56 protein-coding genes and 1 pseudogene (2 of these 57 running past the window's edge) are annotated in these 57,339 nt (G+C 60.5%); 21 read left to right on the top strand and 36 right to left on the bottom strand.

Annotated features, from left to right (window positions below; translation table 11 throughout):
* The 6 genes from ccoO to IPM89_00535 form a co-directional block, all read right to left on the bottom strand.
* Window positions 1-675, bottom strand: partial view of a cytochrome-c oxidase, cbb3-type subunit II gene (gene ccoO / locus IPM89_00560; GenBank protein QQS54400.1) — the 5' portion only. 60 nt of this gene lie to the left of the window's left edge; the window shows 675 of its 735 coding nt (coding positions 1-675); its start codon is at window positions 673-675; its stop codon lies beyond the left edge, outside the window.
* Window positions 676-701: 26 nt separating this feature from the next.
* Window positions 702-2,150 carry a cytochrome-c oxidase, cbb3-type subunit I gene (ccoN, locus tag IPM89_00555; protein QQS54399.1) on the bottom strand — a complete coding sequence of 483 codons (1,449 nt, stop codon included), beginning with the start codon at window positions 2,148-2,150 and terminating at the stop codon, window positions 702-704.
* Window positions 2,151-2,354: 204 nt separating this feature from the next.
* Window positions 2,355-3,269, bottom strand: coding sequence for a protoheme IX farnesyltransferase (locus tag IPM89_00550; GenBank protein ID QQS55720.1), 915 nt, complete (start codon window positions 3,267-3,269; stop codon window positions 2,355-2,357).
* Window positions 3,269-4,270 (bottom strand): COX15/CtaA family protein, encoded by a 1,002-nt coding sequence (locus IPM89_00545; protein ID QQS55721.1) that lies wholly within the window; start codon window positions 4,268-4,270, stop codon window positions 3,269-3,271. The genes IPM89_00550 and IPM89_00545 overlap by 1 nt, the downstream gene beginning before the upstream one ends.
* A gap of 12 nt (window positions 4,271-4,282) precedes the next feature.
* Window positions 4,283-4,906 (bottom strand): cytochrome oxidase assembly protein, encoded by a 624-nt coding sequence (locus IPM89_00540; protein QQS54398.1) that lies wholly within the window; start codon window positions 4,904-4,906, stop codon window positions 4,283-4,285.
* Window positions 4,907-4,914: 8 nt separating this feature from the next.
* Window positions 4,915-5,646 (bottom strand): SURF1 family protein, encoded by a 732-nt coding sequence (locus IPM89_00535; GenBank protein ID QQS54397.1) that lies wholly within the window; start codon window positions 5,644-5,646, stop codon window positions 4,915-4,917.
* A gap of 100 nt (window positions 5,647-5,746) precedes the next feature.
* Between IPM89_00535 and IPM89_00530 the strand changes: the two genes are divergently transcribed.
* Entirely contained in the window at window positions 5,747-5,953 is a 207-nt protein-coding gene (locus IPM89_00530) for a twin transmembrane helix small protein (GenBank protein ID QQS54396.1), read from the top strand.
* A gap of 16 nt (window positions 5,954-5,969) precedes the next feature.
* On the opposite strand, the gene IPM89_00525 is transcribed toward IPM89_00530, so the two are convergent.
* The 8 genes from IPM89_00525 to bioH form a co-directional block, all read right to left on the bottom strand.
* Window positions 5,970-6,842, bottom strand: coding sequence for a cytochrome c oxidase subunit 3 (locus IPM89_00525; protein QQS54395.1), 873 nt, complete (start codon window positions 6,840-6,842; stop codon window positions 5,970-5,972).
* A gap of 55 nt (window positions 6,843-6,897) precedes the next feature.
* Complete coding sequence (locus tag IPM89_00520; GenBank protein ID QQS55719.1) at window positions 6,898-7,449, bottom strand: cytochrome c oxidase assembly protein; 552 nt, start codon at window positions 7,447-7,449, stop codon at window positions 6,898-6,900.
* Between the two features lie 19 nt (window positions 7,450-7,468).
* Window positions 7,469-7,621, bottom strand: coding sequence for a hypothetical protein (locus tag IPM89_00515; GenBank protein ID QQS54394.1), 153 nt, complete (start codon window positions 7,619-7,621; stop codon window positions 7,469-7,471).
* The gene (ctaD, locus tag IPM89_00510; protein ID QQS54393.1) at window positions 7,618-9,204 is read right to left on the bottom strand and encodes a cytochrome c oxidase subunit I; all 1,587 of its coding nucleotides are present in this window, start codon (window positions 9,202-9,204) and stop codon (window positions 7,618-7,620) included. Before ctaD ends, IPM89_00515 begins: the two co-directional genes overlap by 4 nt.
* On the bottom strand, window positions 9,201-9,956 hold the full coding sequence (gene coxB, locus IPM89_00505) for a cytochrome c oxidase subunit II (GenBank protein ID QQS55718.1): 756 nt from the start codon (window positions 9,954-9,956) through the stop codon (window positions 9,201-9,203). The genes ctaD and coxB overlap by 4 nt, the downstream gene beginning before the upstream one ends.
* Window positions 9,957-10,170: 214 nt before the next feature.
* Window positions 10,171-10,608, bottom strand: coding sequence for a DUF2244 domain-containing protein (locus IPM89_00500; GenBank protein QQS54392.1), 438 nt, complete (start codon window positions 10,606-10,608; stop codon window positions 10,171-10,173).
* 175 nt (window positions 10,609-10,783) lie between these two features.
* Window positions 10,784-11,683, bottom strand: coding sequence for a malonyl-ACP O-methyltransferase BioC (gene bioC / locus IPM89_00495; GenBank protein QQS54391.1), 900 nt, complete (start codon window positions 11,681-11,683; stop codon window positions 10,784-10,786).
* Window positions 11,676-12,497 carry a pimeloyl-ACP methyl ester esterase BioH gene (bioH, locus tag IPM89_00490; GenBank protein QQS54390.1) on the bottom strand — a complete coding sequence of 274 codons (822 nt, stop codon included), beginning with the start codon at window positions 12,495-12,497 and terminating at the stop codon, window positions 11,676-11,678. The genes bioC and bioH overlap by 8 nt, the downstream gene beginning before the upstream one ends.
* Before the next feature lie 191 nt (window positions 12,498-12,688).
* Between bioH and IPM89_00485 the strand changes: the two genes are divergently transcribed.
* The 4 genes from IPM89_00485 to ureC are packed head-to-tail and all read left to right on the top strand — an operon-like array spanning window position 12,689 to window position 15,908.
* Window positions 12,689-13,528: an urease accessory protein UreD gene (locus tag IPM89_00485; protein ID QQS54389.1), complete on the top strand. Its 840-nt coding sequence runs from the start codon at window positions 12,689-12,691 to the stop codon at window positions 13,526-13,528.
* Between the two features lie 18 nt (window positions 13,529-13,546).
* Window positions 13,547-13,849 carry an urease subunit gamma gene (ureA, locus tag IPM89_00480; GenBank protein ID QQS54388.1) on the top strand — a complete coding sequence of 101 codons (303 nt, stop codon included), beginning with the start codon at window positions 13,547-13,549 and terminating at the stop codon, window positions 13,847-13,849.
* Window positions 13,850-13,860: 11 nt separating this feature from the next.
* Entirely contained in the window at window positions 13,861-14,178 is a 318-nt protein-coding gene (locus IPM89_00475) for an urease subunit beta (protein ID QQS54387.1), read from the top strand.
* Complete coding sequence (gene ureC, locus IPM89_00470; GenBank protein QQS54386.1) at window positions 14,175-15,908, top strand: urease subunit alpha; 1,734 nt, start codon at window positions 14,175-14,177, stop codon at window positions 15,906-15,908. Before IPM89_00475 ends, ureC begins: the two co-directional genes overlap by 4 nt.
* Window positions 15,909-15,975: 67 nt before the next feature.
* Here the strand turns inward: ureC and IPM89_00465 are convergent, their stop codons facing one another.
* The 11 genes from IPM89_00465 to IPM89_00415 all read right to left on the bottom strand — a co-directional run bounded on the left by IPM89_00465 (window position 15,976) and on the right by IPM89_00415 (window position 26,836).
* Window positions 15,976-16,887, bottom strand: a complete 912-nt coding sequence (locus tag IPM89_00465) for a 4-deoxy-4-formamido-L-arabinose-phosphoundecaprenol deformylase (GenBank protein ID QQS55717.1) — start codon at window positions 16,885-16,887, stop codon at window positions 15,976-15,978.
* 9 nt (window positions 16,888-16,896) lie between these two features.
* Window positions 16,897-17,940 carry a bifunctional UDP-4-keto-pentose/UDP-xylose synthase gene (locus IPM89_00460; GenBank protein ID QQS54385.1) on the bottom strand — a complete coding sequence of 348 codons (1,044 nt, stop codon included), beginning with the start codon at window positions 17,938-17,940 and terminating at the stop codon, window positions 16,897-16,899.
* Window positions 17,941-17,998: 58 nt separating this feature from the next.
* Window positions 17,999-18,922, bottom strand: a complete 924-nt coding sequence (locus IPM89_00455) for a formyltransferase (protein QQS54384.1) — start codon at window positions 18,920-18,922, stop codon at window positions 17,999-18,001.
* 4 nt (window positions 18,923-18,926) lie between these two features.
* Window positions 18,927-19,874 carry a glycosyltransferase gene (locus tag IPM89_00450; protein QQS54383.1) on the bottom strand — a complete coding sequence of 316 codons (948 nt, stop codon included), beginning with the start codon at window positions 19,872-19,874 and terminating at the stop codon, window positions 18,927-18,929.
* A 1-nt stretch (window position 19,875) separates the two neighbouring features.
* On the bottom strand, window positions 19,876-21,015 hold the full coding sequence (locus IPM89_00445) for a DegT/DnrJ/EryC1/StrS aminotransferase family protein (GenBank protein ID QQS54382.1): 1,140 nt from the start codon (window positions 21,013-21,015) through the stop codon (window positions 19,876-19,878).
* A 57-nt stretch (window positions 21,016-21,072) separates the two neighbouring features.
* Window positions 21,073-21,444, bottom strand: coding sequence for an EamA family transporter (locus tag IPM89_00440; GenBank protein QQS54381.1), 372 nt, complete (start codon window positions 21,442-21,444; stop codon window positions 21,073-21,075).
* Window positions 21,441-23,129 (bottom strand): glycosyltransferase family 39 protein, encoded by a 1,689-nt coding sequence (locus tag IPM89_00435; GenBank protein ID QQS54380.1) that lies wholly within the window; start codon window positions 23,127-23,129, stop codon window positions 21,441-21,443. Before IPM89_00435 ends, IPM89_00440 begins: the two co-directional genes overlap by 4 nt.
* A 58-nt stretch (window positions 23,130-23,187) precedes the next feature.
* Complete coding sequence (locus IPM89_00430; GenBank protein ID QQS54379.1) at window positions 23,188-24,531, bottom strand: two-component sensor histidine kinase; 1,344 nt, start codon at window positions 24,529-24,531, stop codon at window positions 23,188-23,190.
* Window positions 24,528-25,190, bottom strand: coding sequence for a response regulator (locus tag IPM89_00425; GenBank protein QQS55716.1), 663 nt, complete (start codon window positions 25,188-25,190; stop codon window positions 24,528-24,530). The genes IPM89_00430 and IPM89_00425 overlap by 4 nt, the downstream gene beginning before the upstream one ends.
* Window positions 25,190-26,395, bottom strand: a complete 1,206-nt coding sequence (locus IPM89_00420) for an MFS transporter (protein QQS54378.1) — start codon at window positions 26,393-26,395, stop codon at window positions 25,190-25,192. The genes IPM89_00425 and IPM89_00420 overlap by 1 nt, the downstream gene beginning before the upstream one ends.
* Window positions 26,396-26,584: 189 nt before the next feature.
* On the bottom strand, window positions 26,585-26,836 hold the full coding sequence (locus IPM89_00415; protein ID QQS54377.1) for a hypothetical protein: 252 nt from the start codon (window positions 26,834-26,836) through the stop codon (window positions 26,585-26,587).
* 65 nt (window positions 26,837-26,901) lie between these two features.
* Here IPM89_00415 and IPM89_00410 point away from each other — a divergent pair.
* A pseudogene (locus IPM89_00410) lies at window positions 26,902-27,962 on the top strand (IS630 family transposase).
* Here IPM89_00410 and IPM89_00405 read toward each other — a convergent pair.
* The 5 genes from IPM89_00405 to IPM89_00385 form a co-directional block, all read right to left on the bottom strand.
* The gene (locus IPM89_00405; GenBank protein ID QQS54376.1) at window positions 27,893-29,761 is read right to left on the bottom strand and encodes a VTT domain-containing protein; all 1,869 of its coding nucleotides are present in this window, start codon (window positions 29,759-29,761) and stop codon (window positions 27,893-27,895) included. The pseudogene IPM89_00410 and the gene IPM89_00405 sit on opposite strands and share 70 nt — an antisense overlap.
* Before the next feature lie 247 nt (window positions 29,762-30,008).
* On the bottom strand, window positions 30,009-30,362 hold the full coding sequence (locus IPM89_00400) for a PepSY domain-containing protein (GenBank protein ID QQS54375.1): 354 nt from the start codon (window positions 30,360-30,362) through the stop codon (window positions 30,009-30,011).
* Window positions 30,363-30,491: 129 nt separating this feature from the next.
* Complete coding sequence (locus IPM89_00395) at window positions 30,492-31,736, bottom strand: glycosyltransferase family 9 protein (GenBank protein ID QQS54374.1); 1,245 nt, start codon at window positions 31,734-31,736, stop codon at window positions 30,492-30,494.
* A gap of 44 nt (window positions 31,737-31,780) precedes the next feature.
* Entirely contained in the window at window positions 31,781-32,731 is a 951-nt protein-coding gene (locus IPM89_00390) for a flippase-like domain-containing protein (GenBank protein ID QQS54373.1), read from the bottom strand.
* A 23-nt stretch (window positions 32,732-32,754) separates the two neighbouring features.
* Window positions 32,755-34,752 (bottom strand): glycosyltransferase family 39 protein, encoded by a 1,998-nt coding sequence (locus IPM89_00385; protein ID QQS54372.1) that lies wholly within the window; start codon window positions 34,750-34,752, stop codon window positions 32,755-32,757.
* 560 nt (window positions 34,753-35,312) lie between these two features.
* Here IPM89_00385 and IPM89_00380 point away from each other — a divergent pair.
* Window positions 35,313-37,049, top strand: coding sequence for a mechanosensitive ion channel (locus tag IPM89_00380; protein QQS54371.1), 1,737 nt, complete (start codon window positions 35,313-35,315; stop codon window positions 37,047-37,049).
* Window positions 37,050-37,233: 184 nt separating this feature from the next.
* Here the strand turns inward: IPM89_00380 and IPM89_00375 are convergent, their stop codons facing one another.
* Window positions 37,234-37,449, bottom strand: coding sequence for a DUF2934 domain-containing protein (locus IPM89_00375; protein QQS55715.1), 216 nt, complete (start codon window positions 37,447-37,449; stop codon window positions 37,234-37,236).
* 170 nt (window positions 37,450-37,619) lie between these two features.
* A complete protein-coding gene (locus IPM89_00370; GenBank protein ID QQS55714.1) occupies window positions 37,620-38,093 on the bottom strand; it encodes a hypothetical protein in 474 nt (157 codons plus the stop codon).
* A gap of 207 nt (window positions 38,094-38,300) precedes the next feature.
* On the opposite strand from IPM89_00370, the gene ureE reads away from it, so the two are divergent.
* From ureE to IPM89_00350, 4 genes are all read left to right on the top strand, one after another.
* Complete coding sequence (gene ureE / locus IPM89_00365; protein ID QQS54370.1) at window positions 38,301-38,762, top strand: urease accessory protein UreE; 462 nt, start codon at window positions 38,301-38,303, stop codon at window positions 38,760-38,762.
* A 225-nt stretch (window positions 38,763-38,987) separates the two neighbouring features.
* Window positions 38,988-39,524 carry a 4-vinyl reductase gene (locus IPM89_00360; protein QQS55713.1) on the top strand — a complete coding sequence of 179 codons (537 nt, stop codon included), beginning with the start codon at window positions 38,988-38,990 and terminating at the stop codon, window positions 39,522-39,524.
* Window positions 39,521-40,423, top strand: coding sequence for a GGDEF domain-containing protein (locus tag IPM89_00355; protein ID QQS54369.1), 903 nt, complete (start codon window positions 39,521-39,523; stop codon window positions 40,421-40,423). Before IPM89_00360 ends, IPM89_00355 begins: the two co-directional genes overlap by 4 nt.
* Window positions 40,424-40,470: 47 nt before the next feature.
* The gene (locus IPM89_00350) at window positions 40,471-41,148 is read left to right on the top strand and encodes an urease accessory protein UreF (GenBank protein ID QQS54368.1); all 678 of its coding nucleotides are present in this window, start codon (window positions 40,471-40,473) and stop codon (window positions 41,146-41,148) included.
* 121 nt (window positions 41,149-41,269) lie between these two features.
* Here the strand turns inward: IPM89_00350 and IPM89_00345 are convergent, their stop codons facing one another.
* The 3 genes from IPM89_00345 to IPM89_00335 all read right to left on the bottom strand — a co-directional run bounded on the left by IPM89_00345 (window position 41,270) and on the right by IPM89_00335 (window position 43,081).
* A complete protein-coding gene (locus tag IPM89_00345; protein ID QQS54367.1) occupies window positions 41,270-41,464 on the bottom strand; it encodes a hypothetical protein in 195 nt (64 codons plus the stop codon).
* A 105-nt stretch (window positions 41,465-41,569) separates the two neighbouring features.
* The gene (locus IPM89_00340) at window positions 41,570-42,568 is read right to left on the bottom strand and encodes a GGDEF domain-containing protein (protein QQS54366.1); all 999 of its coding nucleotides are present in this window, start codon (window positions 42,566-42,568) and stop codon (window positions 41,570-41,572) included.
* 72 nt (window positions 42,569-42,640) lie between these two features.
* Window positions 42,641-43,081: a hypothetical protein gene (locus tag IPM89_00335; protein QQS54365.1), complete on the bottom strand. Its 441-nt coding sequence runs from the start codon at window positions 43,079-43,081 to the stop codon at window positions 42,641-42,643.
* Window positions 43,082-43,179: 98 nt separating this feature from the next.
* Here IPM89_00335 and IPM89_00330 point away from each other — a divergent pair, with 98 nt between their 5' ends.
* The 6 genes from IPM89_00330 to secF all read left to right on the top strand — a co-directional run bounded on the left by IPM89_00330 (window position 43,180) and on the right by secF (window position 51,434).
* Window positions 43,180-43,890 carry a ComF family protein gene (locus tag IPM89_00330; GenBank protein ID QQS54364.1) on the top strand — a complete coding sequence of 237 codons (711 nt, stop codon included), beginning with the start codon at window positions 43,180-43,182 and terminating at the stop codon, window positions 43,888-43,890.
* 120 nt (window positions 43,891-44,010) lie between these two features.
* Entirely contained in the window at window positions 44,011-46,164 is a 2,154-nt protein-coding gene (locus tag IPM89_00325) for a transglutaminase family protein (GenBank protein QQS54363.1), read from the top strand.
* A 96-nt stretch (window positions 46,165-46,260) separates the two neighbouring features.
* Complete coding sequence (locus tag IPM89_00320) at window positions 46,261-47,892, top strand: alpha-D-glucose phosphate-specific phosphoglucomutase (GenBank protein QQS54362.1); 1,632 nt, start codon at window positions 46,261-46,263, stop codon at window positions 47,890-47,892.
* A 355-nt stretch (window positions 47,893-48,247) separates the two neighbouring features.
* The gene (gene yajC / locus IPM89_00315) at window positions 48,248-48,559 is read left to right on the top strand and encodes a preprotein translocase subunit YajC (GenBank protein ID QQS55712.1); all 312 of its coding nucleotides are present in this window, start codon (window positions 48,248-48,250) and stop codon (window positions 48,557-48,559) included.
* A 36-nt stretch (window positions 48,560-48,595) separates the two neighbouring features.
* Window positions 48,596-50,470: a protein translocase subunit SecD gene (secD, locus tag IPM89_00310; protein QQS54361.1), complete on the top strand. Its 1,875-nt coding sequence runs from the start codon at window positions 48,596-48,598 to the stop codon at window positions 50,468-50,470.
* A gap of 16 nt (window positions 50,471-50,486) precedes the next feature.
* Window positions 50,487-51,434 carry a protein translocase subunit SecF gene (gene secF / locus IPM89_00305; GenBank protein QQS54360.1) on the top strand — a complete coding sequence of 316 codons (948 nt, stop codon included), beginning with the start codon at window positions 50,487-50,489 and terminating at the stop codon, window positions 51,432-51,434.
* Between the two features lie 54 nt (window positions 51,435-51,488).
* On the opposite strand, the gene IPM89_00300 is transcribed toward secF, so the two are convergent.
* Window positions 51,489-51,824, bottom strand: a complete 336-nt coding sequence (locus tag IPM89_00300; GenBank protein ID QQS54359.1) for a hypothetical protein — start codon at window positions 51,822-51,824, stop codon at window positions 51,489-51,491.
* A 225-nt stretch (window positions 51,825-52,049) separates the two neighbouring features.
* On the opposite strand from IPM89_00300, the gene IPM89_00295 reads away from it, so the two are divergent.
* The 4 genes from IPM89_00295 to IPM89_00280 form a co-directional block, all read left to right on the top strand.
* Window positions 52,050-53,234, top strand: a complete 1,185-nt coding sequence (locus IPM89_00295) for a response regulator (GenBank protein ID QQS54358.1) — start codon at window positions 52,050-52,052, stop codon at window positions 53,232-53,234.
* Window positions 53,235-53,327: 93 nt separating this feature from the next.
* A complete protein-coding gene (gene ggt / locus IPM89_00290; GenBank protein QQS54357.1) occupies window positions 53,328-55,061 on the top strand; it encodes a gamma-glutamyltransferase in 1,734 nt (577 codons plus the stop codon).
* Window positions 55,062-55,254: 193 nt separating this feature from the next.
* Entirely contained in the window at window positions 55,255-56,478 is a 1,224-nt protein-coding gene (gene alaC / locus IPM89_00285; protein ID QQS54356.1) for an alanine transaminase, read from the top strand.
* A 5-nt stretch (window positions 56,479-56,483) separates the two neighbouring features.
* Window positions 56,484-57,339: the 5' portion of a homoserine dehydrogenase gene (locus tag IPM89_00280; protein ID QQS54355.1), read on the top strand. 467 nt of this gene lie beyond the right edge of the window; only the first 856 of its 1,323 coding nucleotides appear in the window; the start codon lies at window positions 56,484-56,486; its stop codon lies off the right edge, out of view.

Here is a 57,339-nt window from a genome sequence, read left to right as displayed (position 1 = left end):
TACCTGCAGATACGCGACCAGCGCTTCCATCTCGGTGATCCGACCGGGAATACCGTCGAAATCCTTCTCGTGCGCTTGTTTCATCAGACTGTCCTGCGCTTGGCTGATATCCAACTGGTCGGCAACCTCCTGGCCAAACCGCTCGACATTGGCGTCGTATTCCTGCTGGGTGAGCGAATACGGCACTCCGGTTACCCGCAGAGCGCCCATTCGAGCGGCCAAATCGGAATAATCCAGATCGGTCTCAAGCAACCACGGATAGTTGGGCATGATGGATTGTGGCACCACCGAGCGCGGCGCCTTCAAGTGCTGCACATGCCACTGGCTGGAATACTTGCCGCCCACCCGCGCCAAGTCGGGACCGGTACGCTTGGAGCCCCACTGGAACGGATGGTCGTACTGCGATTCCGCCGCCAGCGAATAATGGCCGTAGCGCAGCCACTCGTCGCGGAACGGGCGGATCTGCTGGGAATGGCACAGATAGCAGCCTTCGCGAACGTAGATGTCGCGGCCGCGCATCTCCAGCGGGGTGTAGGGACGCACTCCGTCCACCTTCTCGACCGTCTCATTGATGTAGAACAGCGGGACGATTTCCACCAGGCCGCCGATGCTGATCACCAGCAGGATCAGCACGATCATCAGGCCAGAATTGGTTTCGATATGTTCATGTCGCATCGCTGATTATCTCCGCTATCATCCGCTCAGGCTTTCGCCATTTTCGCGGCCAGCTTGGCCTCGATGGCCGCCTGCTCGCGCTGGGCCACCCGCAGGGTCATCACCATGTTGTAGACCATGACCAACACCCCGGCGACGAAGAACGCGCCGCCCAAGGCCCGCCACACATACGGGGTATGCATGAACTCGACCGTCTCGATGAAGGTGTAGGCCAGGTTGCCGTAGTCGTCGAAACTGCGCAGCATCAGTCCCTGGCCAATGCCGGCGACCCACATCGAAGTGATGTACAGCACGATGCCGATGGTGGCCAGCCAGAAGTGGACGTAGACCAGGGTCTGGCTATACATCTTGGCGCCCCACAAGCGCGGGATCAGGTGATAGAAAGAACCGAAGGTGACCAATGCCACCCAGCCCAGCGCGCCGGAATGCACATGGCCGATGGTCCAGTCAGTGTAGTGCGACAGGGCGTTGACGCTCTTCAACGACATCAGCGGACCTTCGAAGGTGGACATACCGTAGAACGACAGCGAGGTAATCAGGAACAACATGATCGGGTCGGAACGCAGTTTGTCCCAGGCACCCGAGAGGGTCATGATACCGTTGATCATGCCGCCCCAGGAGGGCATCAACAGCAGGATGGAGAAGGCCGCGGCCAGAGTCGAAACCCAATCGGGCAGTGAGGTCCAATGCAAATGGTGACCACCGGCCCACATATACAGGAAAATCAGCGCCCAAAAATGGATGATCGACAAGCGGTAGGAATAGACTGGCCGACCGGCCTGCTTGGGCACGAAGTAGTACATCATGCCGAGGAAGGCGGCGGTCAGGAAAAAGCCCACCGCGTTGTGACCGTACCACCACTGAGTCATGGCGTCCTGCACGCCGGCAAACAGGCTATAGGACTTGGTCAGGCTCACCGGCACCGCCAGGTTGTTGAAGATGTGCAACAGGGCGACGGCCAGAATGAACGCCAGATAGAACCAGTTAGCCACGTAGATATGCGGCTGGCTTCGGCGACGCAGGGTTTCCACGTAGACCGCGAAGTAGGATACCCAGACCAGCGTGATGGCGATGTCCAGCGGCCACTCAAATTCCGCGTATTCACGGGCCTGCGTGATGCCCAGCATGTAAGTCAACGCGCCCAGCGCCACACCGCCGGTCCAGCCCCAGAAAGTGAACTCGGCCAGCCAGGGAAAGGCCAGCCGCGCCTGGCAAGTCCGCTGGACCACGTAATAAGAGGTGGCAAACAGCGCGCTGCCGCCAAAACCGAAGATCACCAGTGTGGTGTGAACCGGACGCAGCCGGCCGAACGTCAGGGCGGGAATATCGAAATTAAGGAAGGGCCAGGCCAGTTCGCTGGCGATAAAAACGCCGACGCTCATGCCGAGCACCGCAAACACCATGGCCACGATGGTGAACTTGCGGACGATGTCGTAATTATATTGCTCGACCGGCAATGCTGAGCTTTGGGCCATCTCCAAGTCTCCTTAGCAAGCCATAAGTTAGAAGCTTTTCGGGTGTTTTCCGATGCTTATCATTGTTGTGGAAGTGGGTCCAGTGGGTCTGGACGGCGGTCTATTCTACTAATGAGCAAAGGGTTTATTCAATCAGCATTAGCTAATATTACGAAAAATAACCGGTCTTGGGGACCCAACCTTGGGAAGCGGCTTGTTTCGGAGCTAGAGCCACTCGAACAGAAGGGAGGAGTAGTGGTCCAGCATCAGCGCGGCGAACAACCCGAACAGATAAACGATGGAAAACCCGAATGTCGGCAGCGCGAGCCGATCGTCGCCGGTCGCGAACAAGCGGGCCGCATAACTGAGAAAACGGATGCCCAACAGGACGGCGCCAGCCAAGTAAATCCAGCCGCTCATGCCGGTCAGGAAGGGTAGCAATGTGACCAGAAACAGCAGAATGGTATACAGCAGAATGTGTAACCGGGTGAAAGCGACACCGTGCGTCACCGGCAACATGGGGATGTCGGCGTCGGCATAATCGCGGCGGCGATGGATCGCCAACGCCCAGAAATGCGGGGGGGTCCAGACGTAGATGATCAAAAACAGCAGCAGCGCGCCCGAATCGACCTGACCGGTCACCGCCGTCCAGCCCAGTAGCGGCGGGGCCGCGCCGGCCGCGCCGCCGATGACGATGTTCTGCGGCGTCGCCCGTTTGAGGAACAAGGTGTAAACCACCGCATAACCGATCAACGAGATAAAAGTCAGCACCGCCGTCAATGGGTTGGTGAACGCCAACAGCAAAGCCAAACCCAGCGTGCCGATGGCCAGGGCGAAGCTCAGCACCTGCCATGCCTCCAACTGGCCGCTGGGCAAAGGCCGGCGACAGGTACGCATCATGATGGCGTCCACCCGCCGATCCACCAGATGGTTGATGGCGGCGGCGGAGCCGGCCATCAGCGCGATACCGCTTGACCCGAACAGCAGGATCGGCCACGGAACCATCGTCGGGGTCGCCAGCAACATGCCAACCATCGCGGTGAACGTAATCAGGGCAACCACTCGCGGCTTGGTCAGTTCCAGATAGTCTCGCCCATGGCGGCGGAATCCAGCACGCAGGGTCTGAATAGTGGTGGACATCATCGGGCGGTTTCCGGCCGGAGCAAATAATTAAGCGTCACCAACGCCAGCAACAGCAACGCGGCACCGCCGTTGTGGGCAACCGCCACCGGCAGCGGCAGCCGCATCAGCACATTGGCGATTCCGAGGCCGAGTTGGACACAGAGCAAAACCGCGATCGCCAAACCGATCATCCGCAGGTTTCGACTTCGGGATGGAGCCAGCAACCGCCAGACGAGCCAACCGAGATAGAGCAGCACCGCCAAGGCACCCAGACGGTGCATCATATGAATGGTCACCCGGGCATCGTTACCCAGCACACCACCTTCGTAGGAAATCCCCAGTCCTCGCCACAGGGTGAACGCCTCCCGGAAATCCAGCGGCGGCCACCAGTGAGCTTGGCAGGTCGGAAAATCCGGGCAAGCCAGCGCGGCGTAATTGGCGCTGGTCCAACCGCCCAGTGCAATCTGCCCCACCAGCAGCAGCAATCCCAGCGCGGCAAAACCCCGCAGTGCCCGATCGCCGACAGTCAGCGGGTCACTTGTCCCGTAGCGACCCTGCCGTAAAACCAGCCAGGCCAGCAGGCTCAACGTTGTCAGGCCGCCCAGCAGGTGCGCCATGACCACCACCGGTTTCAGCTGCCAGGTTACCGTCCACATGCCGAGCAGCGCCTGAAAGACGACCAACCCCAGCAAGGCCAGCGGTAGTGCGACCGGCTGACCTGGCTCGCGCCGCCGACGCCAGGCCAGAACCGCCAACGCCAGAATCAACAACCCCAGGGTGCCGGCAAAATAACGGTGGATCATTTCTTTCCATGCCTTGTCAGGCTCCACCGGCCGATGAGGATAAACCGCATTGGCCGCGGCGATCTGTTCGACTTGGTCCGGCACATCCAGGTGCCCGTAGCACCCAGGCCAGTCCGGACAGCCCAGACCGGCATCCGACAGCCGCACATAGGCACCCAGCACCACCACTACGAAGGTCAGCGCCAACGTGACCCAAGCCAAACGCAGGAAAGTCATTGACCGCATGTGTCATCCAATCTCGGATAAGCGCAGCAACCGTTTCAGATCCTTGAGTATGCCGCTCGGATCGACCGTAATCGGGTAGCGCATCAGCAGGTTGCCCAGCGGATCCAGCAAATAGACCCAATCGCCGGACAGCCTCGGCTGGCCGAACGCTTCGGGCAGGGAGTTTCGGATCTTGGCGTCGGCCCAACCCAGCAGCATGGCTGCGTGTTCGGTGCTCAGCCACCGGCGCAATCCATCCTCGGGCATTGTATCCAACAGCAACAGGGTGACTACCCGGCTCATATCCTTGCCCAGCGCCAAGCGTACTTGCCGCATGTCGTATAGAGCGGTTTGGCAGCGCGAATCGCATTGCTCGGCCGAACCGAGATAAACCAGTGCCCAGCGGCCCCGCAACGTCGCGTTGTCGACGCGATTTTTCTCCGCCAGATCAAACCGCAAGTTCAGGGGATGCGCCGGATCCAGCAATTCACCGTGCTGCACGGAACCCGCGGGCCGCCAATGGTCAACCAGCAACCAGGCAGTCACCAGCGGCAGCGCAAAACAGGCAACGACCAACAGCAGGAACAACCGCTGCCGCCAAGACGCTGGACTTGAAGGGGGATTGACTGAAACCGAATCGACACTCATCGCAGGGCTCATTCCGAACGCGGCAACCGGCGCACGCTGGCAAAGATGTAAAGAATAATCAAGGCCACCGCCAAAGCAAACCATTGTACGGCATAACCGCGATGGCGTTCCGGTCCAAAACCGCCGAACTGGGGTCGCCAGTCACGCCAGTAGCCTCCTGGGGCTTCCGGAACCAGAAGAATCACCGCCGGTTGCAACGGATATCCGAGGATTGCGGATAATCGTTGGTAATCGACATAAGGCACCACTCGCGGCCAGTGCTGGTCAGCTCCAGCCGCATCGCCCAAGCGCAAGCCCGGGGACGGAGGCTGCGCCAGCCAACCGCCGATGGTTATGTCGTCCGTGGACGCTCCGATATCCGGCAACACTTGCCGGGACTCTCCCAGCGGCACCCAACCACGGTCGATCAGGATAGCGTCTCCAGCCATTCGCAGTGGAGTCAGCACATGGTAACCCGGCTGACCGTCATGCACCTGGTTATCCAGCAGCATTTGATGCGCGCCGTCGTAACGACCGCTAGCGACCACATGGAGGTAACGATTGCTGGAATCGGCGGGGTCGACTCCGGTCAGATCCACCGGCGGCTGTGCAAACCGCTTGGCGAAAGTGGTCTGAAGTTCCGCTTTCTGCGCCGCTCGGTCCAGCTGCCAGTAACCCAACATCAGCAACACGGGCAACAACAAGAGCACGGCGATGGTGGACGCGCGGCCCGGACAGAAATGCCATGCTCCAAATCGCATTCCGCGTCAAACCCTCGCTGTGGGACGCGCCGTCAATGGCTCGCCCGTTTCGGGTATACTCGCGACAATTATCCCCTCCCCGACCGGAACAGCGCCATCCATGATATTCAAGATCATCGTCATCCTCATTCTGCTGATGATTCTCGCTAGTCTGGGGTCCGGGTTGGTCTTCCTGATTCGCGATGGAGGGCGGCGCAGCCCCCGCACGGTCAAGGCGCTGACCGTGCGGATCGTGCTATCGATCGGGTTGTTCGTCCTACTGATGCTGGCCTACGCCACCGGGATCATTTCCCCGCATGGCCTGTAGCCGGAAACACCGCGACTTACAACCAATAGACGAAGATAAACAATCCCAGCCAAACCACATCCACGAAGTGCCAGTACCAAGCCGCCGCCTCAAAGGCAAAATGCCGCTGCGGGGTGAAGTGTCCAGCCAAACTACGAAATAGCATCACCGCCAGAATGATCGCCCCAATGGTCACGTGCAAACCGTGAAATCCGGTGATCATGAAGAAGGTGGACCCATAGATACCGCTACCCAGGGTCAGGTGCAAGGCATGGTAGGCATGGCTGTATTCGTAGGCCTGAAGGCAAAGGAACAGCACGCCCAAAGCGACTGTCGCCGCCAAGCCTTTCAGCAATTGCGAGCGATTCTCCTCGATCAGTCCCCAATGCGCCCAAGTGAGCGTCGCGCCACTGCTGAGCAGGATCAGGGTGTTGATGGCCGGTAATCCCCAAGGATGCATCGGCGCGAAGAAACCACCGACATCACTCGGCCCGTTGGTGGGCCAAACCGCTTCGTAGCCGGACCAGAGCAGGCCGTGGGTCAGCACGCCGTGGTTGGTTTCCCCGCCCAGCCACGGTACCGAATAGGTGCGTGCGTAAAACAGGGCGCCGAAGAATGCCGCGAAGAACATCACTTCGGAAAAGATGAACCAGCCCATTCCCCAGCGGAAGGATCGGTCCATCTGGTCACTGTAAAGCCCCTTCTCGCTCTCGCGGACCACCGTGCTGAACCAGCCGAACATGGTGATCACAATGAGTGCAAACCCGGTCAGCAGCAGCGTGCTGCCCCCTCCATTCAGCAGCGTGGCCCCACCCAACATCAATGTAAACAGACTGATGGTGGCAATGATTGGCCAGTGGCTTTGTGTGGGTACGTAATAGTGGTCTGGCGCATGCTCCGCGTGCGTCATTGGCATCTCCCCCTTATCAGGTATGGCATTCATTATGCAGTCGGGTGATCGTCCATCAACCGCCCGCGTCGTCAATTCTGAAAAAAGTATAGGACAGCGTCACCGTGCGCACGTCGGGCGGCAAATCTGGATCGATGCGAAATGTGACCGGCATCTGCCTGCTCTCTCCGGCCTGGAATCGCTGGTGGTTGAAGCAGAAGCACTCGATCTTCTGAAAATGCGATGCCGCCAATCCCGGCGCAACGCTAGGTATCGCCTGACCGGTCATCGGCTGGTTGGCCAGATTCTTGGCCCAGAAATGGGTCTGGTAGAACCGACCGGGATGCACCTGCATGTGAGTGACCTGCGGCGCGAATTCCCACGGCGCGCCCAAGTTCAAGCTGGCGACGAACTCCACGGTCACCGTGCGCGATTCATCGACCTTCATCGGCTCCACCACCGCCACCGCGCGGCCATCCGTCTTGCCGTTCAAGCCGGTGACCTGGCACAGCACATCGTACAGCGGCACCAGCGCGAAACCGAAACCAAACATCGCCGCCGTTAACAAAAGCAGGCGTCGCACCATCCGCCGATTGGCAACCGCCAAGCCCGCTTCCCGGGTTTCCATCGTCATCGCCCCTCCATGATCAAGAAGAGACCGCCATCATCAAAATGAAGCCAATGTAGAACACCGCGGCCAGCACGGCCAGCGCAAGCGCCGTGCGGCCAACCCGCGCGGCACGATCGTTGGCGCCGACGGATTTGGCCGCGTTTTTTGGCTCTGCTTGCACGCTGCTCACTTGATTTCTGGCGCGGTGGTGAAGGTGTGGTACGGTGGCGGCGAACTCAGGGTCCATTCCAAACCCTCCGCGCCTTCCCAAACCTGATCCGTCGCCTTCGCGCCACCGCGAATGGTCTGGATGACGTTATAGAGGAAGAACAGTTGCGAGAAACCGAACAGGAACGCGCCGACCGTGGATACCATGTTGAACTCGGTAAACTGCAAGGCGTAGTCGGGGATACGGCGCGGCATGCCGGCCAACCCCAGGAAATGTTGCGGGAAGAACAACACATTGACCCCGATCACCGACAGCCAGAAGTGCAGCTTGCCTAGTGTCTCGTTGTACATGTGGCCGGTCCACTTCGGCAACCAGTAATAAGCCCCGGCCATGATTGAGAACACCGCGCCCGGCACCAGCACATAGTGGAAGTGCGCCACCACGAAATAGGTGTCCTGGTACTGGAAATCGGCCGGCGCGATCGCCAGCATCAGCCCGGAGAAACCGCCGATCGTGAACAAAATCACGAAGGCGATGGCGAACAGCATCGGTGTTTCGAAGGTCATCGAGCCCCGCCACATGGTCGAGATCCAGTTGAACACCTTTACTCCAGTCGGCACCGCGATCAGCATGGTCGCGTACATGAAAAACAGTTCGCCAGCCAGCGGCATCCCCACCGTGAACATGTGATGCGCCCAGACGATGAAGGACAGAAAGGCGATCGAGGCAGTCGCATACACCATCGAGGCGTAACCGAACAACGGCTTGCGGGCAAAAGTCGGGATAATCTGCGAGATGATCCCGAATGCCGGCAGAATCATGATGTAAACCTCGGGATGGCCGAAAAACCAGAAGATATGCTGGAACATCACCGGGTCGCCACCACCGGCGGCGTTGAAGAATGAGGTACCGAAAAACTTGTCGGTCAGTAGCATGGTCACCGCACCGGCCAACACCGGCATCACCGCGATCAGCAGGAACGCGGTGATCAGCCAGGTCCACACGAACAGCGGCATCTTCATCAGGGTCATGCCAGGCGCGCGCAGGTTGAGAATGGTGGCGATGATGTTGATCGCGCCCATGATCGAGGAGGCGCCCATCATGTGGATCGCCAGGATCACGAACGGAAAAGCGCTACCGGTCTGCAACACCAGCGGCGGATACAGGGTCCAACCACCGGCCGGGCCGCCACCGGGCATGAACAACGTGGATAGCAGCAGCGTGAAAGCGAACGGCATGATCCAGAACGACCAGTTGTTCATGCGCGGCAGCGCCATGTCCGGCGCGCCGACCATCATCGGGAGCAGCCAGTTGGCCAGCCCGACAAAAGCAGGCATCACCGCGCCGAAGATCATCACCAGCGCGTGCAGGGTAGTCATCTGGTTAAAGAAGTGTGGATCGACAATTTGCAGGCCCGGCTGGAACAACTCAGCGCGGATCACCAGCGCCATCGCGCCGCCGATAAAAAACATCATCAAGGAAAACAGCAGGTAAAGCGTGCCGATATCCTTGTGATTAGTGGTCAACAACCAGCGGCTCAGGCCGTGCGCCGGTCCGTGATCATGATCGTGATCATGATCGGTGGTATGCGATGCCGTGCTCATAGAGTCTGACCTCCAGGAACGATGGGGGAGCGCGAGTCGTTTTGCGCGGTTTGCGGGGTTGCATCTTTCTTCATCTGCTCCAGCCATTGCTGGAACTCCGCCTCGGGCACGGCCTTGACCACGATCGGCATAAAGCCGTGATCCCTGCCGCACAGTTCGGCGCACTGGCCGCGGTAGATACCCGGTTTCTCGATCTGCGTCCAGACCTCATTGATGAATCCGGGAATCGCATCTTTTTTCCAGCCCAATTCCGGTACCCACCAGGAATGAATCACATCGGCGGCGGTGGTCAGGATGCGCACCTTTTTGCCGACCGGCAACACTAATGGATTGTCTACCTCCAGCAGATAATGCTCGCCCTTGGCGGCGAGATTGCGGATCTGGGCCTGGGGGGTGGAAAGCGTACTGAAGAACTTGACGCCATCGTCCAGATAGTCGTATTGCCAACGCCACTGATAGCCGGTGACCTTGACCGTCAGTTCGGCATCGCGGGCGTCGTACATACGAACCAAGGTGCCGGTGGCGGGAACCGCCATGCCGATCAGAATCAGCATCGGGACAATCGTCCACAACACTTCGACCAAGGTGCTCTCGTGGAACTGAGCAGGCACCGCGCCGCGCGATTTGCGGTGGTGATAGATTGACCAGAACATGACTCCGAACACCACGATGCCGATGGCCACGCAAACCCAGAAGATCAGCATGTGCAGATCGTAAACATCATGGCTGATGGTGGTGACGCCCCGCGGCATGTTCAAGGTCAAATCGGCGCGCGCGCCCATGCTCCACGCCAACAATAGTGCTGCACTCAAGGCGATACCGCCTCCGTGCGCGATGCGACTGGTTGCCATACTCCTCCTCATCCGGATAGTTTGACGCGCCCGGTCTTGCGGATGCCGGCGGCGTCTGGTGTAAAACGCACAAAACAGCCGGATTGACTCCGACTGTATCAAAAGGTAGAGAGATTTATGGATTGGCGCGAAGGCAACGGCTTAGTTCCCGGGCCAACTCGCACCGTTCTTCTTCGATCAGAAAACGACCAACCTCGACAACCCGACCTTGGGCACGGATCTGCAAGCGGCTCGGATACCAGCGCCGGGGACAATCCGTCAGCACTACCCGCGCCCAATGCCGGGTCAGCACCCAGCTCTGCTGGGGACGTCGCCGCCCCCGTTCGATCCGGATGCTGTCCGCCGCAACGCAGATCACTTCGCATTCATGACAGCGACAGGTCACGTAGTACAGCCCGATCCCCACCGCCAGCAGTTCCAGACCGGCGAACGGCAACACCAGCCAGAACCCCATGGCGACCAGAGGAGCCACCAGCATCAGGGTCACCAGGCACAAACCGCCGAACACCCCCAGATTTTGCCGCCACGATAGCGATCGGTTGGGACGAAGCACATAACAATATTGGCACTCTGCCATACCGCTCTCGACCGCGACCATAATTCGGCAATTCCCCTGCTTTGCCTTGCCTTATTAACAAGTAACGGGATACGCGGCTCTTGTCAATACCCTTGCCTAAAACTAGGGATTTGTACGTTAAGAGATGCTGCAAAGACGGCGAGATCCGGGTTCAGTCTTCTTTCCAGCCGCGGTGGCGCAATTGCGATAACGGGAATACCGCCGGACTCGCCGTCCGAGCGCGCGACGGGCTGGAGAGCGGTCCCCAGGCATGGCCATAAACCACCTCACAGGTGACTGGCAGCAGACCATCGGGGCGGCGATATCGTTCGTAGCTCTCCCGCATGGCTCGCATCCGCCTCCTGCTCGTCAGGCCGCGGGGTCGGCCGGCGGTTACATTGCCAGCACCGAGCGCCCTGAGGTCGTTGATCAGCCCATCCACATCCCGATAGGTGAGCGTCAGCCGTTCGGTATCCATCACCGGTTCGGCCAGACGGGTCCGCATCAGGGCATCACCGATATCGTGCATATCGAAAAAAGCGTTGACATGGTGATAAGCATCGGCGGCTGCCCAACTACGGCGCAGTTCGAGCAGAGTATCGGGTCCCAGCGTGCTGAACAGCAGCACACCGCCCGGCTTGAGCACCCGTTGAAACTCGGCGAACACGCGGTCCAGATCCAGCGTCCATTGCAGGGCGAGGTTGGAAAAAATTAAATCGCAACTGGCGTCGGCCAGCGGCAGTGCTTCGGCTTCGCCGACCACGCCGCGCAAGGTACGCAGCCAGGGCGCGCGTTTTCGGGCGGCCGCCACCATGGCCGGCGCCAGTTCCAGTCCGATCACCCGCGCCTTGCGATATTTCTTCAACAACATCGCCGTGATCGCCCCGGTTCCGCAACCGATATCGATGATCGATTCGGGCTTCAGCTTGATCAGGTCCAGCCGTTCCAGCAGCCGACCACCGATCTCGCGTTGCAAAAAAGCAGCTTGGTCGTAGCTGGCCGCCGCCCGCTCGAATGCCCGGCGCAGCCGCTTCCGGTCGAGTGTAAAGGGGCTATCGGAAGGTTCATGCATCGAGAAACGCCCGCAGTTCGGCCACGAATTCCGGCAAGTGCGAAAAGAACGGCGCGTGACCAGCGCGGGGAAAGACATGCAGGCGCGCGTCCGGCAGCACATCCCGCATGGCTTCGCCGGCCGCCGCCGGCACCAGTTGGTCGCGCTGCCCCATCAACAGCAGGATCGGACAGGCGATGCGCGGTAACTCGGCGCGCAGGTCGCTGGTTTCGAGCATCGTCAGCCCATCTTCCAGCGCCGCCACGTCCGGCTGTCCGTGCTGGAACAGCATGGCCTTAAGGCGGTGTAATTGCGCGCTTGCATGTTCGCTGCCGTGCACCTCCAGGGCGATGAAGCGCTTGAGCACGGCCTGGTGGTCCTGCCGCAACTCCTCCGCAAAGCGGTGCAATACCGACCGGGCAATGCCGCGCGACCAGTCGGGTCGTTGCACGAAACAGGGCGTGCTGTTGACCAGCACCAACCGACTGACCCGCTCCGGGGCAGCCAGCGCCACCTGTTGCGCGACCAACCCACCCAGCGACCAACCTACCCAGGCGGCCGGCGCCGGCGTCGCCGTCGCCAGCGCGGAAGCCAGATCGTTCAGGGCATGACCGGCAGCCGTCGACCGGCTGTAGCCATGCCCCGGCAAGTCCAATAGGGTCACCCGATAGTGATCGAGCAGAGATTCCACTACGTCTTCCCAGACGCCGGAATGCATGCCCCAGCCATGCACCAGCACCACATCCGGCCCGGTCCCGATGGTTTCGGTGTAGAGCGAGGATGCCATGGGGCTCGTTTCCGACACCCCATCGCCATCAACGGATAAGTTCATCATGCGGGTTGTTCCAAGCGTTCAAGCCTCCAAGTTAGCGACCCTGCCCCGTAAGCAACACCCGATCCGACCCGATGCCGGCCGTATCGAACGGGGACCGCAATCACCATACCGGGTTCAGCGGGTTCGGTGCGATTTCCGGCGGGAGGCTACAATGCCCACCATTCCGCCGATCTGAGCTATCGCATGGTGCCATGACTTCGACCGCATCCGCCACGGGCTGGCAAGCCCATCTAACCCTCGGTTTTCAGCGCCAGGCCCAGCGCACCATTCTAGGGCAATGCGCGCATCGCGGCCCTTTGCAAGTGCAACGGCCGTTCTATCCCGAAGGAAAAGCTGTCTGTCACGTTGCGATTCTTCATCCCCCCGGCGGTGTGGTCGGCGGCGATCAACTGCGGATCGATGCTACTCTCGATCCGGGCACCCATGCGCTGCTGACCACCCCGGCCGCCGGCAAATTTTACCGCAGCGCGGGTCCGTTCGCCCGACAACTCCAACACTTGACCGTCGCCACCGGGGCGACGCTGGAATGGTTGCCTCAGGAAAACATCATCTACCAAGGCGCCCGGATACACGCCTCGACCCGGATCGACTTACAGGGCAATGCGCGCTTTCTGGGTTGGGAAATCCTCTGCCTGGGCCGACCGGCGGCTGGCGAGCGGTTTGAATACGGCGAATGCCGGCAGAATTTCGAACTATGGCGCGATGGCGAACCGCTCTATCTGGAGCACGGCCGCTATACTGGTGGAGACCCGGCGCTCACCGCTCACTGGGGACTGCAAGGTCAACCGGCCAGCGCCACCCTGCTCGCCGCCGGTTCGCCGCCGGGTCTGGTTGACGATGTGCGCGCCGCCCTGGAGCCGGCCGCTGGCGAGGCCAGGGTATCCGTCAGTCAGTTGGACGGCGTGCTGGTGTGTCGCTATCTGGGTCCATCGGCGACCATGGCCCGCCAGCTTCTGACCCTGGCATGGAGCTTGCTCAGACCGGCGCTATTGGACCGTCCGCCCTGCCCTTCCCGTTTCTGGACCACCTGACCTCGTGCGAGAACGTTCATGGAACTCACGCCCCGCGAAAAAGACAAGCTGCTGCTGTTCACCGCCGGCCTGCTGGCGGAACGGCGCAAGGCCAAGGGCCTGAAACTCAACTATCCGGAAGCCGTCGCCTATATTTCCTGTGCCCTGCTGGAAGGCGCGCGGGAGGGTAAGAGTGTGGCGGAACTGATGAGCCACGGCCGTACCCTGCTGAGCCGCGACGACGTGATGGAAGGCGTCCCGGAGATGGTCCCCGACGTGCAGATCGAGGCTACTTTTCCGGACGGCACCAAACTGGTCACCGTGCACCACCCGATTCCCTGAGGAGAACGCCCATGATCCCCGGCGAAATCGTCACCGCCGATGGTGACCTCGAACTCAACGCCGGCCGCCGTGTGCAGCGGCTGAGCGTGGCCAACACCGGCGACCGGCCGATCCAGGTCGGTTCGCATTACCATTTCGCCGAGACCAACCCGGCGCTGCGCTTCGACCGGACACTGGCGCGCGGTTGCCGGCTGGACATCCCCGCCGGCACCGCCGTGCGCTTCGAGCCCGGCCAGGAACGCGAGGTGGAGTTGGTGGATTACGCGGGAGCACGGGAGGTCCATGGTTTCCGCGCCGAGGTGATGGGGCCGCTGGAGCGGCGGCCATGAGCCACATCGACCGCCGCGCCTACGCGGACATGTACGGCCCCACCACTGGCGACCGGGTACGATTGGGCGATACCGAACTGTGGATCGAGGTCGAGCGCGATCACACGACCCATGGCGAAGAGGTGAAGTTCGGCGGTGGCAAGGTGATCCGCGACGGCATGGGCCAGTCGCAGCGAACTCAAACCGAGGGCGCGGTTGATACCGTGATCACCAATGCGCTGATCGTCGATCACTGGGGCATCGTCAAGGCCGACATCGGCATCAGGGAGGGGCGCATCGCCGGCATCGGCAAGGCCGGCAACCCCGACGTTCAGCCGGGCGTAAACATCATCATTGGCCCCGGCACCGAGGCCATCGCCGGCGAGGGCTTGATCGCCACCGCCGGCGGCATCGATAGCCATATTCATTTCATTTGCCCGCAACAGGTCGAGGAAGCGCTGATGTCGGGCGTGACCACGATGCTCGGCGGTGGCACCGGCCCGGCCACCGGCACCAACGCGACCACCTGCACGCCCGGTCCCTGGAATCTGCGGCGGATGCTGCAAGCGGCGGAAGGGCTGCCGGTCAATCTGGGCTTCCTCGGCAAGGGCAACGCCAGCCGCCCGGCGGCGCTGGAGGAGCAACTCGAAGCCGGGGCGATGGGTTTGAAACTGCACGAGGATTGGGGCACCACGCCGGCGGCGATCGACAACTGCCTGAGCGTGGCCGAACGTTACGACGTGCAGGTGGCGATTCACACCGATACCCTGAACGAATCCGGCTTCGTCGAGGATACCCTGGCGGCGTTCAAGGGCCGGGCGATTCACACTTACCACACCGAAGGGGCCGGCGGCGGCCACGCTCCCGATATTATCCGCGCCTGCGGCGAGCCGAACGTGCTGCCCTCCTCCACCAACCCGACCCGACCGTACACGGTCAACACCGTGGACGAGCACCTCGACATGCTGATGGTCTGCCACCACCTCGATCCCGGCATCCCCGAGGACGTGGCCTTCGCCGATTCGCGCATCCGCCGCGAGACTATCGCCGCCGAGGACATCCTGCACGACTTGGGCGCGTTCTCGATGATCGCGTCCGACTCGCAGGCCATGGGTCGGGTCGGCGAGGTGATTAGCCGCACCTGGCAGACCGCGCATAAGATGAAGGTGCAGCGCGGTCATCTCCCCTCTTCCCTTGGACGAGGGGCAGGGGGCGAGGGAGGCGAGGACACCGACAACTTCCGGGTCAAGCGCTATATCGCCAAATACACCATCAATCCGGCCATCACGCACGGCATCGGCCACCTGGTTGGCTCGCTGGAAGTCGGCAAACTGGCCGACATCGTGCTGTGGCGACCGGCGTTCTTCGGGGTCAAGCCGGCACTGATCATCAAGGGCGGCTTCATCGTCGCCGCGCCGATGGGCGACCCCAACGCTTCGATCCCAACGCCGCAACCGGTGCATTACCGGCCGATGTTCGGCGCTTTCGGCGGGGCGCTGGCCGCCACTTGCCTGACCTTCGTTTCCAAGGCCGCGTTGAACAGTGGCGCACTGGACGCGCTGGGTTTGAACCGGATACTGGCGGCGGTGCGAGATACCCGCGCCATCGGCAAGCACGATCTGATCCACAACGACTCTTTACCCCATATCGAAGTGGACCCGCAGACTTACGAGGTACGGGCCGACGGGGTGTTGCTCACCTGTGAGCCGGCCAAGGTATTGCCGCTGGCGCAGCGATACTTTCTGTTTTGAAGTCGTGCTTCAGATCAGGTTGCGGTTGATTGCATCCACGTCCGAAGTACTTGAACGGGGCCATGCCTCAAGCGACGAAAGCGGGTCCCTGAACCCGCAAGGTCCCACTACGCCCTGGAACGGTTCCATCAACAATTTCATATCGGGGCAAGGCATCCCGCGACATCTCGCCGGCCAGCGTGCGCAGCGCGCCGAGGCGATAGCCCTGAGTGCGCCAACCGGTCAGCAGTCGGTCGAGAATCGGCAGAAATTTTAAGCCCTCAAGCTCGGCGTGCAGGGTAAACACATGGCCGGTCGCGCGTGGCGTTTGCGTGATCGCCAACAAGCGGTCGCCGACATGATCCGGCGTTATTCCGTCCACACCGATCAACTCATCCAGCGTTGGCAAGGTGGTCGGCAATTGCGGGCAGCGGATCACCTCACCGTCAACCACGGGCAGAAAGGGATGATCGCCGCGTGAATCGGAGCACCAGGCAAAACCGAACGCCTCGGCGAACCGCAGCGCGTGACCGTTCATTTGCCAACCGGCCGCGCCATGCCCGGTCGCCGCCGTGCCGAAAATCTCCGCGTAACGATCCACCGCCTTCCGCATTTGCCGCGCCGTCCATTCGCGGTCAGCCCCGGCGACATGATCCTGCCAGAGCACATGATCCCAACAGTGAATGCCCGTTTCGAAACCGGCATCGCGCACCCGCCGCATCACGTCGCCCGCCCGCCGACCAATGTCTGGACCGGGCAACAGTGTTCCGTACAACAAAGTTTTCCAGCCGTAATGCTCAATGACCGAGGTCCGCTTGACCTTGCCGAGAAAGCCGCGCCGGAAGACTCGCCGAATCGCCCAACCGGTGTGATCGGGTCCCAAACTGAATAAAAACGTCGCATCGATTTGCTGTCGGCGGAATAATTCCACCAGTCGCGGCACGCCCTCCAGCGTCCCGCGCAGGGTATCGACATCGACCTTGAGAGCCAGCAATGGCACTGACATGGTTTAGTCGACCAGCGTGCCGGCATCGGCCACATGGGTGCGATAGGCCTCGAAAATCCGCCGCAACGCCTCGTCCATGGTAACTTCGGGTCGCCAGTCGAGATCGGCGCAGGTGTTGGCGATCTTCGGCACCCGCTGCTGCACATCCTGATAGCCCTTGCCGTAATAGTCATTCGCGGTGGTTTCGATCAGTTGCACCTTGGCCGCCTGGTCCCGGTATTCCGGGTACTCCGCCGCCAGTTCCAACATGCGGACCGCGAGTTCGCGCACTGACAAGTTGTTGCGCGGATTGCCAATATTGTAAATCTTGCCGCTGGTCACGCCCTGCTCGTTGGCGATGATCCGCATCAGCGCCTTGATACCGTCGTCGATGTAGGTGAACGAGCGCCGCTGGGTACCACCATCGACCAATTTAATCGCCTCCCCCCGCGCGATCTGACCCAGAAATTGGGTGATCACCCGGGAGCTGCCTTCCTTGGGGGTGTTGATCGAATCGAGACCGGAACCGATCCAGTTGAAAGGGCGAAACAGGGTGAAATCCAATCCCTGCTCCATACCGTAAGCCCAGATCACCCGATCCATCATCTGCTTGGCGCAGGCATAGATCCAGCGGGGCTTGTTGATCGGCCCGTAGACCAGCGGCGAATCCTCGGGATCGAAGTCCGGGTCCGCGCACATGCCGTAAACCTCGGAGGTCGAGGGGAAAATCAGCCGCTTGCGGTACTTGACGCAGGACCGCACGATCGGCAGGTTGGCCTCGAAGTCGAGTTCGAACACCCGCAGCGGCTCGCGCACGTAGGTCGCGGGCGTGGCGATGGCCACCAGGGGCAGCACCACGTCGCATTTCTTGACGTGATATTCGATCCACTCCCGGTTGATGGTGATATCGCCCTCGAAAAAGTGAAAGCGCGGATGGTCGAGCAGATCGCGGACGCGCTCGTCCTGCATATCCATGCCGTGAATTTGCCAATCGGTGTCGGCCAAAATGCGTTGGGACAGATGATGACCGATGAAGCCATTGACGCCGAGAATGAGGACTCTTTTCATTGCGGAAAGGGTTCCGATGTTTTGACGATGAATGTAAAGCGGGTGTTGCCCGGTGATCTCAATCGCCCAAGCGCCACGGACCGGGACCGAGCTGCTCGGTCAGTGACGCGGACGTCACCCGTTCCCCGGCCATCTCCAATGTGGAAACGAACAACGCGCCACCGCCGGCACAATGCGCAATCAGCCGATCGCCAACCCGTTCGAGCACGGCCGCTGCCGCCGGCATGACCGCTTCGATCACCCGGGTACCCAGTATTCGGGCCGGCTGCCCGGCCACGACGGTGAACGCGCCCGGATACGGCGGCGCGACCGCGCGGACCAGATTGTGAATCCGCGCCGCCGGCCAGTTCCAGTCGATGCACCCGTCCTCGGGCGTGCGGCCGGAGAAGTAGCGGCCCTTGGATAAATCCTGGGTGATGCGCGGTGCCGTGCCAGCAAGCAGCGCGGGCAGTACATGATGCAAGGTCAATTCGGCGGCGACGGTGACTTTATCGAACACTTCCTTGGCGGTGTCGTCGGGCAGAATGGGCACGGCGGTCTGGGCCACGAGGTCGCCCGCATCCGGCTTTTCGACCATGTAATGCAGGGTTGCCCCGGTTTCGGTCTCGCCATGAATGATCGCCCAGTTGACCGGCACCCGGCCGCGATACTTCGGCAGCAGCGAACCGTGCATATTCAGCGCGCCGCGCGGGGCAGTGGCCAGCAGTTCCGGCGCCAGCATCCGCCGATAGTAGAAGGAGAACAGAAAATCGGGAGCCAGTTCGCGAATGCGCCGCAACTCCTCCGGAGCGTTCGGGTCCTCCGGGGTGATAGCCGGAATGCCGTATTCGGTCGCGGTGGCGGCGACGCTGTCGAACCAGATTTGCTCGCCGGGATTGTCGGTGTGGGTGAAAACCAGCGCCACGTCAACGCCGTGCGCGAGCAACACCTTGAGGCAGCGCACTCCGACATTGTGATAGGCGAACACGACAGCGCGGGTCATCGATTCATTCTCCCTCCTCGCGCCGTTCCAGAATCCCCTGGATGGTGAAGCGCGGACGCTCGCGCACCTGCTGGTAGATCCGGCCAATGTACTCGCCCAGTAACCCGATGCCGAACAGCAGGATACCCATCAGCAGGAAATTGATGTCGAACAGGGTGAACACCCCCTCCGCTTCCGGGCCGACAATCAGCCGGCGAATGGCCAGGTACACTCCGAAGGCAACCGCCGCCAACGACAGCGCGACTCCGGCCAGCGAGAACATCTGCAAGGGCACCAGCGAGAAACCCGTCACCAGATCAAAGTTCAATCGGATCAGCTGGTACAGCGAATACTTCGACTCGCCGGCGGCGCGCTCGGCGTGGGCCACCGTGACCTCGGTCGGGTTGGCCGCGAAGGTGTAGGCCAGCGCCGGGATGTAGGTGCTCACCTCGCGAGTGGACACGATGGCTGTGACGATATCGCGGCTGTAGGCGCGCAACATGCAGCCCTGATCGGTCATGCGGATTTTGGTGATCCGCTCGCGTACCCGGTTCATCAGCCGCGAGGCAACATGCCGCCACAGGCTGTCCTCGCGTTTTGCCCGGATACTGCCCACATAGTCGTGGCCCCGATCCATCGCCGCCAGCAGCTTGCCGATTTCCTCCGGCGGGTTCTGCAAGTCGGCGTCCAGGGTGACCACCCGTTCGCCCCGGCAATATTCGAAGCCGGCCATGATCGCCATGTGCTGACCGCAGTTGGCGGTGAACAGAATGACCCGCGTCACGTCCGGTCGAGCCAGAAACTGATCCTTCAGCAGCGCCGCCGAGCGGTCGCGGCTGCCGTCGTTGACGAACAGCACCTCGTAGGACACGTTCAGCGCGTCCAGCGCCGGGTAAAGCCGGGCGAACAACGCCGGCAGGGTCTCCTGCTCGTTGTAGACCGGAATGATGACGGAAAGCCGTGGCGCGCTCATTTCAAATCCTCGCCTCCGCCAGCACTTCGGCGACCGCCGCGCAAACCCGTTCCACATCGGCGCGGGTCATGGCCGGAAACAGTGGCAGCGTCACCGTTTCGCGGGCGATTCGCTCGGTATTCGGCAATTCCCCTTCGCGATGGCCACGGCGGCGGAACAGCGTGGTGAGATGCGCCGCTTCGTAGGAGATGCCCGTCCCGATGCCGCGCGCCTCCAAAGCCGCGCGAAACTGCTGGCGATCGATGCACAGCCGGTCCAGCGGCAATAGCGGCGCGAACATGTTCCAACTGTGCCCGGCTTCGTCGCCCGGATAACCCGGATGCGGCAACAGACAGGGGGGATCGGTGCGCAGCATCTGGAAATAATCAGCCACCCGTTCGCGGCGGCGGGCGTTGAACTCTTCCAGCCGGGCGAGCTGACCCAGACCGATCCGCGCGTTGACATCGGGCAGATTGAACTTGCCGCCGGGGAAAGTTACATCGCGGGTGCCATCCGGCCAGCGGGTGATGCCGTGGAAACGCAGCGCTTCCACCTCGCGCGCTTCCGCTTCGTCGTTCAGCACCAGCGCCCCGCCCTCGATTGCGGTCATGTTCTTGTTGGGATGGAAGCTGAATACCGTGAGATCGCCGAACCCGCCGATCCGCCGGCCGCGCCAGCTCGATCCGATGGCCAGCGCCGCATCCTCGATCACCCGCAATCCGTGCCGCTCCGCCAGCGCGTACAGGCGGTCCATGTCCACCGGCAACCCCGCGAAATGGGTCGGCATGATCGCCCTGGTGCGTGGGGTGATGGCGCGCTCGACCGCATCGAAATCGAGGTTGCGGCTGATCAGTTCGACATCCACAAAAACCGGCGTCGCGCCGACTTTGGCGATCATGTTGGGTGCGGCGAAAAACGTCTGCGACGGGGTGATCACTTCATCGCCGGGACCGATACCGCACAATTGCAGGGCGACTTCCAGCGCGGCGGTGGCGGAGTTGAGCACGCGCACCGGCCGGCCACCCAGATAATCCGACAGCGCCGCCTCGAATTTTTTAAGCTGCGGGCCGGTGGTGATCCAGCCGGAGCGCAGCACTTCGACCACGCCGGCGATGGTGTCCTCGTCCAGCGTCGGCCGGGCGAAAGGCAGATAGGGAAGCATTCTCCCCTCCCCCTTTGCGGGAGAGAGGTTGGGGGTGAAGGGTGGAAGCGATGCCATTCAGGATCTCACAAGTAGATAAACGCCGATGATGATGAAAGCGATGCCCAACCCGCGCCCACCGGTAAGCGCCTCGCCGAACAAGTACCAGGCGGCGAGGGCGTTGACGACGTAACCGATGGACAGCATTGGGTAAGCGATGCTGACCGGTACCCGCGACAGCGCCAGAATCCAGACCAGGACGCTGATCCCGTAGCAGGCGAAGCCCCCGAGGAAATGCGGGTTGGTGGCAATCGCGCCGGCCAGCGGCAAGGCATTGGCGGCGGTGGGCGTGATCACCCCGAGCGTGTTGGCGCCGGCCTTGAGCAACAGTTGCGCGATGGCGTTGAGCAACACGCCGGTCAAAATCAGCCCGAAGCTGGCGGTGCTCATCGGCGGCTCACGATAACCCGACGCGGATCGCGGGCCAGCACTCGCATGGGCAAGCCCTCGGCGGCGATCTGCTGGTAATTGCTCGAAGAGAGGATGGCGTAACCCTGCTCCAGCGCCACCCAGCGCTTTTTCCAGTCCTCGACCCGCCGAATTCCCTTGTCGGGTTCCGCATCCAGGCCCAGGGCGAACTCGTCAATGTACTGCACCAGGGTAAGCGGCCGTTTCAGATAAAACGGCAGGGTCTGATCATACATTTGAACGCTGTAGAAGGGAAAAGTCCGGTCAAGCGGCCCTTGCCTCGCTTCGATCTCGCGAACGATGTGATACGAAGACGAGAGGCGGGACAGTTCGTCGTAACCGTCCAGCGCCAGGATGCCGGCACCGAGGCTGCCAAACGCCAGCGCGACGATGCCGGCCGACCGGACGTGGCGGCGAAACAACCAGGCCGCTGCTACCGCGCCGATGGTGAAGGCGAAAACCGAAGCTCCGATCCAGGGCACGATGTTGCGCACGATCTCAAACGGCGACGATTCCTTCGAAAATATGCGGGCGATCCGTTCGCCGCCCATCAGGACCACCAACAGCAGCACACCGCCGGTCGCCGCCATTCCCCACGCGAGGCGGCTGAGCGTTGCTGGCGCCATCCGCTGCATCTCCACCGCCGCGAACAGCGCCAGCGCGGGGAATGCCGGCAAAATGTAGGATGGCAGCTTGGAGCCCGACACGCTGAAGAACAGAAAAATGAATGCGGCCCAGATCAACAACAACCGCCGTGGTTGCAGCGTTCCCAATTCCCCCTCGTGTCGCCAGCCGTCGCGGAGCCGAACCGCGATGAACGGCAGCCAAGGCATCGCCCCGAACAGCAGGATGGGGACGAAGTACCACCAGGCGCCCTCTCGCCGATGCACCTTGGTCAAAAAGCGCGCGAAGTGTTCGTGAATGAAAAAGAAGCGGGCGAATTCATCGTTGGCCAGCGACACGGCGACGAACCAGGGGACGGTGATCAATAGCAGCACCACCAGACCCTTCCCAATATGCAGGCGGGTCAGCAATCGCCAGTCGCGCTCAATCAGAATGTAGATCGCCAGCACCGCGCCGGGCAGCACGACGCCGATCAGGCCCTTGCTGAGCACGCCCAGCCCCATCGCCGCCCAGACGACCAGCATCCAGTTGCGATTCTCCACCGGCGTTGCGCCGGGACGCTGGGCAAGCAGAAAACCGAGCAGGCTGACAGTGAGAAATGCGGCCAGACCCGCATCCAGGGTGTTGATATGGGCATTGATGACGAACCCGGTACATCCTCCCAGCGCCGCCGCCGCCGTCAAACCGACCTCCTCGCCGAACAGGCGACGCCCCCCCCAGAACATCAGCAGCACACAGCCGAAGGCGGTGGTCGCCGGCCACCAGCGCGCGCCCCATTGGCTGTCGCCGAAGACCCGGAACGCCGCCGCTGTCGCCCAGTATTGCAAGGGCGGCTTCTCGAAGTATTTAAGGTCGTTCAAGCGTGGCGTCACCCAATCCCCGGACAGCACCATCTCACGGGGGATTTCGGCGTAACGCCCTTCGTCGGGGTTGGCCAACTTCCGGTATTCGAGGTTACTGAACCAGATCAGGGTAAAAATCAGCAGCAAGCCCAACAGGAGCCACCGGGAAAAACCGGGAGATTTCAGGGAATGCGAATCCATGGTGATTTTTGTGCTCACGATCACAAAACAAAAGTTTCAGACGCGATGAAGGCGCTGATCATTTTTCATGTCCCTGGCGATAGCGAAAGACCAGGCCAGTTCCGCCGGGCCGCTCATGCAGACTCAACACGCCTCCCAGACGGATCGCCGCTTCCCGGGCAATCGCTAATCCAAGCCCGCTTCCTTCGCCTTCAGCGCCGGGCACTCGATAGAAGGCATCGAGCACCCGTTCGCGTTCCTGGATTGGAATCCCGGGGCCGTTATCCATGACCTCGATGACATCACCCCTCTCATCGGATAGCAGTCGCAGCGTCACTTCACCGCCTTCCGGCGTGTACTTCAGGGCATTTTCCAGCGCATTGCTCACAATCAGGCGCAGCGCTTCCCAAGAACCGTGGATAAAAAGCGGTGTGGTTTCCTCAAGGCCCAGATCGATACTCTTGGCCTCGGCCAATGGCAGGCGTTCGGCCATCAGTTCGCGCGCCATCACCGAAACATCGACCACCGATACTTCGGCGACGCTGACCTGGGTTCGGGCCAGGCTGAGCAACTGTTCGCTCAGATGGCGGGCGCGCTCGATCCCCTCCCGCAGCGGAACCACACGCTCACGCACGGCATCCAGCGATTCAGCGTGCAGCAGATTCTGGGCCTGTAAGGACAGCGCGGTCAGCGGACTGCGAAGTTCATGAGCGGCGTCCGCGATGAAACGCCGTTGCTGCCCGATCAAGAGGTTGACCCGCGCCAGCAAGCGATTGATGGCATGAACAAACGGGGTGATTTCATCCGGGAGGCCATCATCGGGGATGGCCTGAGGTCGATCCGCCGGCTGCTCGTCCAGACTTCTGGAGAGCCGGGTAATAGGCGTGAGTTCACTACGCACAATCCGCACGATCAGCCCCGCGAGCACGGGAATAAGGAGCAGCAAGGGGATCAGAGTCCGCAGGCCGCTGTCGATGGCGAGCTCGTCACGCGCCTCGGTGAGTTGGGCGACCACCACGCGCGCCCCTGTTTCCGTTTCTTGAACAAATACCCGAAGATCCCCGGAACCGGTGTTCAGGGTATGGAAGCCCGGCAACAGATCGCCCGCAAACCAGGCGGGCATGGAGTCTCGCGGCAGATGTATCCAGGCCGGCATGGAGTCTCGCGGCAAATGAATGACGACGATGTGGGATTCGGGATCGCTGATCGGGATTTTCTCGGTATCTCGATGCGACAACTCCGGCGATGGAAATTTGCCCGTGTCGCGGATATCAAGCATGGCAATCTGCCGTAGCATGTCGTCCTGAAATTCTTTTGCTTCGGAATAGGCAAGGCCAAAAGAGGCTAAAGCCGCCGCCAGACCGGCGAGCACGATGGTGCCTCCCAACGTCATCGATAGATGCCGCTGCAAGGATCGTTTCATCTCGGTTTTTCCACCATCCAGCCCGCGCCACGGATGTTCTTGATACTGTTGGAACCCAGCTTTTTGCGCACACCGTGAATCAGAAAGTCCACCGCGTTGCTCTCGACCTCCTCGTTCCAGCCGTAGATGCGCTCCTCCAGTTCGGCGCGCGCGAGAATCGCGCCGGGCTTCAGCAGCAGCGCCTGCAACAGGGCAAATTCACGCGCGCTCAGCACTTCCACCACAGTACCGCAGCACGCTTGGCGGGTGGTCGGGTCGAGGGTTATCTGGCCATTGGTGAGCAACGGCGCGGCTTGCCCGCCCTGACGACGGATAATCGCGCGCAGCCGGGCCAGAAGTTCATTGATATCAAAGGGCTTCACCAAATAGTCATCGGCTCCGAAATCCAGCCCCTTGATCCGATCATCCACCCCGTCACGCGCGGTGATGATGATAACCGGCACCGTGTTACCCGCCTGGCGCAGGCGACGCAGCACCTCCAAGCCATCGCGCTTGGGCAGGCCCAGATCGAGCAACACGGCCTGGTGCCCGGCGCTTTCGAGCACATTGCCCGCCGTGGCGCCATCCTTCACCCAATCCACGGCATAAGCGGCGTCCTTGAGAGCAACGGATACCGCCTCACCGATCATCGAGTCATCCTCGACCAGCAGGATACGCATCATTCCCCCAATAGTGATCCGGACTCAGGCGGCCATGCGAGACCCGCCAGGGTCATCATGCAGAAAGTTGCGCCGGCATAAAACGTGACCGACGCCCCGAGTCGATCCCACAAGAGGCCGGCAACGACGCTGGCCAGCAACATGGCCATGCCGCTGACCAGATTGAAGAAACCATAAGCCGTACCGCGCAGATCGGCCGGCGCGGTATCGGCCACCATCGTCGCAAGCAACCCTTGAGTCATGCCCATGTGCACGCCCCACAGCGCAACTCCAACCAATACCACGCCCCAATGATCGTTGCTGGCGAGCACCAGGTCCGCCGCGATCAGCACGACCAGCCCGAGCGCCAACAGCTTGCGGTGGCTCATGCGGTCGGAGAGCTTGCCGAAGGGATACGCCGACAGCGCGTAGATCAGGTTCATCGCCACCATCACCAGTGGCACGAATGCGACCGGCACGCCGCCTTGTTGGGCGCGCAAGACCAGGAACGCCTCGCTGAACCGTGCCAAGGTGAACACCGCGCCGACGCCGACCACCCACCAGTACGACGCCTCAAGTCGTCGCAGATTTTCACGGCGAATCGGATGGGTGTGCTTCACGACCTGAATCCCTATTGGCTCGCGCAAACCCAAGGCCAGCAGGGCAACGGCCGCCAGGCCCGGAATCACCGCCACCCAGAACACGGCCCGGAAATCGTTGGCCCACAACAACATCAGGCCGACTGCCAGTAGCGGTCCGAGAAAGGCTCCCACGGTATCGAGCGACTGTCGCAGGCCAAAAGCGGCACCGCGCAAGTTCGGGGGCGTAATGTCGGCCACCAACGCATCGCGCGGTGCGCCACGAACGCCTTTGCCAACCCGATCCAACAGTCGCGCCGCCAGCACGACGCCGATGGTCGGCGCCAAGGCAAACAGAGGCTTGGTCAGCGCGCCCAAAGCGTAGCCGAACACCGCGAGTCCTTTGCGCTTGCCCAGATAGTCACTCAACACGCCGGAGAAGATTTTGACGATCAGGGCGGTGGACTCGGCCAGCCCTTCGATCAAGCCGACCGCCAACGCACTGGCCCCCAGCGTCGTCACCATGAACAGCGGCAGCAGGCTGTGGATCATCTCCGATGAGATATCCATCAACATACTGACAAAGCCGAGTATCCAGACCCCGGCCGGAATCTGTTTCAGGGCGGAGTTAGCATTTTTTGTTTGCATTCTTATATCGTTTCCCGATAGGTTTTGTTCTTTTCGGAGGCCAATAACCACCCTGTTCGTCATACCCGCGAAAGCGGGTATCCCGTTTTTCAGCGGCGGCCTGGATTCCCGCATTCGCGGGAATGACGAAAACCTATTCAGAATTGGTATTATCGTTTCGCTTCACTTAGAGGATCGTAGGAGCGCGAATCAACGGCCACTGTCAATCAACAGGACGGTGCGGCTCCAGCGAGCGGATTCTCCGTTCTCCCGAGCCGGATATTGCACCGCTTTCCATTTCACGGTGGTGAGGGTGGACTCCAGTGCCGTCAGTGCTGAATCGTAGCCACCGCTCGAACGCGGAAAGCGGATCAGTGGCAAGCGGGCGATGTGTTGTGACGCGACGGTGCCAATCCATACCGGAATGTCGTTCGGTTGTAGCCGCAGCGTCGTCGGCCACAACCGTATACCATTTATGATTAGATTTTGTTATCATACTTATTTAACCTACTTTTATTGATCCAGTCATGAGCCGCTCATTACAAGTCGAAATCCACGAATCCTCCGAAGAACTAAAGCGCATAATGAATGAACAAACTCACGCCAAGTTTCGAGAGCGATTACAAATTCTATATTGGATTAAAAGTGAGATTTTTCATTCTTTACAAGATTTAGCCGATCATTTAGGGCGATCGAAATCCGTCATTGTCAAGTGGCTCAAAGTATATCGTACCCAAGGCTTAATCGGGCTGTTGCAGTGGAATTATCATGGCGGCCGTCGTTCGAGAATTACCGAAGCTATGAGAGAGGCACTCCAGCGCCGTCTGGACGATCCGACTCATGGATTTCATAGTTACGGACAAATCCAGCAGTGGCTTCTCCAGGAATACGAGGTCGATATTCCTTATTCAACAGTGCATCAAGTCGTTCGTTATCAACTCAAAGCAAAACTTAAAGTGGCGCGGCCAACGAGCGTTCATCGCCATGAAGAGGCGGTGGTTTCTTTTAAAAAAAACTTCCACGACAACTTGAATTAATTGATATTCTTCAGCAAGTTGAAAATGAAGCAGTCCGGCCTTTACGGTATTGGTGCCAAGATGAAAGTCGCTTTGGATTAAAAACGATCACCCGGCGGGTCATCACCGCACTGGGGATTAAGCCAGTTGGTCCAGTTCAATGGACCTTTCAATCATTTTGGCTCTATGGTGCCATTGAGCCACTGAGTGGCGAAAACTTCTTTTTAGAATTTTCCCATTTAGATGCTGATTGCTTTCAGTGGTTTTTGAATGAATTTTCTAAAACTTATCCGCACAGCCTCAACGTAATTCAATTGGATAACGGTCGCTTTCATTCTGCCAAAAAACTCGTAATCCCCGATAATGTCGTCTTATTATTCCAACCGCCTTACAGTCCCGATGTGAACCCCATTGAGCGTGTTTGGCAATCAATGAAAGATCAATTGTGTTGGATCAATTTAAAAACCCTAGATGAACTACGTAAAAAAGTGGATGAACTCATTCAATCGCTTCTCCCAAGCGAAGTGGTTTCTTTGACCAGTTTTGATTTTATCTTATCCGCACTAAAGTAGTAAAATCTATTAGTAATCGGTAGTAGAATCCACTGCTCGGCGGGATGCGTCTCGCCCGGTCTTTCCTGGGTCAGCAGCAGCGATTCGTATTGACCATTGTGCAGTTGCGGCAGCACGGGAAGCTGTTCGAGCGCCGGCTTGGGCAGGAACCAATGCAACGCGGTACTGGCACTGAGCGCCGGGGGCTCATGCCAGCCGCGCGATAAGAGGTGCTGTCGCACTGAACCCAGGTCGCCTGCCCACCGCACATTCAACGGCTGCTCGCGCTCGCCTTGCAGATCGCGCCGCCAAACCGGCAAACTCCGCCCGTCTTCCCGCCACCATTCCGGCGCGGGCATCACCATTACTGGATGACGCACGGCATAGCGTTCAAGGTCCTGCGACATGCCGTTGTGAATATGCCAGCCGGCGGCACCGAGAAATCCCAGCAGGGTCACCGTGGCGAGTCCGCGAATCGAGACCGGCGCTGCTGGCTGACGCCGCGCGCGCGCGATGGCCAGCAAGGCCACCCACGCCGTACCCAGGGAGACCCCCGCCGTGACATCGGCCAGCCAATGCGCCCCCAGATAGAGTCGGGAAAAGGCGATCCCGATAATCAGGAGCGCGGCGGTCGCATAGGGGGTCCAGCGCCAGCGCGGGCCGAATGTGCCGGCCACGAGCACCGCCAGAAACCCGTAGATCACCGTACTCAGGGTCGCGTGACCGCTCGGAAAGCTGTAGGTTTCGGCCCCGGCATACAGCGCCACCGGCCGTGGCGCCTTCAGCGCCACCTTGATGATCTTTACCGCCAGCGCCCCGAAACCAATCGCGGTCAGCCAATACAGCGCATCGCGCCAGGCGCGCCGCCAAAGTAGCCAGACCAGCACCACGGTGGCGACCGGAATCGTGACGGCCGCGTCGCCCAGCTCCGTGAGCGCGACCATGATCCAATCGCCGAGCGGTGTGCGCAGTTGTTGCAGCAGGTGGTAGATCGCCTGCCCCGCGTACACCAGCGGGTCCTGGGTGAGTACGTCCTCCAACACCCCCAGAAACAGCCAGCCCGCCGCAATCAGCACCACCAGCCAGACGAGCAGGGCACGCGATGCCGGGCGCGCCGGATCGAGCAGATCGGCAACGAGCCATGCAAGGTGGCGATGAGTACGGCCCCAGGCCATGGCCTGGATCGTCCAGCGGGCGACCCGCGGTTGCAGTTGGCGGTAGCTCAAGCGGATCAGCGAGACAATCAGCCAGGTGGACGCCACCAGCACACCGAGCAACACAGCTAATCTCGTGGCCACTTGGCCGGCGAGCACCAGCGAAGCGCCGAATGCCATGCCCGGCAGCAAGTGCGCCGCCGCCCAAATCAGCGCCGAAGACAGGTTGTAGAGATAGAAACGCGCTGGGGCCATGCCCAACATGCCGGCGACCACCGGGATGACCGGTCGCATGGGACCGACAAACCGGGCGAACAGGATGCTCTTGCCGCCGTGGCGATGGAAAAACGCCTCGCCACGCGCGAGCCATTTCGGGTGACGGCGCAGCGGCCCCAAGTCGCGCAGTTGCTCCTGATAACGATGGCCGAGCCAGTAACTGAGGCCGTCGCCCACTACCGCACCGCCCGCCGCCCAGGCGAAGGTGCTCCAGAACGCCATGGCGCCGGCGCCCACCAGCGCGCCAGCCGCGAGCGTCAGCGTGGCGCCGGGCACCACCAAACCGATGAAAGCCAGCGATTCGGTGCAGGCGATCAGGCCCACGATCAGGCCGGCAAGGTGAGGATGCAGGCTGGCCCACTGCATGGATTCATTGATCAAGCTACTCACGCCAATACGCTCCGGACCATGCTAATCGGCTCAGGGATAACATGTTAATCACCGTGCCAATTATCGGGTCATCTTCGACCAGCAGAACACGCACGATGATTCTCGTAGTTGACGAGGCCCTCAGAGGGTTTCGTTGGCCGGTTGCCCGAGCACGTCCCGTCGAGTGATGCTCAGATAAATCTCCAATTCACTAAAGAGAAAAGCCGGGAAGCGATGCTGCCCCGGCATCACAGCGGCTGATGCCCGATCAATCGTCTGTCTCATCGTCCTCATTGTGATCGGCTTTATCCTCGTTGTGATCGGCCTTATCCCCAGCGGACGCGATGACTTGGCCGCTTGTCGGGTCGACCTTCACGTCCATGACGCTCTGGCCCTTGACCACTTCCACCTCGAACACCGATTGACCTTTTTCGTGCTCGTACTCAGCCCGGGAAGCCTTGCCACCGACATGCTGCTCGGCGGCGGCCACGGCCTGCGTCAAACTGATTTTCGCGTCGGCGATGGCCAAGGCATCGTTCCCGGCGGATTCCGCCGCGTAGGCGCTGCCGACGGCAGCCGTGGAAAGCGCGGCAATGACCACTAGATAGATTTTGCGATTCATGAGGATTACTCCTTCAGCTCACGCGGATATTCGCGTTGTGCTCAAGGTAGCGATCAAGAATTAGGGGAGAGTTAGCTGACGGGTGTCAGCAGATGTTTTCTGAAAGAGAGGGAAAACGGTGATGACCGATCAGTCTCCGATAACTGCTTTATGTGGAACATTTTTTTTCAGCGCGTCGCGCAATCGTTCCAGCACCATTTCCGGCTTGATGACCCGCAGGCACACATTATCGGCACAGGGTGTCCGCCGATGGTTTGCGGCGCTCACGCAGGGCGAACAGGCGAGCCCGGCATAAATCGGCGTGCTGTTGCCCAGAGAGCCGTACAGTCGCGGCGTCTCGGGACCGAAAATAACAAAGGTACGCAGGCCGGTCACCGCGGAAAAATGGCCAGGCCCTGAATCGTTGGTCAGCATAATTTCGGCAATTTGGTATAGCGCCGGCAATTCTTGCAGCGAAAGGCGGCCTGCGAAATTAACGCAGCGCTCGTGTCCTACCTGCTGTTTCAGCCCTCCCGCCTCGCCCCGTTCCGCCGGAGCCCCCGTAATCAAGACCAACAGATCCTCATTATCAGCCAGCAAGCCACGCATCACCGCCACGAAGTAATCGGGCATCCAGCGCCGCTGCGGTAATAGATCGCTAGCATTAGGATTAATCAGCACGACTCTGAAATGCTTTTCATCGTAGGCAGCGTATTCGCTACGGATACGATCATTCATCGTTGATAGCGCACTTTCGCTGACCTCAGCCTTGGCCAAATCGATTTCGCTATCGGATATCAGCGTCTTGGAAAAAGGTATCTCTTCTGAATCCGCTAAAGCCGCATTAACCAACGCTATAAAATTCTTGGCGATATGCAAATGCGGGTTATAGGCTACCCGACGGGTCAGCATCCCTCCTCGATAAAGTCCTTCATTGTGAAAGGCATGGAAGCCGATTCGATTTGCCGCACCAGACAAGCCTGTCAACAGGGCCGTGTACCGCGAGAACAATTCCAAATCGATGACGGTGTCGATCCCGCGACGGCGTACCCACAACAGAAAACGGAGAGTATCCACTACCAGATTAAAAAAGCGATCTTCTCGAATAACGCAGATGTTGGCTCTTGGGATAGTCTTTAATAGATACAAACTGGCTACGTTAGTCTTGAAAATCAGGAAATACAGTTCTGAATTACCTTTTTGTTGCATTTTTCTCATGGCAGGATCCGCTAAAATCGTGCTGCCCATTTCCGACAATTCAATAAATAATACTTTTCGAGGATATGCGTTTTTTTGCTTACCGAAAAAACCGATGAAGCGAAAAAATCCGGTCATCAAGAAACAGAGCGGAACCCCAACCAAATAATCGACTTTTCGCATGACGTCGATTTTCATAACATCCACCAATTTATCCTTGTAAAATAGACCATTTGGCACGCTCAAACTACACGGTGACGACCTTTAAGGTAGATAAGCAATCCAGGTAAACTGATAATGATCAGCGTAAATCCATATATAATCGACATCACCAAAACTGTTGATTTATCAGCGCCGATCAAGGAAAACAAGCCTACCAAAGCCCCCTCACGAACTCCCCATCCAGCTACGGAAACAGGGATAATCGTCAAGTAAATTGCCGGCGGCACGATGACAAAATAGGTCATTGGATCGTATCGTAAATCCAGTGCCCAGCCAATAATAAAAAAAACCAATATTGCAAGCAACGGAATCAATAGTGACGATACTGATAACAGTATACGATTACACAAAAACGCTTGGTGCAGCCTTGCGGAAATAGCCTTTGCGATAGCTAGTTGAGGGTAGTTATCAAGCCAATGAAGATATTTTAAAGAAGCGATAAATATAACGACAATCATGCCAATGATTACCAAGGCTAAAGTCACATGATAAACCTGAAGTGGCAGCAACTCTGGATTAGATATGTACGCTAACAAATTCAGGAACATCAAAGCAGCCAGACCTAAAACCCTATCTAGAACGATGCCATATAATGCATCTCTTTTACGAAACCCTTGGTCAGCGACATCAAGTACTCTCAAAGCATCGCCCCCAATGCTGGTCGGCAATCCTTGATTGAAGAACATGGCTTTGAAATAGCTACGCCAGTAGAACAAAAAGGATTGGCCAAATTGCAGGTTGTGCATGATCAGTTGCCAGCGGTAGGCTGCTATTGTGGTGCTGGCGAATTGTACCAAGATCGCTACTGCCAGTACATCCAACCTGATTTGTTTCAGCATTGCCCATACTTGCTGGATATTGATCGAGTGCAGGACCAGCATGAAAATCGATAATGTCACCAGAACTCTGATCAATAATTTGATGGCGTTACCAGAGAAAAAAAGCTGGATATTTTGCTTGCTGATAAACACAGAATATTGAGTCAATCGGCGAGTTAATTATTAGCAGAGTTTTTATCGATAGTTGGTTGGCTTCGATAGCCTTTCACCATTCGATAATAGTAAAGACCAACCTGCTGGCCATTTTTGTTGATCTTAATCTCCTTGATCTCCTGTGCTTGTTTTATATGAGAAAAGACACTCTCACTAGCCAAATCGGCTCTATTTCTACCGACTAATAATAAGGTCTTATCCTGTTGTCGGTCTATGGGAAACCAGCGCTCATACATCAAACCGTTACCACCAAACAGGTGCCAACTGGAAGTTTCAACTGCAGGATTAGATACCAATTTCTCATTGGAAGACTCGATTGCCTTAGTACGATAAAAAGCAAGACCACTGGCTACTCTATTTCTATCCATGCCGACGACTAATATCTTTTCACCTGTTTCATACTCAACCCGATTTACCAGTGCTTCAATTTCATGCCCAAAATCGTTCCATCCCAACAAATGATAGTTGTATGGATAAGAAACCCCTGGAAATCCCAGTGCTAAGTAATGCAAAAAAACACCATAGAGCAACAGGCAAATAATAATCGTCGCTGGCCAAGCATGCTGGATCCATCCAAAGAGTCTATTCAAACCGAATCGCAACTTACCTGTTACAGTCAGCGCCATATAAGGCACAATACCTAGCCAACATGGTGCGGTCCAGTGAAATTTTGTTTCCCTGAATAAACTGAGTAATACAAACACTGAAACCGGCAATAAAGTCAGGGTTGCCAATAAAGTGTAACCGCGCCTCGCTTGCGTATCCACCGGACGATTAAGAACCGCATCGCCTCCTGACAAAATGGTTTTCCTATATAACAAAATCGCAATTAGCGACAAAAATCCAGTGGGTGTAATAATTAAAATTATCGTCCCCATCAGATAAGGCAGAGAAAACTCAAACTGATCGGTCACCCTGCCACGACTCTGATACAAAAACGAGACCCACTCATGATTAGCATTCCAAATAATAACCGGTAAAAATATTATCAGGGCAATAGCAATTGCAGCATAGGGCTCCGGTCGCATTAGCCATTTTCTTGCATCACGGTCAATCAATATAAAAGCACATGCGGCAATACCCAACAAGGCGATCGTGTATTTTGCCAACATTCCTAACCCAATCGCAAGACCAATCCCTATCCAAGCTACTCGTGATTCGCGAATCAGTGCTTGATAAAAAAAATAAAGAGCCATCGCCCAACAGGCCACTAACGGTGCATCGGGGGTCATCGCCCAACCTACCGCGAAGTAGGCAGGTAGCACAGCGATCAGCAGGATTGTTTGAATATCTTTCGATTTATTACAGGCAAGACCAGTGAGTTTGTATAAAGAAATGGCCGTTATAAACCAGCATATAAAAGCGCCAAACCGAACCGCAAATTCATTATTACCCATCAGCTTCGTAAAGAGCGAAATGATCCAGGCAACCATTGGCGGATGATCTAAATACCCTATATCCAGATGCATCGCATAATTCCAATAATAAGCTTCCTCGTAAAAAAGCTCTGGCGCACTCAAATATAGCAATCGCAAAATAATTGAATATAAAATCAGTCCAACATAATAATAACGCCACTTATTAATAGATTTTTTTTGATTATTAAATTCTAAATGTAAAGCAGCAAAATTAACAGAGAAATACAATATTGAAGAGATGAAAATACAAAAATACATAACTGATACAGAGGGTACATATGAAAAACTTACCAAAGAAGATAGAATCCCACCACGCAAAAAAAGCATTAATAAAGCGATGACAAAAAACTCTATTGTCCAAGCTGATTTTGATCGAAAATCATTAGCTCTTGTTAACCAAAATTGAATCAATACATATTGAATGGCTGCCGCCGAGAGAAAACCTGTGATATGTGCAACAACCAATGAATGAGACTGCTTAAAAAAACCAAAAAAGATTACCAAGTCAACGATGGATGCTAACAAGCCTATCAATAATAGCCAGCTTTCATTAATTGATGGCTTCTCGGTTTCTGTCGGCACTTTTAACAGCCCTATTATCTGTTCTATTATCAGATGCGTTCTAGACGCGAAAAAAACCAGCAACCTATTGAATTAATATTCATTCTTAGCTCAGCACCCACACCCGAAGTACTGCCCGGCCACTCTCGAAGCTGGCTACGCCAGAAACGGCGGCGCCAGTCACCGATCAGTTCCCCCAACAGCGACAGCAAGGCGGCTGATAATAGCCCGGCGGTGGCGGTGGCGGATAGTAATAACCCATCAGATGATGAAATAATCCCGCCGCTGCTGGGTCCCGCCGCGTCGAATGATACAGCCCACCATCGTACCGGCGACAACAGGCCCGCCGGCACGGGCAACACGCCTTGCCCGCGCAATCAACACTCACGACAATCCGGCAAATCCGATGCTGTACGCCTGAAGCATAACCTGCCTCCACAAGCAAACCAACGCTGACGCCAAATCGACCGTCCGCGGTGCTCGGCCGGATTTCCCGATCGGGAAAGCTCTATAATTTTCCAGCCTTCGGGCTGTGATTTCGCGGGTTGAGCGAGTCATCCACTTGGAAGAGATCAATGGCAATGCACGGTTTCAATGACTCCGTTTCTCGGCAGGATGGCCCCGCCAAGGTAGCGCTTGCGGAAAAACCCGCAAGTAGCCGGTCAACGGCTTGGCTGCCGGTCACCGGCCTCGCGCTTTGGGCCTGGGTTGCCATCGCAACCGCCGCCACCAACACAGAAACCGGTACCCCCTACCCCCTCGCGGCAAGCAAGTACGAACGCGCGGAGGTATTGGTGGACGGACGAGCCATTCTCAGCGTGCGGGGCGTCGAGGCCTTCCCAGCGCAAAAGCGCGCCGAGGAAATTGCCGGCAGAATCGTAACCGCCGCCAGGGACCCCACCATTCCCGCCGGAGCGGTGCGGACGGAAGACAAAGGCGACCGCACCGACCTGCACGCCGGAGACCGCTTCCTGTTCAACCTGTTCGATATCGACGCCGAGCTGGAGGGGGTCAGCCGGAAAATTTTGGCCGAAGCAACCCAGCTTCGACTCATCGAAGTGATCGCATCCTACCGCCGCGACCGCAGCCCACGCGTGTTGTTGATCAACTCGCTGTACGCCCTCGCGGCCACGCTGGCGGCCATGGGGCTGTTGTTCGGTTTCCACCGGGGCTTTAATCGCCTGGATAACATCGTCGCGCTACGGCTACAGACCCATCTTAAGGCGCTGGAGGCGCAATCGGCGCGGTTCTTGAGAGCCCAGCAGTTGGCGAACGCGTTGCGTGGCGCCCTCAAGGTGATTTTCGTGCTGCTCAAGGCGGTGCTGGTATTCCTCTCTCTCAATTTCGTCCTCGGCCTGTATCCCTGGACGCGATCGTTCGCGGCATGGCTGCTCGATCTGATTCTCAACCCCTTGCACACCATGGCTCTGGCCGTGCTCGACGCAGTGCCGAATCTGATCTTTATTGCGCTCCTGATCCTGGTGACTCGCTATATCCTGAAGATGATCGAAACCTTCTTCAACAGCATCGACCAAGGGGCCATTCGGCTGGCGTCCTTCGAACGGGAATGGGCGTGGCCGACTTACCGGATTGCCCGCCTGCTGGTCATCATTTTCGCGGTGGTGATGGCCTATCCCTACGTGCCGGGCTCGCAATCCGACGCCTTTAAGGGCATCTCGATCTTTCTCGGTCTGATCATTTCTCTCGGTTCGTCCTCGATCATCGCCAATATCATCGCCGGCTACAGTCTGGCCTACCGGCGCCCGTTCAAGATCGGCGACCGGGTCAAGATCAACGGTACCGTCGGCGACGTGATGGAGATGCGGGTGCTGGTAGCCCGGCTGCGCTCGCCCAAGAACGAAGAGATCGTCCTCCCCAGCACCACGATCCTGAACGGCGAAGTCATCAACTACAGCACCCTTGCCAGAGAGCAGGGGCTGGTGCTGCACACCACCGTCGGCATCGGCTACGAGACGCCCTGGCGGCAGGTGGAAGCCATGCTGCGACTGGCCGCCGACCGCACGGTGGGCCTGCTCAAACAGCCAGCGCCGTTCGTGCTGAAAACGGCACTCGGGGATTTCGCCGTGACCTACGAACTGAATGCCTACTGCAAAGACCCCCAAGCCATGGCCCGGCTTTACTCGACGCTGCACGAGAACATTCTCGATATCTTCAACGAGTACGGCGTGGCGATCATGACCCCGGCCTACATCAGCGATCCGCCGGAACTCAAGATCGTGCCCAAGGATCAGTGGTACGCGGCGCCGGCGACACCGCCCGCGCAAAGCGCGCGGCCGAATCCAGCCAATCCAGCTTAAGCGCTGTGCGTCGATGTCCTGACACACCAGCCCGTTGCTTCCATGAGCGCTGACTCCGTTTGGCGGAGCCACCGCTTCGTCACGCCGGGGTTTTGGAAGTGGCCACCGTGGTTGGCGATATCGGGGAGCACGATGGCGGGAGGACACTCAAACTCCGGTGGGAGGATTTCCAGCCTTACCAGCCTTATGGGAGATTCCCAGCAGTTGCGCCGACAAGCTGTTCGACCCCTCGGGGCTGCTTGGCCACAGCCTCCAGGAACACCAGTGCCCCGCGGGGCGACGGCTCCGGCTGGACATACAACTGATTGATTTCGTGTTCTGCCTCTAACCAGTCTTCCATGGGACACCCCCCCTGGAAACCCCGGCGCTCGGCGCGGAAATAGGCGGCTTCCGCAATCATGTGATGCCACTGCTCAACGGAAATTTTCTTCCGGGGGGTTCTTTTCAGCTTCGACACGGCTGGGCTCCAGAAAGTCGTAAAGGCAATGATTTCATGCTACCAGATTGAAATTTCGTCAGGCCAGCCACGCTGTACCGTGGACCAACCTCCGATTGAAACTCCACCTCACGCTATTTGAACAGATCGTAGCCGACAGTGAACGCCACCGCCGCCGTGCCGAGCAGGTTGAGCTGCACGTTGAAATCGCCGAACCGGTAACCAAGCGCCGGCACCACGCCCGGCGCCACGCCATTGTGATTGTATGGGATCTTATTCTCGTAAGGTTCCTTGTAGCCGAGCAGCACGCCACCAGTCAGCTTGAAGTACAGGTTGCTGTCGATGGATTCCAGCGGCCAGGATTTCCCAAAGTAAAAATACTGGCTTTTCTGATTGAAACTGTTATTGAAGTAGGACGCGCCGACCAGCCAGCGCGAAGGGAATTGCCACTCCGCGCCAACTATCCAGGAGTAGTCGGCGTGTTCGGAGTCATGATGATAATGAATGACGCCCGGCGCGCCTTGTACCATCAATACGTCACCTTCCTCGAAAATGTCGGCCCGGACGGTGACCGTCGCCGGCAACGCCAGCAGCGCGAACCCGAGCATCGCCCAAGCGACCGCGCGCCGACGCGAACGAATCGGAAACTTTAGTGTTGGAATCATGTTCAATCCAATGAGTCGCTCAAGGGTCAGCATGGGGCTGGACGAAGCCATCGACGAGAATCCTTTTGATCAGGCGCGTCAGACGCGAGCAATTCGCAAACCGCGCGATTATGATGGATTGAGTGTGCCTTGACCACGATGACCCGAGAAATGAACGCCAACGAAAATCCGGAACTACAGATTACCGAACGCCTGCGCGAACCAATCGCTGCCCAGGCCACGCTGACCCTGCCGTTCGAGCAACGGCAGAAGAGCCGGCTGCGAACGCGGCTCGATAACGGCCGGGACGCTGGGCTGTTCCTGCCGCGCGGCACCGTGCTGCGCCACGGCGACCGCTTGCGCGCTACCAGCGGCCTCATCGTGGAGGTGCGCGCCGCCCCGGAAACCGTCTCCACCGCCCGCGCCGACGACGCCCTGCTGCTGGCGCGCGCCGCCTATCACCTCGGCAACCGCCACATTGCCCTGCAACTTGGTCCCGGCTGGCTGCGTTATTCGCACGATCACGTACTGGATGACATGGCGCGGGAACTGGGGCTGACGGTAAGCCGCGAGCAAGCGCCGTTCGAACCGGAAGCGGGGGCCTACGGCGGCGAACGCCACCACCATGCCTAGACCGGACGCAGCCGGCGTTCGATCTTCATCGAGCGCCGGCTGGCTTGCGGGGTTTTGCGCGAATGCCGGACACGTCCTTATCAAACAGGAATATAATCCCATATCGAACAGGGATATAATCCCATCTGACACAGGAGGTGCGCGTTGCGAAATTCCATGGCCGGCCAGCGGATGATTCTACCGCCGCCGACATCCCCCGTAACCTGCCTGCAAGCGAGACCAGCCATGATCCCGACCTTCGGCGAACATTATCGTTTTCAGTGGGACGACCTCGGCGATATCGAGCTGGGGCGCCCCAATCTCGGCTCGCAACTCCCGGTGGCGATCTACCGGCTAGCCCAATATACCCTGCGGGAAACGCTGGCCCAGCGCTACGGCGACGACACGGCGGGCGACATTTTGCGGGATGCCGGCTGGATCGCCGGCCGCGAGTTCTGCCTGAACGTCCTCGACCGCAACCAACCACTCAACGCCTTTATCGCCGAACTGCAGAACCAGCTTAAGGAAATGGGGATCGGCGTGCTGCGCGTGGAACGGGCCGATCCGGAAAAGCTGACATTCATGCTCACCGTCTCGGAAGATCTGGACTGCTCCGGCCTGCCGATCATGGGCACCACGGTCTGCGATTACGATGAAGGCTTTATCGCCGGCCTGCTGTATGCCTACACCGGCCAGTCCTTTTCCGCCAAGGAAATCGACTGCTGGGCCACTGGCGACCGTACCTGCCGCTTCGATGTCAAGCCCGACGCCCTCGCCGCATGAACGAGGATGACCGCCGTTATCTGACGGCGGCGGCCGGCAGGATCGAAAAACTGCTGGCCGCGCGGGGCACCAGCCCGCTGCGGCCGGTCGGGCTGACCCCGGAGCTGCAAGCCTTCGCCGAGCATTTCGACCGCCTCCTGGACGCGCTGGAGGCGTTACGCCGCTTTGCCATCACGCTGGCCAACGGTGATCTGGCTCAGGACGCGCCGCCGGGCGTCCATCTGCTCGGCCCGCTCAAGCACCTGCAATCCAGCCTGCGCCATCTGACCTGGCAAACCCAGCGGGTGGCGGAGGGCGATCTCGATCAGTATGTCGATTTTCTCGGGGAATTTTCCAATTCCTTCAACCAGATGATCGAAGCACTCCGGGAAAAGCGCGCCGCCGAGGAAAAGGTTCGCTATCTGAGCGTGCACGATTCCCTCACCGGCTTGTACAACCGCGCCTACTTCAACGAGGAACTCGACCGGCTACGTGCGGCGGGCGACTACCCGGTCAGTTTTCTGATCGCCGATCTGGACGGTCTCAAGACCGCCAACGACACCTGTGGCCACCAGGTCGGCGATCTGCTGATCAAGAAGGCCGCGCAGGTGCTCCAGCACGGCATGCGGGCCGAGGACATGGTGGCGCGCATCGGCGGCGACGAATTCGCCATTGTCCTGCATGGGACCGATGAAGAACGGGCCGCCGTCGCCATCGCTCAAATCCGCGCCACCATGGCCACCTTCAACCAACGGGACATGGTTTTCCCCATTTCCATATCGCTGGGCGCCGGTGTCGCCACCAGCCACTGCTTGCTGGAAGACGCGCTACATCGGGCGGACGAGGCGATGTATCAGGATAAAATCCAGCGCAAGGGGTACGCGCGCAATGCGCCCGCCGGCCTCGGCCAGCGCCGTTAACCGGTCACCATCGCCCGCGCCCTCGGCTGCTACCCGCCCATCCCCGCATGTCGCTAACGCTTTCCAACCTGCCACGCTTGCTGCAACTGTGCAGCCCTTCCCTACCGGTGGGGGCTTACGCCTATTCGCAGGGACTGGAATGCGCGGTGGAGCGCGGCTGGGTGCGGGACGCGGCCAGCGCCGGCGCCTGGATTCTCGGCCTGCTCGGCCACAGTATCCGACATCTGGATCTGCCGGTGTTCGCTCGCCTATACCAGGCTTGGAACACTGCCGACCCAGACACGGCGCGGCGCTGGAACGCCTGGCTCTACGCCTCGCGCGAGGCAGCGGAATTGCAGAGGGAAGATCGCCATCTCGGCACGGCGCTGGCCCGCTTGCTGACCGATCTGGGCATCGCGGAAGCGGAACCGTGGCGGAACGCGCCTCGGGTGTGTTTCGCCACCCTATTCAGCTTGGCGACGGTCAGATGGAATATTCCGCTGCCGGAGGCCACCACCGGCTACGCCTGGGCCTGGACTGAGAATCAGGTCGTCGCCGCAACCCGCCTGCTGCCGCTCGGTCAGACCGCCAGCCAGCGCCTGTTGACCGCCGCCGGCCCGGTCATCGCCGCCGCGGTGGAACAGGGCCTGAAGCTGGCGGATGAGGATATCGGCGCCGCCGCGCCAGGGCTGGCGCTGGCCGGAGCACTGCACGAAACCCAGTATTCGCGGCTGTTCCGGTCGTGAGCGGCTCCCAGGCAACCTCGGGTCAAGACGAATACCATCGAAGCGACAAATGACCCAGCATGGTTCATTTCAGCCCAGCCACGGCCGGATTGGACCGTTTTGCGCACACTGGCCAGCGATGCTAGCAAGCGCGTTTGCGCTCGATATGATCACGCGCCAAGTCAAGCAGTTCGAGTGGCGGTTCGTAGCCGGCGCGCCGGCAATGCCGCAAGTATTCGCTCAGGCGTGGCTCGACATCGTGCCGATCGGCGAGCGCGATGAGTTCCAGCAGTTCGATCATGCAGGGCGTGGGGACAGTGGCGACGGTTTGTAACATGTGGAGCTTCCTCGGATTGGAATATAAGCCTTAAAAAAATCAAGGCATGAAATATGCCAAAAACTCTTTCGGAACGCTCCGGAATCCCGGCGGATCACCGCGCCCTCAGCAACTGCTCACATTCGGCGCCGCGATCTGGCCGGAGGCGATCGATTGGGTCACCCGGTTGCGGCCCTCCCGCTTCGAGCGATACAGCGCCTGCCCGGCACGCCGTAGCAGATCTTCGGCGCCCTCCCCTTCGGCTCGCATCGCCACGCCGAAACTGGCGGTAACCGGCCCGTGCAGCGACAGGATCGACCGCCATTCCAGCCGCTGCCGGATACGCTCGGCGCCGACCACCGCGGGTTCCAACAGGGTTTCCGGCAACAACACGACAAACCTCTTCCCGTCGGATCGCATAACTAGAGCGCCTTGCCGGCTGTGTTCGCGCAACAGCGCCGCAAAATCGCGCAAAACCTCAGCGCCGGTCGCGCGCCCCCAACGCTCATTGACCTGCCTGAAATGATCCAGATCCGCGATCAGCAGACAGAGTGGGTGACGCTGGCGGCGGCTACGTTCGACTTCCACCGCCAGCACCTCTTCCAACCGCCGCCGATCCGTCTCCGTCGGCGAATCGAAATGCGTCGGTTTCCCGACCTTCGCTTCGCTCCGCGGCGACTCCCGGTTGGCGCGCGACCACTGATGCTGGATCCTGGCCAGTTCAGTGTTCAGTTGCAGCACTGTCGCCCCTAGCGCTTCCAACCCTTCCACATCGCACTCGGCCGCCACCAGCAGCCGCCCCTGCGGCCAGCGGTAGATATGACCCTGCATGGAATGGTTTTTTCGGTCCGCGCGGGCGATGTTCAGCATACCCCGATACAACAGCAGCGCGCGCCCCTGATACGGTACCAGCGCCTGCACGTCCTCCAGGTGGGGACTGATGAACAGCGCGCGCGCATCCCAGGATTGGCCACCCCTTGCCGACGGCGGCATCAGTCGCAGGAAGCTGCGGTTAGCGGCCAAAATGCGACTGTTTTCGTCCAACAGCGCGATCATGACGCTGTCGAGTTCCTGCAGGAACGTCGACAGGCCGATACCTTCCAGCGAAAGAATCACATCGTTCATGATCATTGCTCAAAAGACCCAGGTGGCCATCGCCGCGCCGATCCCGCCGAGAGACGGCGCCGAAGGCCGGTGTCAACCTCCCTGGGATACGACGGTGCCAAGCAGCGGATGACCTTCGTCGTTCAAGGGAATATCCATCCATTCATCGCGATGGATACGCCGCAAGTCCATAATGGACCAGGGAACCAAGACCAGGGCCGCCAAAATCCAGGCGATCAGATGCCAAATCCAGCCGCTGCCGGGAATGAAGGTCGCGATCACGATAAAAAACCCGGTGACCCCATAAAAGCGATAGGCCGCCTGCTGGGTGTAATACCCCACCTTCGGGTTGGGATGATGGCGATTCATCGCGTATACCAGCATCGAAGCGCCGAACCAGAAAATCAGCAGGGGAAACGGCACGAGAATCGCGATCAGATTACCGTAATTCATCAGGGCGGAAGCCCGCTTGGCGGACGAACCGCGCGCCACCTTGCCAATGACCGTATTTTCGCTTTGTTCCAGAATATGCATCACAACACCCTTGCCATGAAGAACGAACCCGCGCCTCACTGGAAAAACCAGCGGCTCCGGGAACCTGCCGCGACGCGGCCAACCCAGGACAGCGCGCCGTGACTTTCGCCTGGCCGCGCGCGCTGCGGCATGGACTCCTGCCGCCAATCTGCCTGCTGTGCGGGGCCACCGGCACGGCGGACCGCGATCTGTGCGCCGGCTGCGACGGCGACCTACCGCGCAACGCATGGGCCTGTCCGGGTTGCGCCCTGCCGCTGGCGGCCGGTGCCGATGGCGACTGCGAGTATTGCCGGGCGCGGTCGTTCAGCTTCGATCGTGCCTTCGTGCCTTTTCGCTATCGACCACCGGTGGATTTTTTAATTCTCGGGCTGAAATTCACGCATCGGCTGAGTCACGCCCGGCTGCTGGGCGAGCTGTTCGCGGCGGCGCTGGCCGAACGGAACGCGCCACCGCCCGATTGTATCATTCCGGTACCGCTGCATCCGCTACGCCTGCGGGAACGCGGGTTCAATCAGGCGCTGGAATTGGCGCGCGCCAGCGCCCGACGTTTCCGCGTGCCGCTGCTGGCCGACGGTCTGCGCCGCGTGCGCCACACCCCCCCGCAAACCCAACTGGACGCCAGCCGTCGCCACGACAACCCGCGGGGGGCATTCGCCGCCAACCGGCTTTTATCGGGACGGCGGGTGGCGCTGATGGACGACGTCGTCACCACGGCCAGTACCGTTGCCGAATGCTCCCGCATTCTACGGGCCAGTGGCGTGGCGGATATCGAAATCTGGGCCATCGGCCGCGCCGCCACCGATCCGTAAACCGTCCGCCCGCACCGCAAACCCACCCATGCTCGGCCGACGATCGGTAATAACCGTTACTTCCACGCCTGAAATCTCGTAGAATGCCGCGCCAATTTGTTTCCGGACAGCATGGGCACCATGAAAACAACCGTTCCGGCTTTCGATCAGGCCATTCGTTCTCACGACGAGCTCATCAAACGCCGCGATCTGGCGATCTGGATCGGCGCCGAACCGACTTTCACCGATCGTGCTTCCGAAGCGCCGGAGTGGCTGCATAATGCCCTCGGCTCGACCAAGGAAGCGCGCGCCCGGCAAATGCTGGCTCAGGCCCTCGGGCAAACGCCGGGAACGGCGATCCTGCGAACCTTGGGCCGACAATACTCCAAGGAAGACCGGCCACGCTGGAGCCTGGGATTGTACCGACGGCGCGACGGCCAAGCCGTCTGGTCCGGCCCACCCGATCCCCTGCTGGACAGCACACCCACCGCCCTGCCCACCGGTCAGCTTGAGGACTTCTGGGAACAACTCGCCCAGCGGCTCGGCGCATACGGCTGGCCCGCGCTACTGTTCGCGGTCGAAACCTACCCTGAACTGCGCATCGCGTTCCGCCGCGACCGACTGCCGCTACTGGCCAATCCCGAGCGAGACCCGCGACTGGCCCGCCCCAGCCCGCACGGCCAAGCGATTCCACCGCGGGGACCGCGCGACGAGCTGGCGGAACAGGGCACGTTCCTGCTCGGCATCGGCTGGCCCGGCCCGGAACAAGGTCTGGAGGCGGTCGCCGCGCCCTGCGTGGAGTTGCCGGCCTGCCCCGATGGCGAAATGTTCCAACAACTGCTGACGGCGGTCGGCGCGGCGGCCAACGCCGCCGGGCTGCCGGGGCTGATCCTCACCGGCTTTCCCCCGCCGGTGGACGCCAGCGTGGCCTGGACCACACTGACGCCGGACCCCGCCGTGGTGGAAACCAACATGGCGCCAGCGGCCGATGTCGCCACTTTCCTGGACGAAACCCGAGCCTGGTTCGCCGCCGCCGCTTCCGTCGGCCTTGCGCCCTACCGGCTGCACTACAACGGCCAGATCACCGACTCCGGCGGCGGCGGCCAACTGACCCTGGGTGGCGTCAACCCAGACCGCAGTCCCTTTCTGAGCCACCCTCGGTTGCTGCCGGCGCTGCTTGCTTATTTCAACCGCCACCCGGCCTTGTCGTTCTACTTCGCCGGCGATTTTGTCGGTAGCTCCAGCCAAGCACCGCGCCCCGACGAACGGACCACCGATATTTTCGAGGAAATGGCGCTGGCGCTGGCGCTGCTCAAGCGCCAGCGCAACCCAACGCCGGAACTGCTCTGGCAAAGCCTGTCGCCCTTTCTGGCCGATCCGGCCGGTAACCCGCATCGCGCCGAAATCAACATCGAAAAGTTGTGGAACCCTTACCTGCCTGGCCGCGGCCAGTTGGGGCTGGTGGAATTTCGCGCCTTTCGCATGCCACCCACCCCGGAACGGCTGGCAACCCTGGCGGCGCTGCTACGGGCCATCGCCGCCATGCTGGCCCAGACACCGGATTATCCCGAACCAACCCGTTGGGGCCAGGAATTGCATGATCGCTTCGCCCTGCCCTACTACCTGCGCGCCGATCTATGGGAGGTGCTGGACGAACTGGCCCGCGCCGGTCTGGGGCTGGGCCAAGCGCTGATCGCGGAACTGCTGGACGACAGCTACCACTGGCTGGCCGAGGCGACGTTCGGCGGCTGCCGGCTCACCATCCGGCGCGGTCTGGAATTCTGGCCATTGCTGGGCGACGCGCTGACCCAGGAACATGGCCATTCCCGGTTGGTGGATGCCAGCAGCGCGCGGCTGGAAATCAGTCTGCGCGCCGATCCCGACACCGAGCAACAGGATCTGGATCTGGATCTGGCCGACTGGCAGTTGACGGTAAACGGCTACCGGCTGCCGCTACGCCGGGAAGACGAGATGGACGGAAAGACTCGAGTGCATGGGCTGCGCTACCGCCGCTTCAAACCCTGGACCGGCCTGCACCCCACTCTGGAAGCCCAGGGTCCGATCGAACTGCTATTGAGTCACTCCCGCCAACCGGGCGCGCTGCGGCTCACCCTGCACGAGTGGCAGCCACAGGGCGGCGGTTACGACGGCCTGCCCCGGGATCTGGAGGAAGCGGCATGCCGCCGGGCCGCACGCTTCGTGACGGAACGGCTCGAAACCGCTCCCACCGCGCCGCCGCTGGAACCGCCGACCACCGCCCTGACCCCCTACACGCTCGACCTGCGCCGCCTCTAGGCGATTCCCCATCGGCCACCGCCTCTTATTCAATCCTGTGACCAACAGGTGCATAATGCGCCGCATCCCGAAAAACCCCAAGGAGAGTCCTGAATCATGAGCGTCGAAACCATCGCCAGCCAACCGTTCCAGGATCAAAAACCCGGCACCTCGGGGCTACGCAAGAAAGTCAAGGTGTTCGAAAAACCGCACTACCTGGAAAATTTCGTGCAGAGCATTTTCGACACGCAGAAAGGCTACCAGGACGCGCCATTGGTGGTGGGTGGCGACGGCCGCTATTACAATCGGCAGGCAATTCAGAAAATCCTGCGCATCGCCGCCGCCAACGGCTGCGGGCGTGTCTTGCTGGGTCAGGGCGGCATTTTCTCCACTCCCGCGGTTTCCCACATGATCCGCAAGCACGGCGCCTGCGGCGGCATCATCCTTTCGGCCAGTCACAATCCCGGCGGACCGGACGAGGATTTCGGCATCAAGTTCAACACCCCGAACGGTGGACCGGCCGCGGAGAAAGTGACGGAGGCCATTTACACGGCCACCCTGCACATCAACCGCTACCATGTACTGGACACGCCGGACATCGACCTGGACCAGATCGGGACTGCCTTCGTCGGCGACATGCGGGTTGAAATCGTTGATTCGGTGTGCGATTACGCTGATCTGATGGAGCAATTGTTCGACTTCGACCGAATCCGCGCGCTGTTCCAATCCGGCTTCCAAATGCGCTTCGACGCCATGCACGCGGTGACCGGCCCCTACGCCCGCGAAATCCTGGAGCACCGCCTGGGCGCGCCGGCCGGCACGGTGGTCAACGGCGTACCGCTGGAAGACTTCGGCCACGGCCACCCCGATCCGAATCTGGTGTACGCCAAAGAGCTGGCCGATCACCTGTTCGGCCCGGACGCGCCCGACTTCGGCGCGGCCTCGGACGGGGACGGCGACCGCAACATGGTGCTGGGCCGGCATTTCTTCGTCACGCCCAGCGACAGCCTGGCGGTGATCCTGGCCAACGCCGATCTGGCGCCCGGCTATCGCTCCCGCGTGACCGGCGTGGCCCGCTCGATGCCGACCAGCCAGGCGGCCGACCGGGTCGCGGCCAAATTGGGGCTGAACTGTTACGAGACCCCGACCGGCTGGAAGTTCTTCGGCAACCTGCTGGACGCCGGCAAAATCACCTTGTGCGGCGAAGAAAGTTTCGGCACCGGCTCCGACCATGTGCGCGAGAAGGACGGGCTATGGGCAGTGCTGTTCTGGCTGAACATCCTGGCCGAGCGCCGGCAATCGGTGGCGGAGATCGTGCGCGAGCACTGGCGGAACTACGGACGTAATTATTACACCCGCCATGACTACGAAGCGGTCGACAGCACCGCCGCCAACGGCCTGATCGATGCGCTGCGCGCCGCCTGCGCGACCCTGCCGGGTCAGCCACTCGGTTCGTATACGGTGGATTACGCCGACGATTTCCGCTACCTCGACTCCATCGACGACAGCGTGAGCGAGAAACAGGGCATCCGCATCGGTTTCAAGGACGGCTCACGCATCGTCTATCGTCTGTCCGGCACCGGCACCGAGGGCGCGACTCTGCGGATCTACATCGAAGCTTACGAAGCCGACCCGGCCAAGCATGATCTCGACACTCAGCAGGCGCTGGCGGAGCTGATCGGCATCGCCGACAGCCTGGCCGGCATCCGCGAGCGCACCGGGCGCAACGAACCGACGGTGATTACCTAGCCCTCGCCTCGCCCCCGCCCAATCTCGTTCTCTTCCATGGAGGGAAGAGCAGCGGCTGAGCTGTCGGTACCTTCAACCGCGGGAGCCGACGACTTCGACGGTGGAGCGCGACGGAGCGTCACGCCGCAAGATGGCCGGAAGCGCTCGCGACGATAATGAAAAACGCGGGCAAATTTCACCGCCTGTGTATAATGGCGAGTTTTAAATCAGACCCCCTGCCCGTCCCCGTGCGAACTCCGCTGCCCAGCACCGCTAACGGTCGCCCCGATTCTCGCCAGCGCGACCGCCAATCGAGACCGGCAAACCAAGAGGAACTACCGTGGAAAGCATCTTGAACGTCCTGATCCCCGCCGCCATGGCCCAAACCGGCGCTCCCTCCGGCGGCGAGCTGGGCCTGATGAACCTGCTGTTTCCCATTATTCTGATCGGCGCCTTCTACTTCCTGCTGATCCGTCCCCAGACCAAGCGTGCCAAAGAGCACAAGCAAATGGTGGATACGATCAAGAAAGGCGACGAAATCGTCTCCGGTGGCGGCGTGCTGGGTCGGGTCACCGATGTGGGCGAGAATTTCGTGCAGGTCGAAATCGCCGAAAACGTGCAGATCAGGATTCAAAAGCAATCCGTCAGCTCGCTGATGCCCAAGGGCACCTACAAAGGCACTCTGTAACCACGCCGCCTGGCGCCACGCGGGAAACGCCGTTCCATGGCCACGCCTTACACCCTGAATCAATACCCCTGGTGGAAATACCTGCTGATCGGCCTGGTGATCCTGTGGGGCCTGATTTTTGCGCTGCCCAATCTGTTCGGTGAGGATCCGGCGGTGCAAATCTCCGGTGCCCGGGCCAACACCGCCATCGATCCGGCGTTCCAGGATCGGGTCGCCGCTTTGCTCGACGCCGAAAAGCTGCCCCACAAGCGGCTGGAATTGGAGGCTGATCGCCTGCTGGTCCGCTTCGCCGACCCGGAAGAACAGCTCAAGGCCGCCGACCTCCTCAAGGATCGATTGGGCCGCGACTACATCGTCGCCCTCAACCTGGCTTCGTCGGAACCGGGATTTCTGCGGGCGCTGGGCTTGAGCCCGATGTATCTCGGCCTGGATCTGCGCGGCGGCGTGCATTTCCTGATGCAGGTGGACATGGACGCCACCATCAAACAGGTCGAGGACAGCTACGTCGAGGACATCCGCGCCCAACTGCGCGCCGAGAAGGTGTTGTACGCCTCCGTCGGCCGCGCAACGAACGGCGGCGGCATCCGCATTGAGTTCAAGGATGGCGCCGAACGCGACAAGGCCGCCCAGGTGCTGCATAAGCAACTACCCAGTCTGCAACAAAGCGAACCGGACTCGCTCAGCCTGAGACTGACTCTCGGCGAACCGGAAATCCGGGAAAAGCGCGCCTTCGCCCTGCAACAGAACATCACCACCCTGCGCAATCGAGTCAACGAACTGGGCGTGGCCGAGCCGATCATCCAACAGCAGGGCAACGACCGCATCGTGGTGCAACTGCCCGGTGTGCAGGACACCGCCCGCGCCAAGGAAATCCTCGGCGCCACCGCCACCCTGGAATTCCGGCTGGCGGACGAGGAAAACGACTGGGCTCAAGCCGCCGCCACCGGCCGCATCCCGCTCAACTCGCGGCTGTACAAGGATCGCGAGGGTCGCCCGGTGCTGCTGCAAAAACGGGTCATGCTGACCGGCGATTCCATCGTCGACGCCGCCTCCGGGCTGGATCAGCAAAGCGGCGGGGCGGCGGTGTTCGTCACTCTGGACGGCAAGGGTGCCAAGCGCTTCGAGGACGCTACCAAGGACAACATCGGCAAGCGCATGGGCGTGGTGTTCATCGAAAACAAAACCGAGACCAAGCAGGTGAACGGCGAGTTGAAGAAAACCGCCTACACGGTCGAGGAAGTCATCAACATCGCCACCATCCGCGATCGGCTGGGCCGACGCTTCCAGATCACCGGGCTGGACAGCACCCGCGAGGCCCGCGATCTGGCTCTGCTACTGCGAGCCGGCGCGCTGGCCAGCCCAATCGAAATCATTGAGGAGCGCACCGTTGGTCCCAGCGCCGGCAAGGAAAACATCGAGCAGGGCTTCCGCGCCGCCATGGTCTCGCTACTGGTGATCGCCGCGTTCATGATCGGGCGCTACCGCTGGTTCGGTGCCATCGCCACCGCCGCGCTAGCCGCCAACGTGGTGCTGATCGTGGCCGTGCTGTCCATGCTACAAGCCACGCTGACCCTGCCCGGCATCGCCGGCATCGTGCTGACCATGGGCATGGCGGTGGATGCCAACGTACTGATTTACGAACGTATCCGTGAGGAACTGCGCAACGGCAACAGCCCGCAGGCGGCGATTCACGCCGGCTTCGACCGGGCCTTCGACACCATCCTCGACTCCAACCTGACCACCCTGATCGCGGCGATCATGCTGTTCGGCTTCGGCACCGGCCCGATCAAGGGTTTCGCGGTCACCCTCAGCATCGGCATCCTGACGTCGATGTTCACTGCGGTGACTGGCTCGCGGGCGCTGGTCAACTTCATCTACGGCGGCCGCAAGCTGCAAAAACTGGCCGTCTGATCCGTCGGCACGGGAAATGGCTCCTATGTGGCGTTTGAACCTTTACAACACCAATATCGACTTTCTGCGTTGGCGCAAACTGGCGATGGGCTGGTCCGTCGCCGTGCTGCTGATCGCGCTCGGCTCGTTGCTGATCCGGGGCATGAACCTGGGACTGGATTTCACCGGCGGCACGGTGATCGAAGTGCAATACCCGGAATCGGTGGAAATCCCCATGGTGCGCGCAACCCTGGCCAAGGCCGGTTTCGGCGACGCCCAGACTCAGCACTTTGGCACGTCCAAGGATGTGCTGATCCGCATCCCGCCGCACGACCAGCGTAACGCCGCCACCCTGAGCAACGAGGTGCTGCGCGCCTTGCAGGATGCCGAGGGCGGCGCGGGCGCCACGCTGGCGCGGGCCGAGTATGTCGGGCCACAGGTGGGTCAGGAACTGGTCGAACAGGGCGGGCTGGCGGCGCTGGGCGCGCTGCTGGGCATTCTGGTCTACGTCATGTTCCGCTTCGAATGGCGGTTGGCGGTCGGCACCATCGCCGCCACCGTCCACGATGTGATCTTCACCGTGGGTTGGTTTTCGCTGCTCCATCTCGAATTCGATCTGACGGTGCTGGCGGCGGTGCTGGCGGTGATCGGCTATTCAGTCAACGACACCGTGGTAGTGCTGGACCGAATCCGCGAAAACTTCCGCAAGCGGCGCAAGGGATCGGTGCTGGAGATCATGAACCGTTCGATCAACGAGACGCTCGCGCGCACCATCATGACCAGTCTGGCCACTTTGCTGTCGGTCATCGTCCTGTACTTCCTCGGCGGCACGGTGATGCATGGTTTCTCGATCGCCATGATCGTCGGCATCCTGGTCGGCACTTACTCGTCCATTTACATCGCCAGCGCCACCGCGCTATATCTAGGTATCAACCGCGAGGATTTGTTGCCGAGAGCGAAAGACACCGCGGATGAACGCCCCTGACCCACGGCCAGGGAAGCCGTAACCGCCTTGGCCGTCTGCTCGCGCGCCACGCGCTTAGGAATTGCTCCGAAGTTGGTGAAACGGGTCCTCGTCGGCCCGCGGTTCCACCTGGTGGGCTTGCGTACTGTCCGCGCGATGGTGCAGATCGCTTTCCACTCCCCGGATCACCAAGCGCGCCCAGGCGGTGGCGATCAACCATAACAGGACACCGGCCGCAATCAGGAAACCCGGGCCGAACAGACTGCCCAGCGTGCCGCCGGCCAAGCCGTAACCGATGCTGGCCAGGCTCCCCAACCAGAATACGCCGATCGGCGCCGCGGTGCAGGTCACGCAACCGTAACGGGCGACTGCCGCGGGCGGGGCGATCAGTGCGAGCAGGGTTCGTTTCATGGCATGGTTCCTCCAGTGGAATTATTAACGTATCGTATTGGTTCAAGGTTGGATCGTTCCCACGCGAATCCTTGCCCGTGCATTTCGTGAAGATCCGACTATAACCATAGTCTCAATATTCAACTGTTGCATAACGACCGCAACGGATCGAAAACACGTTCTCCAGTCCCAATACTCGGGACACACCAAGATTATTCGACGATTCTCATGCCGTAGGAGGTCTGCATGAACATCAAAAAGGCGCTGGTGGTGGATGACTCCAAAGTCGCCCACTTAACCTTACGCAAGCTGTTACTTGAGCGCGGCATCGAGGTCGACTGGGTCGGATCGGGCGAAGATTGTATCAAGTACCTGGAAACCAAGAAGCCGGACATCATTTTCATGGATGTCATGATGCCCGGCATGGACGGCTTCGAAACCACCCGCGCCATCGCCGGGCAGCGTCAGGATGCTTCCCCCATCGTCATGTGCTCCGCCAACGCCACCGACGAGGACAAGCGGGACGCCAAGGAAAGCGGCGCGGTCGGGTTTCTCTCCAAACCTTACACCCCGGACCAACTGGATACGGTCATGCAAACGGTCAGCGAGGGTACCGCGGCCATTTCCGTGGAAGAAACCGTCGCGTCCACGACGGCCGTCCCCACGCCCAGCGTGGTCGAAAAAGCGCCGGCGGTGCTTCCCGAGTTGGCCGCGCCCCCCGAAAAAGCGGCTCCCGCCGCCGAGGCGCCGATCCGCGTCCCCGCTGGAATGTCCGAGACTGCCTCGGAAGTCGAACAAATCGCCGAACGCGTGGCCTGGGCGGCCGCGGAGAAGGTGGCCCGAGACATCATCCAGGAACTGGTACCCAACCTGACCCGCGAGATCGCGGTGCAGACCGCGCGTGGCGTCGCCGAGGATCTGGGTCGACGGGCGGCGCATGCGGCGGTGCGCGCCTCGCAGGAGGCCGCCAAACAGGTCGCCACCGAAATCGCCCGCGGTACCGCCGAACGCACGGCGCGCACCACCGCGCAGGAAAGCGCCCGAGCCGTGGCTGAACAGGCCGCCCGCGAAATCAGCGAGGGTGTTTCGCAGCGCAACGTCGCCCACGGTCTGGAGATCAACCGGGAAGGACTGCTCAAGGAAATCGAGGCCCGGGTCGACCGACACAGCAAGGAAACGTTGACCTTGGCCATAGACAGCCAGGAATTCAAACAGCAGATCATTCAGATGGTTCGCGGCGGCATTCAGCCGGTCATCGAAACCATCGCCCGGGAAAGCTCGGAACGCGCGGTCCGGCAAGCCACCGCCAACCTGAGTACCGAAACGGGCGGATCATCGGGAAACCGCGGCACCGTGGCCATGGTGATCAGCATCATCGCCCTGCTAGGAGCGGCCACCGCCCTGATCGGCTCCATACTCAAGCTATTCTGAGCCTTCTTGATCGGCGTTTCGTAACCCCCGCCTGGCGTTCGAGCCCGGCGGGCCGCGTCGTCAGTGTCCTTCGCCACCTGCCAAAACGCCGCCATGCACCTCTCATCCTCCGTTTTCCGCGTGTCCGCTCTGCTGCTGGGATTATGTTGCCTGCCACCCGCCGCGGCCGTGGCCGAACCCGCAATCTTCTCCCCTCGCGACCGCATCCATCCGGTCTTCGCCCCGAATGGCATGGTGGTCAGCCAGGAAGCGCGGGCCAGCGGAATTGGATTGGACATCCTCAAAAAAGGGGGCAGCGCGGTTGACGCGGCGGTGGCGATCGGCTTCGCGCTGGCGGTCACCCTGCCGCGGGCCGGCAATCTGGGCGGCGGTGGCTTCATGCTGACCTACAATGCGCAAACCCGGCAGGCCGAAGCCATCGATTTCCGGGAAACCGCGCCGGCCGCCGCCGGTCGGGATTTGTACCTGAACGAGCAGGGCAACGTGGACGAAGCGCGCATTCGCTTCAGTCATCAGGCCGCCGGCGTGCCAGGCACGGTGGCCGGACTGGCGCTGGCCCATGAACGCCACGGTCGCCTGCCGTGGCGACAACTGATCGAACCGGCCGCGCAACTGGCCGAACAGGGTTTTCCGGTCAATGCGGAACTGGCGCGGTCGCTGCGGGAAGCCCAGGAGCGGATGGCGCCCTGGCCGGCCAGCATGAGCATCTTTTTCAAGACCGACGGTTCCGCCTACCAGCCCGGTGAAACCCTGAAGCAACCGGATCTGGCCGCCTCGCTCAAGCTGATCGCCGAACAGGGCGCCAAGGCGTTCTACGAAGGGGAAATCGCCCAAAAACTGGTCGCCGACATGAAAACCCACCAGGGCTTGATCAGCCTGGACGACCTCAAGAGCTACCGGGCCTTGGTCCGTGCCCCGGTGCGGGGCAGCTATCGGGGTTACGAGATTGTGTCCATGCCGCCACCCAGTTCCGGCGGCGTGCATCTCATCCAGATCCTCAATATCCTGGAAACCTGGCCGCTGGGCGAACTGGGTCACAACAGCGCCGCCACCATCCACCGCATGGCCGAAGCCATGAAACTCGCCTACGCCGACCGCGGCGAATATCTGGGCGATCCGGATTTCGCCAAGGTACCGGTCGCCGGCCTGACCGCGAAAGCCTACGCCAAGGAGTTGGCGGCGCGCATCGAGCCGAATCGAGCCAAACCGGCGACGGAGATCAAACCCGGTCAGCCGCAACGCCACGAAAGCGATCAGACCACGCACTACTCGGTGGTGGATCGGGACGGCAACGCCGTCGCCGTGACCTACACCCTGAATTTCGGCTACGGCTCCGGCATCGTCGCCGCCGGCACCGGCATCCTGCTCAACAACGAGATGGACGATTTCGCCGCCAAGCCGGGCGTGCCGAATGCCTACGGCTTGATCGGCGGCGACGCCAACGCGGTCGGTCCCGGCAAGCGCCCGCTCAGTTCGATGACTCCGACCCTGGTGTTTCAGGACAGCCGACCGGTGTTGATCACTGGTAGCCCCGGCGGCGGCCGCATCATCACCACCGTGCTGCAAATCCTGCTCAACGTCATCGACCACGGCATGAACATCGCCGAAGCCACGGTCGCCGCGCGCGTGCATCACCAGTGGCTACCCGACGAACTGCGGGTCGAGGAAGGACTCAGCCCGGACACCGTGCGCTTGCTGGAAGGATGGGGACACAAGGTCGTGGTCAAGGATGCGATGGGCGACACCCAGAGCATCGTCCGCGCGCCGGAAGGGCTGTACGGCTTTTCCGACACCCGCCGGGCCGGCGGATCGGCGGCGGGGTATTGAAGCGATCGGAGCGAGCGTCCCGCAAGCCCCGGCGGAACCCGCGCCCGCATCGCGCGGTTCAACTCGACAGTTCACCTTGCTTATAGGTAGACTTTTTAATCCGCCCGGCAATCGCCGCTCTTCCCGCTGGCCTCCGGCCCGAGCGCGGACCGCCCGCCGGAACCCCCGTGATTCAGCCCCTGGAAATACACTCTTGAACGCCGACTTCCAACGCATCAAACGCCTGCCGCCTTATGTCTTCAACATCGTCAACGATCTGAAGGCCAAGGCCCGCGCCCGCGGCGAGGACATCATCGACTTCGGCATGGGCAACCCCGACCAGCCGACCCCGAAACACATCGTTGCCAAGCTGGTCGAAGCCGCCCAGCGCCACGACACCCACCGCTACTCGGTGTCGCGCGGCATCCCGCGCCTGCGCCGGGCCATCTGTAACTGGTACAAGACCCGCTACGCCGTCGAACTCGACTTCGACAGCGAGGCCATCGCCACCATCGGCTCCAAGGAAGGGCTGGCCCATCTGGCCCTGGCGACCATGGGGCCGGGCGACGCCGTGCTGGTGCCCAACCCGGCCTATCCGATTCACCCCTACGGTTTCGTCATCGCCGGCGCCGACATTCGCCATGTACCCCTGATTCCCGGCGTGGATTTCTTTTCCGAACTGGAAAAGGCCATCAAGGATTCATGGCCGCGCCCCAAGATGCTGGTGCTCAACTTCCCGGCCAACCCCACCACCCAGTGCGTGGAGCTGGATTTCTTCGAAAAGGTGGTGGCCATCGCCCGCGAGCACGGCATCTGGGTGATCCACGATCTGGCCTACGCCGATCTGGTGTTCGACGGCTATGTCGCGCCCTCGATCCTGCAAGTACCGGGCGCCAAGGAAGTGGCGATCGAATCCTTCACCCTGTCCAAGAGCTACAACATGCCCGGCTGGCGAGTCGGCTTCATGTGCGGTAGCCCGACGCTGATCGCCGCGCTGGGCCGGATGAAATCCTACCTCGACTACGGCATGTTTACGCCGATCCAGGTGGCCGCCATCACCGCGCTGGAAGGCCCGCAAGAGTGCGTTGCCGAGATTCGCGACATGTACCGCAAGCGCCGTGACGTGCTGTGCGACAGCCTGAACGCCATCGGCTGGAAAGTCGAAAAACCCAAGGCCACCATGTTCGTCTGGGCGAAAATCCCCGAACAGTACCGTGCATTGGGTTCGCTGGAGTTCTGCAAGAAACTACTGGCCGAAGCGAAGGTGGCGGTTTCCCCCGGCATCGGCTTCGGCGAGTACGGCGACGATCATGTGCGCTTCGGCCTGATCGAAAACGAGCACCGCACCCGGCAGGCGGTGCGCGGTATCCGCGAGATGTTCCGCAAGGATAGTCGCGACCTTGCCGCCCCTCCGCTGGCGCGGGCGGCGGGAGTCTAAGGACCATGAGCAGCTATCCTCCCGTCAAAATCGGTTTGCTCGGCCTGGGCACGGTCGGCGGCGGCGTCACCCACGTCCTGGCGCGCAACGCCGGGGAAATCAGCCGCCGCGCCGGGCGCGAGATCGTGATCTCTCACGCCGCCGCCCGCAATCTGGACAGCACCACCGCTCGCACCGCCGGCATCAAACTGACCAGCGAGGCGCTGGAGGTGGTGGACGATCCCGAGATCTCGATCATCGTCGAACTGCTGGGCGGCTACGAACCGGCGCGCAGCCTGGTACTGCGGGCGCTGGCCAACGGCAAGCACGTAGTCACCGCCAACAAGGCGCTGATCGCCAAACACGGCAACGAGATCTTCGCCGCCGCCCGCGCCGCCGGCACGATGGTCGGCTTCGAAGCGGCGGTGGCCGGCGGCATCCCGATCATCAAGGCCATCCGCGAGGGGCTGGCCGGCAACCGGCTGGAATGGGTGGCGGGCATCATCAATGGCACCGCCAACTTCATCCTGACCGAAATGCGCGACAAGGGCCGCGACTTCCCGGACGTGCTGGCCGAGGCCCAGGCGCTGGGCTACGCCGAGGCCGATCCGACCTTCGACGTCGAAGGCATCGACGCCGCCCACAAGCTGACCATTCTCGCCTCGATCGCCTTCGGCATCCCCTTGCAGTTCGACAAGGTCTACATTGAGGGCATCAGCCGCATCACCCGCGAGGATGTGGCCTACGCCGAACAACTGGGTTATCGCATCAAGCACCTGGGCATCGCCCGCCGCGATGAACGGGGCGCGCAACTGCGGGTGCATCCGACCCTGATCCCACAGCGGCAACTGCTGGCCAGCGTCAGCGGGGTGATGAACGCCG

The sequence above is a fragment of the Candidatus Competibacteraceae bacterium genome, assembly GCA_016699715.1.
Taxonomy (GTDB): domain Bacteria; phylum Pseudomonadota; class Gammaproteobacteria; order Competibacterales; family Competibacteraceae; genus Competibacter.
This window is presented reverse-complemented; position numbering and strand designations above follow the sequence as displayed.

What these genes read in the sequence shown, in the direction of transcription:
- IPM89_00335 (QQS54365.1), bottom strand. Translation starts at nt 43,081, where the DNA reads ATGCATATTCTGGAACAAAGCGAAAATACGGTCATTGGCAAGGTGGCG.
- IPM89_00475 (QQS54387.1), top strand. Translation starts at nt 13,861, where the DNA reads ATGATCCCCGGCGAAATCGTCACCGCCGATGGTGACCTCGAACTCAAC.
- secD (QQS54361.1), top strand. Translation starts at nt 48,596, where the DNA reads ATGGCCACGCCTTACACCCTGAATCAATACCCCTGGTGGAAATACCTG.
- IPM89_00345 (QQS54367.1), bottom strand. Translation starts at nt 41,464, where the DNA reads ATGTTACAAACCGTCGCCACTGTCCCCACGCCCTGCATGATCGAACTG.
- IPM89_00550 (QQS55720.1), bottom strand. Translation starts at nt 3,269, where the DNA reads ATGTCCACCACTATTCAGACCCTGCGTGCTGGATTCCGCCGCCATGGG.
- IPM89_00380 (QQS54371.1), top strand. Translation starts at nt 35,313, where the DNA reads ATGCACGGTTTCAATGACTCCGTTTCTCGGCAGGATGGCCCCGCCAAG.
- IPM89_00455 (QQS54384.1), bottom strand. Translation starts at nt 18,922, where the DNA reads ATGACCCGCGCTGTCGTGTTCGCCTATCACAATGTCGGAGTGCGCTGC.
- IPM89_00420 (QQS54378.1), bottom strand. Translation starts at nt 26,395, where the DNA reads ATGCAAACAAAAAATGCTAACTCCGCCCTGAAACAGATTCCGGCCGGG.
- IPM89_00485 (QQS54389.1), top strand. Translation starts at nt 12,689, where the DNA reads ATGACTTCGACCGCATCCGCCACGGGCTGGCAAGCCCATCTAACCCTC.
- IPM89_00375 (QQS55715.1), bottom strand. Translation starts at nt 37,449, where the DNA reads ATGATTGCGGAAGCCGCCTATTTCCGCGCCGAGCGCCGGGGTTTCCAG.
- IPM89_00435 (QQS54380.1), bottom strand. Translation starts at nt 23,129, where the DNA reads ATGGATTCGCATTCCCTGAAATCTCCCGGTTTTTCCCGGTGGCTCCTG.
- ureC (QQS54386.1), top strand. Translation starts at nt 14,175, where the DNA reads ATGAGCCACATCGACCGCCGCGCCTACGCGGACATGTACGGCCCCACC.
- ureE (QQS54370.1), top strand. Translation starts at nt 38,301, where the DNA reads ATGAACGCCAACGAAAATCCGGAACTACAGATTACCGAACGCCTGCGC.
- ureA (QQS54388.1), top strand. Translation starts at nt 13,547, where the DNA reads ATGGAACTCACGCCCCGCGAAAAAGACAAGCTGCTGCTGTTCACCGCC.
- IPM89_00350 (QQS54368.1), top strand. Translation starts at nt 40,471, where the DNA reads ATGTCGCTAACGCTTTCCAACCTGCCACGCTTGCTGCAACTGTGCAGC.
- bioH (QQS54390.1), bottom strand. Translation starts at nt 12,497, where the DNA reads ATGATGAACTTATCCGTTGATGGCGATGGGGTGTCGGAAACGAGCCCC.
- IPM89_00300 (QQS54359.1), bottom strand. Translation starts at nt 51,824, where the DNA reads ATGAAACGAACCCTGCTCGCACTGATCGCCCCGCCCGCGGCAGTCGCC.
- bioC (QQS54391.1), bottom strand. Translation starts at nt 11,683, where the DNA reads ATGCATGAACCTTCCGATAGCCCCTTTACACTCGACCGGAAGCGGCTG.
- IPM89_00530 (QQS54396.1), top strand. Translation starts at nt 5,747, where the DNA reads ATGATATTCAAGATCATCGTCATCCTCATTCTGCTGATGATTCTCGCT.
- IPM89_00400 (QQS54375.1), bottom strand. Translation starts at nt 30,362, where the DNA reads ATGAATCGCAAAATCTATCTAGTGGTCATTGCCGCGCTTTCCACGGCT.
- ggt (QQS54357.1), top strand. Translation starts at nt 53,328, where the DNA reads ATGCACCTCTCATCCTCCGTTTTCCGCGTGTCCGCTCTGCTGCTGGGA.
- IPM89_00360 (QQS55713.1), top strand. Translation starts at nt 38,988, where the DNA reads ATGATCCCGACCTTCGGCGAACATTATCGTTTTCAGTGGGACGACCTC.
- IPM89_00370 (QQS55714.1), bottom strand. Translation starts at nt 38,093, where the DNA reads ATGCTCGGGTTCGCGCTGCTGGCGTTGCCGGCGACGGTCACCGTCCGG.
- coxB (QQS55718.1), bottom strand. Translation starts at nt 9,956, where the DNA reads ATGCCGCGGGGCGTCACCACCATCAGCCATGATGTTTACGATCTGCAC.
- IPM89_00395 (QQS54374.1), bottom strand. Translation starts at nt 31,736, where the DNA reads ATGAAAATCGACGTCATGCGAAAAGTCGATTATTTGGTTGGGGTTCCG.
- IPM89_00340 (QQS54366.1), bottom strand. Translation starts at nt 42,568, where the DNA reads ATGAACGATGTGATTCTTTCGCTGGAAGGTATCGGCCTGTCGACGTTC.
- IPM89_00535 (QQS54397.1), bottom strand. Translation starts at nt 5,646, where the DNA reads ATGCGATTTGGAGCATGGCATTTCTGTCCGGGCCGCGCGTCCACCATC.
- IPM89_00460 (QQS54385.1), bottom strand. Translation starts at nt 17,940, where the DNA reads ATGAAAAGAGTCCTCATTCTCGGCGTCAATGGCTTCATCGGTCATCAT.
- yajC (QQS55712.1), top strand. Translation starts at nt 48,248, where the DNA reads ATGGCCCAAACCGGCGCTCCCTCCGGCGGCGAGCTGGGCCTGATGAAC.
- IPM89_00355 (QQS54369.1), top strand. Translation starts at nt 39,521, where the DNA reads ATGAACGAGGATGACCGCCGTTATCTGACGGCGGCGGCCGGCAGGATC.
- IPM89_00445 (QQS54382.1), bottom strand. Translation starts at nt 21,015, where the DNA reads ATGCTTCCCTATCTGCCTTTCGCCCGGCCGACGCTGGACGAGGACACC.
- ccoN (QQS54399.1), bottom strand. Translation starts at nt 2,150, where the DNA reads ATGGCCCAAAGCTCAGCATTGCCGGTCGAGCAATATAATTACGACATC.
- IPM89_00545 (QQS55721.1), bottom strand. Translation starts at nt 4,270, where the DNA reads ATGACTTTCCTGCGTTTGGCTTGGGTCACGTTGGCGCTGACCTTCGTA.
- IPM89_00525 (QQS54395.1), bottom strand. Translation starts at nt 6,842, where the DNA reads ATGACGCACGCGGAGCATGCGCCAGACCACTATTACGTACCCACACAA.
- IPM89_00520 (QQS55719.1), bottom strand. Translation starts at nt 7,449, where the DNA reads ATGGAAACCCGGGAAGCGGGCTTGGCGGTTGCCAATCGGCGGATGGTG.
- IPM89_00450 (QQS54383.1), bottom strand. Translation starts at nt 19,874, where the DNA reads ATGAGCGCGCCACGGCTTTCCGTCATCATTCCGGTCTACAACGAGCAG.
- IPM89_00425 (QQS55716.1), bottom strand. Translation starts at nt 25,190, where the DNA reads ATGCGTATCCTGCTGGTCGAGGATGACTCGATGATCGGTGAGGCGGTA.
- IPM89_00320 (QQS54362.1), top strand. Translation starts at nt 46,261, where the DNA reads ATGAGCGTCGAAACCATCGCCAGCCAACCGTTCCAGGATCAAAAACCC.
- ctaD (QQS54393.1), bottom strand. Translation starts at nt 9,204, where the DNA reads ATGAGCACGGCATCGCATACCACCGATCATGATCACGATCATGATCAC.
- IPM89_00430 (QQS54379.1), bottom strand. Translation starts at nt 24,531, where the DNA reads ATGAAACGATCCTTGCAGCGGCATCTATCGATGACGTTGGGAGGCACC.
- IPM89_00440 (QQS54381.1), bottom strand. Translation starts at nt 21,444, where the DNA reads ATGAGCACCGCCAGCTTCGGGCTGATTTTGACCGGCGTGTTGCTCAAC.
- IPM89_00540 (QQS54398.1), bottom strand. Translation starts at nt 4,906, where the DNA reads ATGAGTGTCGATTCGGTTTCAGTCAATCCCCCTTCAAGTCCAGCGTCT.
- IPM89_00295 (QQS54358.1), top strand. Translation starts at nt 52,050, where the DNA reads ATGAACATCAAAAAGGCGCTGGTGGTGGATGACTCCAAAGTCGCCCAC.
- secF (QQS54360.1), top strand. Translation starts at nt 50,487, where the DNA reads ATGGCTCCTATGTGGCGTTTGAACCTTTACAACACCAATATCGACTTT.
- IPM89_00325 (QQS54363.1), top strand. Translation starts at nt 44,011, where the DNA reads ATGAAAACAACCGTTCCGGCTTTCGATCAGGCCATTCGTTCTCACGAC.